Consider the following 57,225-nt stretch of genomic DNA (forward strand, 5'->3'; position numbering starts at 1 on the left):
GGTGGCCCTGGCGGCCCGGGGACTCGCCCGTTGAAATCACCGCCGCCCCCCCCCGGCGGGGGGGGGCGGGGCCGGCGGCCCGGGGGGGGGGGGGCGGGCGCCCCCCCCCCCCCCCCGTCCGCGTACAGGGGCTGTGGAAGCGGTTCGGGGAGCAGGTCGCCGTCTCGGGGATCGATCTGGAGCTGCCGGCGGGCAAGTTCATCGGGCTGGTGGGGCCGAACGGGGCGGGCAAGACGACGACGCTCTCCATGGTCACCGGGCTGCTGCGGCCCGACATGGGGAAGATCGAGGTCGCGGGCCACGACGTGTGGACGGACCCGGTCGCGGTGAAGTCCCGGATCGGTGTGCTGCCGGAGGGTCTGCGGCTCTTCGAGCGGCTGTCGGGGCGCGAACTGCTGGCGTACAACGGGCGGTTGCGCGGGCTGCCGGGCGACGAGGTCGACAAGCGGGCCGCGCAGCTCCTCGACGTACTGGACCTGGCCGGTTCGCAGCACAAGCTGGTCGTCGACTACTCGACCGGGATGCGGAAGAAGATCGGGCTCGCCGCCGCTCTCCTCCACAACCCGGAAGTGCTCTTCCTGGACGAGCCGTTCGAAGGTGTGGACCCGGTGTCGGCGCAGACGATCCGGGGGGTGCTGGAGCGGTACACACGGTCCGGGGCGACCGTGGTCTTCTCCAGCCATGTGATGGAGCTGGTCGAGTCGCTCTGCGACTGGGTCGCCGTGATGGCGGCCGGCCGGATCAAGGCGCAGGGCACGCTGGAAGAGGTACGCGGCGACGCGCCGTCGCTGCAGAACGCCTTCCTCGAACTGGTCGGCGCGGGCGGCCGGGACACCTCCGGCGACGCGCTCGACTGGCTGGGCGGCACCCGATGAGCGTGCTCGACGCCCCGGTCACCGCCGCCGCTCCGGCGCCTCCCGTGACGGGCCTGACCTCCACCTTCGTACGGCTCAAGCTGACGCTCCTGCGCAACGGACTGCGGCAGTCCAGCGGGCGCAGGGCCGCGTTCATCATCTCGCTCGTCTTCACGCTGCTGCTCGCGGCGGGCCAGGTCCTCGCCCTCGTCCTGCTGCGCGGCAACGCGAACGCGGGCACGGTCGTGGTGCTGCTGGCGGCCGTCGTGGCGCTCGGCTGGGCGGTGCTGCCGCTCTTCTTCCCGAGCGGCGACGACACTCTTGACCCGACCCGGCTGGTGATGCTGCCGCTGCGGCCGCAGCCGCTGGTCCGGGCGCTGCTGATCTCCTCGATGATCGGGATCGGGCCGCTGTTCACGCTCTGCCTGGTGCTCGGCTCGGTCCTCGCGCTGGCGCACGGACCGGCGGGCGTGGCGTTCGCGGTGCTCGCGGTCCCGCTGACGATGCTGCTGTGCGTGGCGCTGTCGCGGGCCGTCGCCACCGCCAACGTACGGCTGCTCAACTCCCGCAAGGGCCGGGACCTGGCGGTGCTCAGCGGGCTGGTGATCGCGGTGGGCATCCAGTTCGTCAACTTCGGCGCGCAACGGCTCGGCCAGGCCGGCGGGCTCTCGGCCCTGCGTCCGGCGGCGGACGTGGCGCGCTGGCTGCCGGGCGCCTCGGCGATAGCGGCGGTGGACGCGGCGTCGAAGGGGTCCTACGGGGTCGCGGCGGCGCAGGCGCTGGTGACGGCGGTGGCTGTGGGGGCGCTGGTGTGGCTGTGGCAGCGGGGGCTGGTGAAGGTGATGACCGCGCCGGACGGGTCGACGCTGGCCGCCGCCGGACCGGCCCGCAAGGAGTCGCGGCGCACCGGGCTTTCCGGGCTGCTGCCGGAGGGACGCACGGGCACGGTCGTGCAGCGCAGCCTGCGGTACATCGCCCGGGACCCGAAGACCAAGGCGGCCTGGGTGACGGCGCTGGCGATCGGCGCGATCGTGCCGCTGCTCAACGCGCTCCAGGGCACCGGCTCGATCTACTTCGCCTGCTTCGCCGCCGGGATGCTCGGCATGCAGATGTACAACCAGTTCGGCCAGGACACCTCCGCCTTCTGGATGGTGGCCCTGACGATCTCCTCGACCCGGGACGCGTACGTCGAACTGCGGGCTCGCGCCATGGCGTTGCTGCTGATCACGCTCCCGTACACGGTGCTGGTGTGCGTGGCGACGGCGGCGCTCCTGGGGAGCTGGCGGACGCTGCCGAGCGCGCTCGGGATCTCCTTCGCGCTGCTGGGCTCGATGCTGGCGATCGGGGCGGTGGCCTCGGCGCTGTTCCCGTACTCGATCCCGCAGGAGGGCGCGTTCAAGAACGTGGCGCCCGGGCAGGGCGGGCTGGCGTGGATCTCCATCCTCAGCGGCATGCTGGCCGCGCCGGTGCTGTCCGGTCCGGTGATCGGGCTGACGATCTGGCTGCGGGTGGCGGACCACCACGACGCGTTGTGGCTGGTCGTTCCGGCCGGCGCGGTGTACGGGGCGCTCATCGGGTGGGCGGGCCTGCGCATCGCGGCGCCGCGCACGGCGAACCGGCTGCCGGAGATCCTGGCGGCGGTCAGCAAGGGGTGAGGGTCACGCGTTCACGTGTCGCGGCCGCCTGTGTGCGGGGGCTGCGTACGCGGCCGGACCCGGCCTACGGGGCGACCGGCTCGCGGTCGCCGCGGGGGTCCTCGGCGAGCTGTTCCAGGAACGGCTCCACCGCCGCCCGCCACCCTTCCGGCTGGTCGTAGTGGACCAGGTGGCCCGCGTCGGCCACCTCCGCGTACTGGCCGCGCGGCAGCACCCGCACCATCTCCTGCGCCTCGGCCCGGCCCAGCTCGCCGTCGAGCCCGCGCAGCACCAGCGCGGGGCAGCACACCTGCGCCAGCTCCTCCCAGTGCGCGTCGTAGACCCAGGTGGCGCGGGAGCTGAGCATCTGGCTGCGGGAGAAGACCGGGCGCCAGCCGTCCTCCGTCTCGGCCATCACCTCGGCGTAGAACTCACCGCGCATGGGGTTCGGCCGCTCCACCCACGGGTCGTCCTCGCCGAACCATCTCCGTACGTCGGCGAGCGTGGCGAAGGGCAGTGGCCAGGACGCGAACCAGTCGCTCCACTCGCGCTGCGACGCCGCGCCGAGCGCGGAGGCCCGCATGTCGCAGATGACGACCGCGCGGACCAGGTCGGGGCGCTTGGCGGCGAGCTGCCAGCCGGTGAGCGCTCCCATGGCGTGGCCGACGACGGTGACGGGCCCGAGGTCCAGCTGTTCGATCGCGGCCTCGGCGTCGGCGACGTACGCGTCGCGGGTGTAGGGGCCGTCGGCCGGCTTGTCGCTGCGGCCGTGGCCCCGCTGGTCGAGGCCGACCGCGCGGTACCGCTCGGAGAGCCAGCGGGCGGTGGGGGCCCAGTGCGAGGCCCGGCCCATCAGCCCGTGCAGCAGTAAGACGCCGGGGGCGCGGTCCGCTCCAGCGCGGCCCGTCCCCGCACGCTCCTTGGGCGGATCCGTGAACTCCCACGCCGCGAGGCGTACGCCGTCGGATCCGGTCACATCGATGCGCCGCACCATGGTCCTGGCACCCCCTTCTGGTCCTCGATCACCGCGTGGTGGCGTCGCCAGACTATCGAACTCTTATTCGAAAACAGGGATTCGCCGCTCAACACCCCACGTTCGAGTGACACGCGACGAGGATTGCCGCCGACCGGCCTGGGGAGATCTTCAACGGGAGGCGGACCGCTCGGGGACAGGGGTCCGCAGGGAATGACCTTGAGAGCTCGGGGCTCCAGGTCAGCATGGGGGAGGACCGGCCCCGGCGCCTTCGGGCGCCGGGGCCGACCCGTGTTCACGACAACGATGGCAGAGCACGGCGCGGCCATCACAAGACCATCCCCGACCAGGGCATCTCGGACCATGGCAGCCACCGGTCGGCGTGCATGCCGGTACGACGGGCGCATTCCCTGCTCCCTCCCCGACCGTGCCGACCGCATCCGGTCCGGCACCCTCAGGTCATATGCCTGGCCTCAGCCTGGCACGCGATCGCCCCGCCCGCTGAGAGTTCAGCGCTTTCCATGCCCACCCCAGCCCGTCCGGCGTTTGAGGACGGAAGCCTCACGCCGGGGAGCGGCGCCCCGACCAGGACCCCGGCACCACAGGGCCTGAAGACGCCAAAGCCGTCAGCGCGTCACTTCTTGGCGACGAACACGTGCGAAGCCACCTCTGTGTCCAGCTCCGCCGCCTCGCCGCTGGACCCGACCAGCACCCCGCCCGGCGACTCCGTCACGCTGACCACGGACCCGGGCTGGACCCCGGCCCGCCGCAGCGTGTACATCAGCTGGGCGTCCGTCTGGATCGGCTCCCCGATCCGCCGCACGATCACGGTCTTGCCCTCCGCGCCCGGGTCGAGCTCGGCCAGGCTCACCATGGAGTCGTCCAGGAACGGATGGGCCTCCGCCTTCTCGCCCAGCTCCTCCAGACCCGGGATCGGATTCCCGTACGGAGACTCCGTCGGGTGCCGCAGCAGCTCCAGCACCCGCCGCTCCACGGCCTCGCTCATCACGTGCTCCCAGCGACAGGCCTCGGCGTGGACCTGCTCCCACTCCAGGCCGATCACGTCGACCAGCAGGCACTCGGCGAGCCGGTGCTTGCGCATCACCCGCGTCGCCAGCCGGCGGCCCTCCTCGGTCAGCTCCAGATGGCGGTCCCCCGCGACCTGGACCAGTCCGTCGCGCTCCATGCGGGCCACCGTCTGGCTGACCGTCGGACCGCTCTGGTCCAGCCGTTCGGCGATCCGGGCGCGCATGGGGACCACGCCTTCCTCTTCGAGTTCGAGGATGGTGCGGAGATACATCTCCGTGGTGTCGATCAGTCCGGACATACATGCCCCTCGATGCTGTGACAGAAAATCGTCGTGCGATGGCCCTGCACCAATTCTGACGCATAGCGCCGACAACCGTGCCGCGTCGGCCGAAGCCGTACGCCGGAGGCCGCCGGGCGCTATTGACAGGCCACTGGTCCAGACCGCAACGTGATCCGCGGCACAGCCATTCCCGCCCTGCCGAAACCCCTCGCGATCCCGTCGAAAGGCTCTCCTCGATGAGCGACAGCAAGTTGGCCGGTCAGTTCTTCGATGCGGCGATCGGCCTGCTGCAGCGGGTACGGGACGAGGAGTCGGCGAACATCGCGGCGGCCGGGAACGCCATCGCCGACACCGTCGAGGCGGGCGGCCGGCTCTTCGCGTACGGCGCGGGTCACTCCTCGCTCGCCGCCCAGGACGTCGTCTACCGGGCGGGCGGGCTGGCCCTGATGAACCTGCTCACCGTGCCCGGCACCACCGGCGTGGACGTCATGCCCGCCACCCTCGGCTCGGCGCTGGAGCGGGTGGACGGACTGGCCTCGGCGGTCCTGGACTCCAGCCCGGCGGCCGCCGGCGACGTGCTCGTCATCATCTCGCTCTCCGGCCGCAACGCGCTCCCGGTCGAGATGGCGCAGAACGCCCGGGCCCTCGGGCTGAAGGTGATCGGCGTGACCTCGGTGGCGTACGCGGAGAACACCCGCTCCCGGCACACCTCGGGCGGCTTCCTGCGCGACCACTGCGACATCGTGCTGGACAGCAAGATCGCGATCGGCGACGCCGAGCTGAGCGCACCCGGCATCGAGGCGCCCTTCGCGCCCGCCTCCACCGTCGTCACCAGCGCGATCATGCAGTCGATGATGGCGGCGGCGTCCGAGGCGCTGGTGGCCCGGGGCATCGAGCCGCCGCTCCTGCGCTCGGGGAACGTCGACGGCGGCCACGACTGGAACGGCCGGGTCATGACGGAGTACCGGGAGCGGATCTTCTACCGCCACTGAGGTCCGTACTACGCGCAGGTCGGCAGCGTCACCCGGGCCGTCAGCCCGCCGCCCGGGTTCGCCGTCGCGCCGACGTCACCGCCGTGCGCCCGGGCGACCGACGCCACGATGGAGAGCCCGAGCCCCGCGCCCTCCCCCGGTGCGTGGCGGCGGGCCTGCGCGCGGCGGAACGGCTCGAACAGCAGCGGCAGTGCCGCCGGGTCCACCACGGGTCCCGTGTTGGCGACCTCCAGACCGCCGGGACCGACCCGGACCCGTACGGTCCCGCCGGGATGGTTGTGGCGCAGCGCGTTGGCGACCAGGTTGTGCACCAGGTGGTCCAGGAGGACCGGGTCGCCCTGGACGCTGACCGGCCGGACCTCCACGTCGACGGTGACGGCCCGCTCCGCCGCCTCCGCCGCCAGCGCCTCGGTGACCGTGGCGGTGGTGGCGTCAAGCCCGACCCGTTCGCGCCGCCGCAGCCCTTCGTCGGAGACCGCGAGGAGCAGCAGGCCCTCGATGAGCTGCTCGCTGTTGTCGGCGGTGTCGATGAGCTTGTCCCGGATCCAGGCGACCTTCTCGGGCGGCGGATCGTCGGCGAGCCCGATCTCGGCGGCGGCCCGCTGCACGGCGAGCGGGGTGCGCAGTTCGTGTGCCGCGTTGGCGGCGAACCGCTGGCGGGCGGCGACCAGTTGCTCGATCCGGTCGAGCATGCCGTCGAAGGTGTCGGCCAGCTCCTTGAGCTCGCCGGGCGGCGCCTGGAGCGCGATCCGCTCGTGGAGGTTGGAGCCGGAGAGCCGGCGGGCCCGGGCGGTGATGACCCCGACGGGCCGCAGCACCCGGCCCGCCATCCACCAGGCCAGCGCGACGGAGAGCGCCGAGTAGACGGCGAGGGAGATCCCGGAGACGGTGAGGAGCCGGCTGAGCGCGGCATCTCCGGCGGCGGTGGAGACCTTCCGCGCGACGGCGTACTGGCCGGGCTGGATGACGGTGGTCTGCGCCCAGTTAGAGGAGGGCAGCGCGGGGGCGGAGGCCTCGTTCAGCTGGAAGGTGGGGACGGCGGGGGCGACGGCGGTCATGACGCTGCTGTAGAGCCCGTCGCTGACCAGCACGTAGACGAGCCCCATGAGCAGGACTCCGGCCAGCACCAGCAGGCCGCCGTAGAGCGCGGTGAGCCGCGCGCGCTCGTTGTTCACCGGGCGTCGCCGCCCGCCGTGGGCTGATCCCCGATGCGGTACCCGGCCCCCGGCACGGTCTCGATCACGGGTGGCGCCCCCAGTTTCGTACGGAGTTTGGAGAGGGTGACCCGGACGGCGTTGGTGCGGTAGCTGGTCTCCTCCTCCCACACCTCCTCGATCAGGTCGTCGCCGCTGACGACGGCGCCCTCGGCCCGCAGGAGCGTCTCCAGCACGGCGAACTCCTTGCGGGAGAGAGAAAGGAAGCGGCCGTCGCGGCAGACCTGGCGGCGGGCGGTGTCGAGCGTCAGCCCGGCCCGTTCCAGGACTGGCGGGAGGGCCGGGCGGGAGCGGCGGCCGAGCGCGAGGACCCGGGCGAGGAGTTCGTCGTACGCGAACGGCTTGGTCAGGTAGTCGTCGGCACCGAGCCCGAGGCCGGCCACCCGGTCCCGTACGGTCCCCGAGGCGGTGAGCATCAGGATCCGGGTCAGCAGGCGGGCGGCGACGACCCGGCGGCAGACCTCGTCGCCGTGCAGCCCGGGCAGGTCGCGGTCGAGGATCATCACGTCGTACGCGCCGAACCGGAGCTTCTCCAGCGCGGTCGGCCCGTCCGGCGCGATGTCCACCGCGACGGCGTCACGGCGCAGCCCCTCGGCGATCATCCCCGCCAGGAACTCCTCGTCCTCCACCACCAGCACGCGCATGGGTTCTGTGTACCCGAAAGCGATGTTTCGCCGGTGTAAGCACCGGCGCTGAGAGAAACGAAACCGCTTCCTCGCCCACGCTCGGGCCGTCCCTTCCGACGCCCCGAGGAGCCCTCCATGACCGTTCTCACCGCACGGCGGCGCACCGTCGCCGCCGCCTGTCTGCTCGCCACGAGCGTCGTCCTGTCCGCCACCGCCTGTTCGGGCGGCGACGGCGGCGGGACGAAGAGCGGTGGATCTTCTTCCGGGACCGGGAAGACGGAGGAGGACCAGGCCCTGGAGCACCGCAAGTGCCTCCGTGAGCAGGGCCTGGACATCCCGGAGCCGAAGCCGGGCGAGAACGGCATGGGTGTGACCATCGACGGCGGGTCGAAGAGCAAGCAGCAGATGGAGAAGGCGTTCAAGGCCTGCCAGGACAAGGCGGTCGGCGGCGGGCCCAAGGAGCTGAGCCAGGCGGAGAAGGACAAGATGGTCGCCTTCGCCCGGTGCATGCGGAAGAACGGCTTCGACATGCCGGACCCGAAGTTCGACGGCGGGGCGATGCAGGCGGCGCCCGCGCTGAAGGCCGAGGACATGAAAAAGTTCGAGAAGGCCAACAAGGCGTGCGAGAGCGTGGGCCGATGAGGCGCGGACGGGCCGTCGCGGCAGTGGCGGCGGTGCTCGCCGTGACCGCCGGGACCATCGCGGTCACCCAGCTCGGCGGCGGCAGCGGCACGGAGTCGGCGGGCGCGAAGAACACCGGCCTGCCGCAGGCCACCGCTCCGGTCGAACGCGGCGACCTGCGCGACAGCGCCCAGGCGGACGGGACCCTCGGCTACGACCGGCAGCGCAAGATCAACGCGGGTGCGGCGGGCACCCTGACCTGGACCCCGCGCACCGGCTCGACGGTCGAGCGGAACGAGCGGCTGTACGAGGTCGACGGCCGGGCGGTCCGGCTGCTGTACGGGTCGGGCCCCATGTACCGGACCCTGAAGCCGGGCGACGAGGGCCGGGACGTCGAGCAGCTGGAACGCAACCTCGCCGCCCTCGGCTACACCGGCTTCACCCCGGACACCGAGTACACCGAGCTGACGGCGGCGGCCGTCAAGCGCTGGCAGAAGGCGCACGGCGCGAAGCAGACGGGCACGGTCGGCCCGCGGGACGTCGCGTTCGCCCCCGGGAAGGTCCGGATCAAGGGCGTGGCGGCGGCCGTCGGCGATCTGGCCCAGCCGGGCGCACCGGTCCTGACCACGACCGGCTCCGAGCGCATCGTGACCTTCGAACTCGATGTGGCGGAGAGCCAGTTGGCCAAGGCCGGCACCAAGGTCACCGTCGAGCTGCCTGACGGCACCAGTGCGCCCGGCACGGTCTCCTCGGTCGGCCGGACGGCGAAGCCCGGCAAGGACCCGCAGGACGGCAGCCCGAAGGTGACCTTGGCCGTCTCCTTCGACCGGCCGGAGAAGGCCGGCGGCTTCGACCAGTCGCCGGTGACGGTGAACCTGACCGGCGAGACCCGCGAGGACGTGCTGACGGTCCCGGTGAACGCGCTCCTGGCACTGCCGGGCGGCGGCTTCGGGGTGGAGGTGGTGAGCGGTGGCGCGGTCCGCGAGGTGAAGGTGGAGCTCGGCATGTTCGCGGAGGGCCGGGTCGAGGTGTCGGGCGGCGGGCTGCGCGAGGGCATGAAGGTCGGGGTGCCGAAGATATGAGCGGCGCCGCACCTGTGAATGACGCCGCACCGGTGAATACGGTCGTCGGCCTGCGGGGCGTGACCAAGGAGTACGCGGGTGGGGTCACGGCCCTGCGCGGGGTGGACCTGACCGTGGCGGAGGGCGAGCTACTCGCCATCGTCGGCCCGTCCGGCTCCGGCAAGTCCACCTTGCTGCACATCGTCGGCACGCTGGACCGCCCCACCGCCGGCTCCGTCCACATCGCGGGCCACGATGTGGCGTCCCTGACCGACCGCCGCCTCTCCGCACTGCGCGCCCAGCACGTGGGCTTCGTCTTCCAGGCGTTCCACCTGGTCCCGGGCGTCTCGGCCCGCGACAACGTGGCGGAGGGCCTGCTCTACTCCGGCCTCCCCCGCTCCGTACGCCGCCGCAAGGCCGCCGAGGCGCTGGACCGGGTCGGCCTCGCGGACCGCCTGGACCACCGGCCGCACCAGCTCTCGGGCGGCCAGAAGCAGCGGGTGGCCATCGCGCGGGCGGTGGTCGGCGAGCCCGCGCTGCTGCTGGCCGACGAGCCGACGGGCGCGCTCGACACGGCGTCGGGTGCGGCGGTGATGGAACTGCTGCGGGACCTGAACCGGGAGGGGGCGACGATCGCGGTGATCACACATGACACGGAGATCGCGGGGAGCCTGCCGCGCGAGGTGCGGATCAGGGACGGCGAGGTGGTGGCGGACGTACGGAACCTCGCGTCCGTCGCGCCCATGGCTTCCGAGGCGACGGGGGCGGAGCTGTGAGCCGGGCGGGACGGGGCCGCCTCAAGGCGGCCCGCCTGGGCCCCCGGGACGTCCTCCACGTCGGCTCGTCCGGCCTGCGCAGCCGCCCGATGCGGGTGGTGCTCTCGGCCCTGGGCATCGCCATCGGGATCGCGACGATGATCGCGGTGGTGGGCATCTCCACCTCCAGCCAGGCCAGACTCCTCCGCGAACTCGACACGTTGGGCACCAACCTGCTCGTGGCCTCGCCCGGCGACTCGATGTTCGCCGGGGAGGAGGTGCGTCTCCCGGAGGGCTCGGTGGGGATGGTCGGCCGGATCAAGGGCGTCCAGGAGGTGGGAGCCACCGCCGACCTGAACGCCACCGCACGCCGGAGCGAGAAGATCGACGAGGACGATACGGGCGGGATCACGGTCAAGGCGACGACGGCCGACCTCCTCCGCGTCCTGCGCGGCGAGGTCAGCAGCGGCAGCTGGCTCAACGCGGCGACCGGCCGCTACCCGTCGGTCGTCCTCGGCCACGTCTCGGCCGAACGCCTCGGCATCACCAAGCCCGGCCGGCAGGTATGGATAGGCGACCGGTACTTCACCGTCACCGGCATCCTGGCCCCGCTCCCGCTGGCTCCCGAGATCGAACGCTCCGCACTGGTCGGCTGGGAGGGCGCGAAACGCCTGCTGGACTTCGCGGGCCACCCGACGTCGATCTACGAGCGGTCGGACGACGCGGCGGTGCGGGACGTACGGAAGGTGATGGCGGCGACGGTCGACCCGCAGAACCCGCAGAACGTGAAGGTCACCGACCCGTCGTCGGCGCTACGCGCGAAGGCGGCGACGGAGGGCGCGTTCAGCAGCCTGCTGCTGGGCCTGGGCGGCATCGCGCTGCTGGTCGGAGGCGTGGGAGTGGCCAACACCATGATCATCTCGGTCCTGGAACGCCGGTACGAGATCGGCCTGCGCCGCTCGCTGGGCGCGACCCGGGGCCAGATCAGGATCCAGTTCGTCACGGAGTCCCTGATGCTGTCCGGCCTCGGCGGCCTGGCGGGGGTCGCGCTGGGCGCGGCGGCGACGGGGGCGTACGCGCACACGGGCGGGCTGCCATGGGTGGTCCCGCTCTGGGCGGTCGCCGGAGGCTTCGGCGCGACACTGGTGATCGGCACGGTGGCGGGCCTCTACCCGGCGGTGCGGGCGTCCCGGCTGTCTCCGACGCTGGCGCTGCACGCGGCGTGAGAGGGAAGGGGCGCGCAGGGGTTCGAGACCAGGCACCTACTCCCCCATCCCCACCACCCGCGCCAGATCCACGGCCCCCGCCACCCGGGCCGCCACCGTCTCCGCGTACGCCGTGTCCGGGCGTTCGAAGGCGGTGCGGTTCGCCGCGCGGAGGAACGTCAGCACGCCCAGGGTCCGGCCCCGGCTCCGGAGCACCGTGGACAGCGCGTGGACCGCGTCCTCGGGCCAGCGGCGCTCGGCCGCCCAGGCCGCCGCCGCACCCGACGTGTCCCCGGCGCCCGCGCTCGTACGGACCGAGCCGGTGCGCTCGACGGCCTGGAGGGCAGGGTGCCCGGCCCCGTACCGGACCGGCACCGATCCGCCCGCGACCAGCAGACACGGACCGGGCGCGTCCGTGGGCGTGGCGGCGGTACGGACGAGGCGCTCGCCCTCCGTCACGTCGAGGAGCACGTGGTCGGCGAAGCCGGCCAGCGCGAAGTCGAGCAGGGAGGTCACCGCCTCCATCGGGTCCTCGCACTCGGAGGCCGTACGCGCCGCGCGGTGCAGCTGGCTCGACCGGAACCGCAGCCGGTCCGCCTCCTGCTGCGCGAGCTTCGTGGCCGTCACATCCCGGAACAGCCACCCGACCCCGAGCGGAACCGGCTCCTCCGCCAGCGGTGAGGCCAGCCGCAGGAACCCGCTGCGCCAGCACCGCCGCCGCTCACCCTCCGCCGTACGCAACGTCACCCACAGCTCGGCCGGAGCGCCCGGGGCGCCTCCGGCAAGCACATGCTGGAGGGCCGCCTCCAGCTCCTCCAAGCCCCGGACCACCAGCTCACCGAGCGGCCGGCCGAGGAGCGTGGTGCGGCCGCCGCCGAGCGCACGGGAGGCGTACGTGTTCACCACGGTCGGGCGGAGGTCGACGTCGACGAGCACCACGCCCCAGGACGCGTCCTCCAGCAGCGCCTCGCTCAGCGCGATGGCCCGCTCCAGGTCGATCTGGGCGTGCACCTCGCTGAACGCGCAGTACACGCCGGCCGGCTTGCCGTCGGCGCCGAGCACCCGGGCGGACTGGGTCCGCACGAGCACCCGGCTGCCGTCCTTGCGCAGCAGCGCGAACTCGTGCACCTGGCGTCCGGGCGTGTCCATGGCCGCCATCAGCCGCCCCTGCACCTCGTGCGCGTCGGCCCGCCGCACCGCCCACCCGGCGAAGCCCGTCCGCCCCACGGCCTCCTGCGCGGACCAGCCGAGGATGCGCTCGGCCTCGCGGTTCCAGTGGGTGACCACGCCACCGGCGTCGAAGGCGCAGAGGGCCGCGTCCATGCCGTCGAGGAGGGCGGCGAGCAGCTCGGCGCCGGAGTCGGGCGGCTGCTCGGGGCACAGGGCCTCGCCCGCGCCGCCCGGGCTCTCCTCCGGCTCTCCCCCGGCACCCTCCTGCGGCGGACCCCCCGCGCCCTCGTCCCCTCCGAGCGCGTCGGTGGTCCCGCTGCTCCTGGAAGCACCCACTCCGTACCCCCCGCAGAACGTGTCGGCCGTTTCCCCGCGCGTCACCGCGCGTATTGCTGCACGTCAGACCATTCAACTCGAACGTGACCCAGCGCACATCCCTCTTCGCCAAATAAATGGGTTGAACCGCCGACGGGCCCGCTCCTAGGCTTCACAGCACACAAGAAAGGAGGTGTTCCGGAAGTGATTTCTCTTCGGACTCGTGAGGTGGCTGCGGGCTGACGCCCGTTGTCACGCACTTTCGCAGTGCATGGCCGGTCGCCGGCCAATACCCAGCAGTCACCGACCCGCAGGCTCGCCGGTAAGTCCGGCCGGCTCCTCTGTGCACGGAGGAACCAGAGCCTGCGGGTTTCTGCGTTGTACGGGCCTTGGTGGACCGACGACCCTACGGACCCATGGACCCTACGGACCCACAGACCCTACGGACCTACGGACAGAGCCGCTCCACCCTCCAGGGACCGGCCCCGGCCCCGGTCCCGGCAGCGTCCTCCCTGACGTACCGCAGCCGGTCGTGCAGCCGGTTCCCGTGCCCCTGCCAGAACTCGATGGTCTCCGGTACTACGCGGAAGCCGCCCCAGTCCGGCGGAGCGGGCACCTTCTCGCCTTCCGGGTAGCGCGCGGCGAGCTCCTCGTACCGCTCGATCAGCTCCTCGCGGGAGGAGATCACCGTGGACTGGTCGCTGGCCCAGGCGCCGAGCTGGGAGCCGTGCGGCCGGGTACGGAAGTAGCCGACGGTCTCCTCGCGGGAGACCCGGGCCGCGGTACCGGTGACGATCACCTGGCGGGCCATCGGGTGCCAGGGGAAGAGCAGCGAGACGTGCGGGTTGGCGGCCAGCTCGCGGCCCTTGCGGGAGCCGTAGTTCGTGAAGAAGACGAAGCCCCGGTCGTCGTACTGCTTCAGCAGGACCGTACGCGAGGAGGGCCGGCCGTCCGGAGTGGCGGTGGAGACGACCATCGCGTTGGGCTCGTGGAGCACTCCGCCGACCGCGACCTGGCGGAACCAGCGGGCGAACTGGTCCATCGGGTCGGCGCTGAGGTCGGACTCGGTGAAGTCCTCGGAGCGGTAGTGCTCGCGCATGGCCGCGGGATCGGTGGTGAAATCGGGAGGGGAACCGGGGGGCGAACCGGGAGGAGGACCGGAAGTGAAACCGGGAGGCGAATCGTCGGTGGGACGGGAGGCGGACTCGTCCGGGAGGGATCCCGAGGAACCTTCTGGTGTGGGCACGGGGGCCATCCTGCCGCAGCGGTGCCACAGTGGCCGAGTGTGCCCGGCGAGGAGGTCCCGTAACCACGCACCGCCGAAATGGAGCCCTGTGCCGGATGTCACGCTTCCCCGCTCCGTGGGAACCCGCCAATATCTTGGGGCGGGCCTTGTCAGGGGCCTCCGGAGCGCTGCCGCACGGAGACGCCGGGGCCGCAGGGCCGTCGCCCATCCGCCGCCGAACTGAGGGAGCCGCCTGATGTCCGACTTCGTACCCGGTCTTGAGGGAGTCGTCGCGTTCGAAACGGAGATCGCCGAACCGGACAAGGAAGGTGGTTCGCTCCGCTACCGCGGGGTCGACATCGAGGATCTGGTCGGCCACGTCTCCTTCGGCAACGTCTGGGGCCTGCTGGTGGACGGGGCGTTCAACCCCGGGCTGCCGCCGGCCGAGCCGTTCCCGATCCCGGTGCACTCGGGTGACATCCGGGTCGACGTGCAGTCCGCGCTGGCGATGCTGGCTCCGGTCTGGGGCCTGAAGCCACTGCTGGACATCGACGAGGCGACGGCCCGGGACGACCTGGCGCGGGCCGCGGTGATGGCGCTGTCGTACGTGGCCCAGTCGGCCCGTGGGCAGGGCCTGCCGATGGTGCCGCAGAGCGAGATCGACAAGGCGCACTCGGTGGTCGAGCGGTTCATGATCCGCTGGCGCGGCGAGCCGGACCCGAAGCACGTCAAGGCGGTGGACGCGTACTGGACGTCGGCGGCCGAGCACGGAATGAATGCCTCCACGTTCACGGCCCGGGTCATCGCGTCGACGGGCGCGGACGTCGCGGCCGCGCTCTCCGGCGCGGTGGGCGCGATGTCGGGCCCGCTGCACGGCGGCGCCCCGTCCCGGGTCCTCGGCATGATCGAGGAGATCGAGCGTACGGGCGATGCCACGGCGTACGTGAAGCAGGCGCTGGACCGCGGCGAGCGGCTGATGGGCTTCGGCCACCGCGTCTACCGCGCCGAGGACCCGCGCGCCCGCGTCCTGCGCCGCACGGCCCGCGAGCTGGCGGCGCCGCGCTTCGAGGTGGCGGAGGCGCTGGAGAAGGCCGCGCTGGAGGAGCTGCACGCACGGCGTCCGGACCGCGTGCTGGCGACGAACGTGGAGTTCTGGGCGGCGATCGTGCTGGACTTCGCGGAGGTCCCGGCGCACATGTTCACGTCGATGTTCACGTGCGCCCGTACGGCGGGCTGGTCGGCGCACATCCTGGAGCAGAAGCGCACGGGCCGCCTGGTCCGCCCGTCGGCGACGTACGTGGGCCCCGGCACGCGGAACCCGCGCGAGATCGAGGGATACGCGGACATCGCGGACCTCGCGTAGGAGGCCGCGGAACTCCCGTAGGGGGTGCGGCGGGGCGCGGGTGGCCGCGGTCGGCGCCTGCGGCGGGGCGTGGGTGGCGGCGGTCGGCGCGCGGTCGGGCGCGGGCATCGCGAGACGCGGCGCTCGGTGCTCGGTGCTCGGCGCTCGGGGCTCGGCGCTCGGCGCTCGGCGCTCGGCGCTGATGAATGTGCCGGTACGGGGTACTCGTACCGGCACATCTCCGATCCGAGGAGGCCCACGGTGACCACTCCCCGACCGTCCCTGACCCTGTCCAGCACGGTGCTCGAAGCCCCGGACGCGGCGGAACTGGCGGACTTCTACCGCCGCCTGCTGGGGTGGGAGCCGGTACAGGAGGAGCCGGACTGGGTGAAGCTGCTGCCACCGGGCGGCGGTTCCGGCCTGAGCTTCCAGACGTCGAAGCCGTACGTGCCCCCGGTCTGGCCCGCCTCCCTCACCTCTCCGGGCGACCAGCTGATGATGCTGCACCTGGACTTCGAGGTGACGGACCTGGAGGCGGGCGTGGCCCACGCGGTGGCGGAGGGCGCGACCCCGGCGGAGTTCCAGCCGCAGCACGACGTACGGGTCCTGTTCGACCCGGCGGGCCACCCCTTCTGCCTGTTCGTCCGCGACCAGGTCCTCGGCGGGACGCCGGCGATCAGCCCCGAGTGGGTCGCTGAACAGGCCCGGGACATCAGGACGCAGAACCCGATGGCGTCGGAGGCGGTGACACCGGACCGGCGGGAGGCCGCAGGCACGGCGGAGCCGGACATGGCGTCGTAACGCGTGCGTGCGCCTCGGGCCCGCCGGTGCGTCACTTGGGTGCGTACATGATCAATGACTCCCTTCCGCCCTCCGCCATGCGCCACGAAGTGGCGGGTCCGAGCCTCCGGTACACCGTCACTTGCCGACCTCGGACCCGCTCGGCCGCCACCGCCGTGAAGTGCTCGTCCAGCACCGAGAGCTTCACCTTGTCCCGTGCGGACGTCACGGACGTCGCGGCCTCCGGGGCATCCGTGACCAGCAGTATCTCCATCTGGGCAAGCATCGCGGCACGGATCCGCGCCGGGTCTGCCTCCACACCCTTAAGCGTCCCAGACGCCTCCGGACTTTCCATCAGCGCGATGTCCCTGAGACCAGTGAAGGCTTCGGGAGAGACGGACTTGGTGTCGCGCCGCGCGGCTGGCACAAAGAGCACTCCGTCGCCGGTCCGCTTGAGCCGCCGCACATCCGACGCGATCGCCAGGACGTCATCCACCCGGCTCTCGGGAGACCGCTTGGCCACTGACTGCGGCAACAGCGCCACTGTCGCCACGGTCAGAACCGCAGGGAGCACGCACACGTAGGCCCTGGGAAACTTCAGCATCGCCGCTCGTACCGTGGCGCCCAGCGCGGCGCCGATCAGCAGGGCCAGACCGAGGAAGCTGAAGAGGATGTAGCGCTCCAGGAACATCGGCCGGATCAGCGAGATACCGATCAGGGCGATCTGCGGCACAGCGAGAAGAGGGAGCCCGACGGCCGCGACGGACTGGCCGACTTTCCGTCGCCGATCCGTCAGCGCTGCTAGTCCGCCGATCGCCAGCAGAACCGCCGGGCCGATCATCATGTGCCACGACAACGGCGGTATCCAGGACACCTGCTGCGACTGGCTTCGGGTGAAGAGGATCAGCGGCAATACACACACCGTGCCGACCGCAGAGGCTGCCGCCCAGCGTTTCCACAATCCACACTCGGCTTGCCTCCACACCAGGGTCGCCAGGTGAGCAGGCAGGATCAGCAGCGACAACCAGTTCAGCAGTCCGCAGACCAGCACGGTGCCCCCGTACGCCGCCCAGAGCCCCCGCCGGTGACGCGGACTGGTGAGCGCGGTCATCAGCAGGAGTGTCGAAATCCCTGCCCCGGCCGTGACAAGTGCGTACGGGCGGCCTTCCTGCAACTGGAACTGCACGGCCGGCAGGAGCCCGAACGCAAGGCCCCCTCCCAGACCGGCCCAGCCACCAGCCAGTCGGCGACCGATGACGGCCACACACCCCGCCGCTACCGCCATGGCGAGGACGGACGGCAGCCTCAGCGTCGTCGTACTGGCGCCGAAGCATGCGAAAACGCCGTGCATGAGCAGGTAGTAAAGCCCATGAACGGCATCGACCTGCCCAAACATGTGCCATATCTGGGCAGTTGACCGCTCGGCCACTTGCCAGGTCGCTGCCTCGTCCCGCCAGACACTTTGCTGGCGAGACAAACCCCAGCAGCCAAGGGCGAAAGTCCACAGAACCGGTATCAGCCAGATAGGCAGACGGTGCCGCAAAGAAACTATGGGGGGATTCATGGAGATCTTCAGGACCCGACGAGAGAAGCGCGGACCGCAGTCAGCGACGGATGGACGTCAGCAGGAGGGTCGTCGGCCGACGATCGTGGGGACCGGAAGGGCTTGACGAACGATCACACTGACGGGTGACCGGAACAGTCTGCGCGGTTCACGAAGGGGCGACAACCCTCACCTGTGCAGATCAAGGCCACTTCTGTCACCTCACGCTTGGAGCACACCGAAACGCGTACAAGCGGAACGGAGAACGGGCGGGCGAAACTGTTCCAGATGCCCCTTTCCATTTTGGCTGAAGATCACCCCTGTGGTCCGCATCACATGATCTTCGGCTGCCAAAGATCGTTACATGCGGTCACACTCTTGTCCTGTTCGCATCAAGGGGGCTGCGCACTGTACGCCCCCGCTAAGGGCTAGGAGTCCAGCTTTGAGATCGAAGAATGCGCTCAAGGTCATGTTCGCGGCTGTCGCACTCACCGTGGCGGCAGGCGCTCCTGCAATGGCCGCCGTCAACGTGGGCGGCGGCCAGTGGGCGTACGGCACGGGCTGTTGCAGCGTGTGGTCGAACTACAAGCACGCCTCCGCGAACCACTCGTCTTCGGTCGATGGCGACTACTGGTCCTACAGTGGCTGCACCAAGCCCGGCCCGTGGTCCCTGGCGTCGGCGGAGCTCAGCGGCGGTACGGGCAAGGCCTACTGGGACAAGGGCTGTAGCCTCTGATCCCGCACATTGCCGTGAGCCCCGGTGACGTCGTCACCGGGGCTCACGGCGGTCCTTCGCCCGCCACCCACCTTCTCTCTCCTGCCACTTCTCATCGGTCCCGGGCAATCTCGCAAGCCCGACCCAGTGGTCCGACATAGGAAGCCGATGCTGCACCGAGGTATCAAGTTCGTCCACGTCGCCGTGCTGTTCTTCGCAGCAGTGCTGGCCTTCCTCTTCATACGGGAACTGGACGAGGACGGAGTGCTGGGCAACTCGGCCGTGATCTTCGTCTTCGACTCCGAGGATTCGACGAGTGGCGCCCAGGTCGCCCGGTCAATCGCGTCGTTCGCCGAGGACCACGGCGTCACGGTCGCTCGTGAGGTACCGGACCTGAGGGAGCCCGATGGCCGCCGCCATCTGTATATGACTGGAGGCGAAGACTCGTCGGGCGTCAGCGCGTGGCTGAACGAGGGCTATCCAGAATTCAGTTCAAGCCTCACTACGGAGGTGCACCCGATCGCCGACATCGGGCAGCGCGATCCGCGGGGCCACTACTACGTGTTCGGACCGCCGGAGGCGGCGGAATCGCTGGTCGCAGAATTCTCCGGCCTCGGCCTGCGGGCTGACGTGTCCCACCCGCTCTCGGGCGGCGAATTGATAACTGCGTACACCAATAGCGTCATGTACTGGTCTTTCTGGGTAATCGCTCTCGCTGCGGTGACTCTGACCGGCGCGAGTGTGCTGCTGTCCGCGAGGGCCTATGGGATTCTGCGGTTGCAGGGCTTCTCCCTGGTGGATCTCCTCGTCCGTGACCTGAGGCAATTGCTGGCGCCCTGGGTGGTGGCGCTCGGTGCCGTGACTGCGGTGGCACTCACCTTCCTCGGCTTCTACAACGGCTTCGCCTGGCTCTCCCTCTTCGCCACCCTGGCCACCGCCTTGGCCGGATTGCTCCTTCTCCTCGTGCTTACCACTCATGTGGCAGTGATCGCGCTTACGTTCAAGGTCGACGTCTTGCGAGCGGTGAAGGGTGCCTTGCCCGCCCGCGCAGCATCCGTCGGCGTGTACCTGGTGCGCATTCCCGCTCTGCTGCTCGCACTCAGCGTCGCCACCGACGTCGCGCAGGTCGCCAGGGACATGGAAACGCGTCAGGAGAACAGGACTGCCTACGCCGAGGCGGGTGACGCCGTCACCATCCGCCTCAACGGAGGCCTCTCCGGCGAAAAGGAGAGAGTAATCGAGGAGATCGGCCCTTGGCTGCGCCGGGCGGACGGCAATGGGGAGGTCATTCTCGCCGGGCGCCGAGACCTCCAGAGCTTGGTGCCGGGCTCACAACTCCCGCCAGGGGAAGTACTCATCGTGAACGAAACTTTCCTCACTGAACAGCCCGTCCTCGACCCGACGGGACAGCGCTACATGCCCGTGGCCCAGAGCGATAGGGCCGCAAGCGGGGACAGGGTACAGCTCATCGTTCCCAAATCTCTCGGCGGAAACGAGGCGGCCCTCACCGAGGCGGTCGTCGGAGTGCTGGGTCCAGATTTTGATTCCCGAACCCAACTGGATGTGCACCTGGCCAAGAGTGGCCAGAGCGTCTTCACCTACAACACCGGAAATCAGGTCTACAACGCTGCCCACAGCCAGAAGGAAGACCGCTCCCATGTACAGGACCCGGTCCTGGTCATCGTCCCGAACGGCTCACAGTTCGTGTCCGACGATGGCTACACCGCGTTCGCTGCGCAGGAGGGGGTTGTCTTTCCCAATCCTGACGATGTCGTGAGCGCCATTCAGGGGAACAGGCTAGGCGTATACGTCGTGGCGCTACGCCCCGTGGCTCAGAACTCCGCACTGAAGATGAGGGAGGTGGTCACCGAGTTCCGGGTACAGCTCTTCAACCTCGCGCTGACGGTCACAGTCCTCCTCATCGCCGGCGTCGGGATCTGCGCGATCTACGCGCGCAAGAACTCCCAGGCCATCTTCGCGCGGCACATCAATGGGTGGAAGTACGTATCCACCCACCGGTTCATCCTCGGCGTGGAGGTGGCCATCGCGTTCCTGCTGGCCACCCGGGTGCCCTTTGAAGCATGGCTGCAAAACAAGGACCTAGAACGGATCGCCGCGTCCGGCACTCCCCTTACCCAGCCGCTTGTCGATCTCACCGAACTGGACCTGGGCATCATCGCCGGACTGGTGGCTGTCGAATTCGGCGCTGTGCTCCTTGCCCTCGCGCTCTTCCACGGCCGTATCGTCAGGGAAGGGGCGACCGAGGTGTGAGACCCGTACGTGCGATGCCCTTCCCCTCAGCAGGAGTACTGTCGTGATCGATATCGAGAATCTCTCGAAGTCCTACGGTTCCCGGACCCTGTGGTCCGAGGTCACCTTCACCCTCAGCCGCGGGGAGATGCTCGCGCTCGTCGGGCCCAGCGGCTCGGGCAAGTCCACCCTCCTCAACTGTCTCGGTCTGCTTGACAAGCCGAGCACGGGGGCGGTGCGTTACGAGGGCAAGGACATCACCCGATTCGGCCGGCGCGAGACCCGCGGGTTCCGCCGCAACGTGCTCGGCTACCTATTCCAGAACTATGCGCTGATCGAGAACGCAACCGTTTCCGAGAACCTCAAAGTGGCCGTGAAACCACGTCGGACGTCGCCGGGCCAGCAGGGCACAACCATCTCTGAGGCCTTGGACCGCGTGGGCCTTGGTGGCAGGGAGAAGGAGACAGTCCACCGTCTCAGTGGCGGGGAACAACAGCGAGTGGCCCTTGCTCGGCTCTTGGTCAAGCAGCCCGCTCTGGTACTCGCGGACGAGCCGACCGGTGCCCTCGATGACGCCAACGCGAACATGGTCGTCAATGTTCTCCGCGCAATGAGCGAGGACGGATGTGCTGTCGTCATCGCCACCCACAGCAACTCCGTGCGCGAGCAGTGCGACAGAGTCTTCGCACTGGGTGAGAACGATCGTGTCCCGCAGCGACCGACCGCCCCCCTCCGCGTCACCTGACCAACAGCCCGTCGTCGTCCGGAGCGCGGACGACGACGGGCGGCACGCCGAGGTAGACCCGTCGCTGGGCAGAGCCACGCCGACCAGCGCCAGCAAGGACATCAGGAGCAGGCTTCCCCAAATCAGGTCACCCAGGGCGAACCGCGGCGATGCCCGTGCCGATGACGGCCGTAAGTAAGGACAGCCAGCTGACGGCCGCCCCGGCGCGCCAGATGCGGTCCAGCCGTCGGCTGCGCACCGCTCTCCATCACATCCGCCCCGCACCGACCCGCACGCACAGCCGCAACAACACCACCGGCACGAAACCGCACTCCCAGCCGTAACACCCGGCCGACCGCAGCTCTCCAGCAGACCAGGCAACCGGACGACTCCATCCCTTCAGTACGCCAGCGAGGGCTGGAATGCGACGGCCTGCGCGGCCGCGCCGTCCTGAACACTCCTCCTGAACCTGTTCGCCGGCCGCGCACCGGACCATGTCCGCAGTGCCAGCTACCTGTCCTGCCTCGCCGACCAGCTGCCCGCCGTCTCCGAGGGCCGGTTGTACCTGCTGGCCCTGCCCGGATGGGAGTTGGAGCATCTCTGGTCGGTTCTCCAGGTGCCGCGCCGCGTACGGGCCGGTGATCACGCATGATCGGTTCGCCGTTTCGGCGGCCGCGTTGGTCGCTCCTCGGGAACAGGTGCAGCGCGCGATCGTGAGAACCGATCAGGCTCTCGCCCGTATTCGCATGGGCGATCCCCGGTCGGCTGCTGAACTGCTGCACGAGTGTGTGGTCGCGTCGGCGACGGCCGGCGGCCGGGTTCCGGCGATTCGGCTGCGTCGGGCCAGGGTTGAGCTGCGTCCGTGGCGACGGGAAGACTTCGTCGCCGAACTGGACGACCACCAAATGGACGTACTCGGGACGTAGCGAGGACTACGGACGAACGCCCTCACGCGACGAGACCAGGTGCTCCCGCGCATTGAACTGCTTGATCAGCGGCGACAGTTCGAGGAGGCTCTCCACTCGGAAGGTGGGAAGCGTCCTCGCCTCCTCCGTCTCCCACTGGATCATGCCCCAAGGCCCGCGATGCACGAGCGCCATCCGCATGCCCGCCGCAACCGCCGGCCGCAGATCGTTGTCGACGCGGTCACCGACGTAAAGGATCTCGCCGGCCTCGGCCGGAACGACCTCGGCGACACGTATGAAGAACTCGGGATCCGGCTTCGACGCGCCCCAGTCGTCCGAGGTGCCGATCGGGTCGACATCCTGGGCGAACAGGCCCCTCAGGATGCCGCCCGGATCGTCTGGTTACCCGTGATACCGAGCCACATGCCGTCCGCGCGCAATGCCGCCACGGAGTCGCGTACGTCGGGGTACAGGTCCGACTCGTCGAAGTGCTCGTGCTGCCCGGCGGCGGCTCGCGCCTCACGCTCGGCATACAGATCGAATCCCGGACGGAAGACCTGGAACGTCTCCCGGTAGTCCTTCCCCTGAGCGATCACTGCGCCGAACTGCGCGGCAAAGGTGTGGCGGGGAACTCCGAGCCAGTCCGCCCAGGTGCCGTACTCCCTGGTCTCGTCCACCAGGCACTCACCTACATCGAACACCACTGCACGAATCATGCCGAGATCGTAAGGGCCGTCCGAGCTGCTACGCGAAGGCGGCCTGCGTACGCACAGCGCAATCACGCTCCCCTGGCCGTCCGGCCGACCGTGAAGAGGGGTCGGGCAACGCTCAGGTGATGTTGGATGGCCGGGAGCCGCGAGGAATCAGGTGCGCAATCCGCCTTCCTCGCCGAGGGGTGAGAGGAGTAACTCGTGACTGACGAGGACCTGTCCGCGGTGGGGCGCTTCCTGTACGAGGCGGGCACGCTCAAGCAGACGCGGCGCACCGGTTGGTGGATGGCTGGCGTCCGTGCCCCGGAGAGCGTCGCTGAGCACTCCTGGCGTACGGCGTTGATCGCCACGATCATCGCGAAGCTGGAGGGCGCCGACCCCGCCCGGGCCGCCTACCTGGCCGTCTGGCACGACACGCAGGAAAGCCGGACCGGGGACGTGAACCACCTGGGTAAGAAGTACGCCCCGGCGGGCGACCCGCGGGAGGTCACCGCCGATCAGACGGCGGGCATGCCAGAGGTGCTGGCCTCGGCGGTCCGGGAGCTGGTGGCGGAGTACGAGGCGAAGGAGTCGCCGGAAGCGGTCTGCGCCCGCGACGCGGACAAGCTGGAGTGCCTGCTCCAGGGCATCGAGTACAAGGCACAGGGCTACGAGAACGCCCAGCGCTGGATCGACAACAGCCGTCGCCGTCTCGTCACCGGCACGGCGAACCGGCTGGCCGATGAACTCCTGGCCCAAGGAACCATCGACTGGCTCCGGACCGCCCTGGGCGAGGACGAGAAGTAGACCGAAGCTCGGGTCCCGGGACACGGGACACGGGCCTCGGGATGCGAGCTTCGAGGTTTGATCGCGTTCTCTAACCGGCAGAAAATGCAGTGGTTGGGAAAACCTCCCCTACCTCCCTAACCCGTAGCAGCGAGCAAGTATGACCAATCGTGACAGCTTAGGGCGGAGCGTCACGACTGCTTACGGTTCGACAACCAAGCTCCCCCGAGGCGGCTTTACCACACCAGGTCGGGGTCTGACCGCAAGATCGAAACCCTGGGAAGACGGCCTCTTGGTTACACAGAACCCCGGCTCCGCCCTGCGCTGGTCTTCATAGGAATGAGGCGTCCTCAGCGGTCGCTGACGGGCAGAATGACCCCTGACATGCCCGGCTTCAGGCAGGGACTGCTTGCGACGCGGGGGAGATATGTCCGTTTCCCAAGAAGTGAGTAAAAACAAGCCTCCGGCCACCTAAACGCGCAGGTCACGAACTGTGGTCCCCGCGCGTGCGGGGGTGGTCCCCCGACCAAGGGCGTAGTGGTGGAGCCGGTCACGTGGTCCCCGCGCGTGCGGGGGTGGTCCCGCGTCACCGATCGCCCGGATCACCTGCGCGCTGTGGTCCCCGCGCGTGCGGGGGTGGTCCCGGCAGCAGCGCGGCGAGCCGGATCGTGGCCGGGTGGTCCCCGCGCGTGCGGGGGTGGTCCCCAGGCCCACTACGCGTTCGTCGGCCTGGTCGGGGGGCTCCCCGCACGCGTGTGCCCACCACCGGGTCGACCCGGTCCGTCGGTTCAGTTGAAGGGGACGGCGTCCGTCGGCGCGGTGTGCCAGTTGGTGACGACCGGCTTGTCGACGGTGATCGTGCCGACCTTGAGGGAGACCGGGTTGGGGTCCTCGTTGCCGACGGCGACGATGATGCTGTCGAGCTCCTTGCCCCCGTCCGTATTGGTGCTCTTCGGGTTCACTCCCGCGTAGGCGACCGTGGACCCGCTCAAGGTGACCGGCTTGCCGACGGACTGCTCGACGGGCCCGGCCTCGGTCCCGTCGGACCCGAAGGCGACGGTGGGCAGGGCGGCGGGCAGGACGCAGGTGATCCCGGACTTGGCCTTCGCCATGACGAGGATGTAGCCACCTGCCTGGCTCTCGGACCGGGTGCTCCAGGAGAGGTCGTTGGCCCCGCACTCCTGCCGGACCCCGGAACCGTCGCTACCGCTCCCGGCGGAGGGCTCGTCCGAGGCCTGGTCCGAGGCTTCGTCGGAGGCACCACTCGACGGGGACTCCGAGGGGCCGTCCGAGGCAGCATCCTCAGAAGCGGAGGCGGAGGCAGAAGGGCTGCCCACGTCGGCCGAGGGAGAACTGCTCTGCGCGGCCCCGTTGTCCACACTGCCGTCGGTGTCCTGGCACGCGGTCACCAGCAGCGCTCCGCCCACAAGGACGGCGGAGGCGAGGAGGGCCTTGCGACGGTTGCGGTTGCCGGACATGAGATCCCCTAGGTGTTGGTCGACGGTCGGAGGCGGGAAGCGCTGTCCGGCTCCCCGTTCGGGCTCCGGAACACCCACTAGGAGGGCGCGGTGATACGAGGGGATCCGGGCGTCTCCGTACCCGGACACCGCTGTCACGGACCGGTGACATGATCACGAAGTGAACGGCTCCGGCGCGGCGGGGTTGCCAGGATGGCCGGCATGAACATGGGCAGGCACAAGGTCCACCACTCCCCTTCCACCTGGCAGCAACCCTGCCCGCCCACCGCATCGCCAGAGCGAAGGGCGTTGCTGCAGACCCTGGCGCACCGCATCCTGGCCCTCGCTCCCGCCCCCACCGCCGGCCGCCTGCTCATCGGCATAGACGGCTTCACGGCAGCGGGAAAGACCAGCTTCGGCCACGAACTGGCCGAGCTGATAGCGGAGTCGGGCCGCCGACCGGTACTCCGGGCCACGCTCGACGACTTCAAGAACCCCTGGAAGGACCGCCACCTGTACGACAGGGAGTCCGGCGAGGGCTACTACCGCAACGCGTACGACTACACCTCGGCCGGACGCCTCCTGCTGGACCCGTACCGCGCCCCGGAGGCAACGTCCTGCGCGCTCTGCTCCATAGACCCGCTGACCCAACAGGACCACTCGGCCCAAACGACCCCGCTCACCCCGGACACGGTCCTGATCGTGGACGGCGTGTTCGCGTTCCGCCCGGAGATCGACGCGTACTGGGACTTCCGCATCTGGCTGGACGTGGACGCCGAACTCTCCGTACGCCGGGGCGCGGACCGCGACCGGAACTGGGCCGGCTCGGAGGCAGAATCCCTGCACCGCAACCGCTACTTGGCAGCCGAGCACCTGTACCTGAAGGAGGTGGAGCCGCTGCCGAGGATGGACGCGGTGGTGGACAACCGGGACTTCGCCCACCCGCGCCTGCTGCTCACCCACGCAGGAGGATGACCGCATGCCCCTGACGACCCACCAAGAGATAGCTGTAACGATCACAGCCGTGACACCCTACGGTTCCGAGGCCGACGCGAACGGCACTCCCGCCTTCATCGACCTGGCCAAGCACCCTTCCTGGTGGAACCTGGACGTACCGGCCCCAAGGGTGGGCGACCGCCTGCACACCGTGGTCCTGGACGCGTCGAGAACCCCACCCCGGCTGAGCGCGCTACAGGAAGACATCGAGATCTCACGGGCTCTACGGTCGAGCGGGTGAGGGGCGGGGCCCGGGGTCACGAACGCTGGTTCCAGCGCGTACGGGGACGGCAGCCGCCTCACTGCCTACGCCCCCGCAGGTAAGTACACAGATGCGAACGTGAGTACGGCAACTCATGTGGTGCGAACGGGCGAACGGCAGTCTTCAGTTCGTCAGCAGAACCATCACCACACCGGTCACACCAACGCTCCAGGGAGATCCGTCATGGCCGAGCCCTCTCGTACGCTGCCGCAGACCCTCCGCCACTACCTGGCGAACCCTCCGGCCCTGGGCTACCTGGGCGTCGTGCTCGCGGTGTGCGTATGGGTCGCCGCGAACACCTACTCCGCCGCCTCCTCCGGAGACGCAAGCCTCGCCGGCGTATGGGCCTTCCTGGCCACCGCCCCGACCTCGCTTCTGTTCACCTTCCTGTTCACCTTCGCGGGCCCCATAGGCCTGATAGGCATCCCGATCGGCGCCGTCGTCCAGGCTGTCGCGCTCGGCGCTCTGTACCGCTACGTCACCGAGCGACGCGCCCACGGAACCGCGAACGGCATCAGCAGCGCCTGAAGGTGGAGACCGGCTCACTGTCCCTCTCCTCCTGACCGAAGCCGGTCTCGGTCAGGCGGCAACTCCTCAGCACGGGCGGGCCGAATGACCACCGGCCGGTCGCGCAGTCACACGTGCTGGCCTCGGTCGGTGACAGTGAGCCCGAGTTGTTCGGCGTCGGGCCGCCCGACGGACCGGATGGAGGACGCGGGACGCCCCAGTCAGTCCTTGATGTCGACGACGATCTGCTTGCCCTTGGTGGTGATGTCGTACGCGGGGTCCGGGGCTCCATCAGGCGCGGCGATACCGATGGCAACAGACAACTCGCCCTCGAAGTGCCAGAGGTGACGCACCTCCATCACGCGCTCGTTGCCGGCCGGGGAGGCGAAGTGGCTGTCCGGGCTGGCTCCGACGAAGGCGATCCGGAGGAACTTGCTGCCTCGGATATCGATCGGCCTGCCTTCCCCGTTCTCCAGCCTCTCCTCGTAGGTGTCCAAGTGATCAGGCGCAGGGCCACTGAAGGTGAAGGTGACCCGATCGCCCTCCGCAGTCTCCGTCACCTTGACTTCCGTCACTTTGGGCAACTTCGCGTTGTGTGCCTCTTCTTCAGCCTCACCGGACGAGCCATCGACCGATTCGGACGCCGAGGCCGAGGCCGATTCGGACGCCGAGGCCGACGGAACGTCCGAGGGCTCCGGCGACGAGGTGGTCGCCACGGGTTTCCCCTGAGGATCCTCCGTCTCTCCGCTGCCACCACCTCCGCAGGCCGTCAGCGCGATCATGGCCGCCGACGCCAACACGGCATTCGGCCAGCGGACTATGTGTCGGACTCGCATGAAGTCGCGCCTCCTAGGTCGCCCAGCTCTCGTCCCGATCAGCTGCCCCTTGACCGTTCTTTTACTCGAACAGATTCGGACTCGAACTCACAGGGACATGAACTGCGGCACCATCCGTGACACCAATTCCGCACATCAGGCAGCTGGGTCAGCCTCGTTCACCATCGCGCTCCGGGCTCCGGGCTCGGCGCTCGGCGCTCGGCGCTCGGCGCTCGGCGCTCGGCGCTCGGCGCTCAAGCTTCGGGGCTTAGCGCTCGGAGTGGGGGCGTTCACTCTTCCTCGTGTACGGGTACGGGCTCACGGCCCGAAGCTCGGGTCCCGGGATTCGGGCCTCGGGACGCGAGCTTCGAGGTTCGAGCACCTTCTTTAACCGGCAGGTAGATGCAGGGGGTTGGGAAAACCTCCCCTACCTCCCTGACCCGTAACGGCGAGCAAGTATGACTAATCGTGACAGCTTGCGGCGGAGCGTCACGAGTGCTTACGGTTCGAGAACCAATCGACCCCGACATGGTGTTCGCAGCACCAGGCCGGGGTCTGACCGCAAGATCGCAACCCTAGAAAGACGATCCCGTGGCTACCCAGCACCCTAGCTCCGCCCTGCAGTCCCCCGCACTTCCCACCACGTACCCGATGGCCAACCCCGGCTACGGCAAACGCTCCGCACCCCACCAACACCCCCGCACAACCCAGGACTTCGCGCTCCTGCCGGTACGTGAGCGGTACGTTGCCGGGTTCGTCGACCACCTGCCCGAGGGCGCGGCGATGAGCGTGAAGCAGCTCGCCAAGCAGGTGCCGCTCTACGGTCAGCAGGCGATCTCCTCGGCGTTGACGGCCCTGTCGGTGGCCGGTCATCTGCGGCGTGTACGGTGCCCGGTCAGCGCGGGCGACGAAACCAGGTGGGTCTCCCGCACGTTCTGGTCCCGCACCGCACGCGACAACGAGTGGTGGACCACCTACCTCACCGCCCAGGCGGCGGGCCCGGAACCGGAGGCGACCACCCCGCCGCCACCCTGGGTCCCGGACGAAGAACCCCCACCCCAGACCTCGAACACGGAACCCGAGCCTCCCGCGACGAACACGGCCCCGGCAGCACCCCGCACCCCCGAGGCGGGCCCGTCCCCGGCCTACCTCGCCTTGGCGCGCCTGGGCCGCAACGACCACCGCCTCGCGCTCTCCGCCGACGACTGCGCCGCCCTCGAAGCCCAGGCGGCCGAGTGGTTGGCCCGGGGCGTGAGCGTCGACCACCTCACCAGCGCACTCACCGCAGGACTCCCCGCCGAGATCGGCTACCCCGCCGGCCTCATCCGCCGCCGCCTCACCGACAAAATGCCACCCCACCTACCGACCGAGAACACCACACCCAACACCCCAGCCCCGGCCCACCGCGTCCTGATGGAATGCACCGACTGCGGCCGCCCCGGGAAGCCAGAAGCACTCCCCGACGGCCTCTGCCGCCCCTGCCGCACAACCCACAACCAAACAAGCGCCGAAACCCCAGACCCCCCAAAGGCGACGGAGCCACCGACATCAAGACCCACATGACCAACCTCCGCGACCTGTTCAGAACCGCCTGAAGCCGATGACCGGGGTCCGTCGCGGGGGCAAATGCCGATACCGGGCAGGGGCGGAAGCGTTGTTCGGTGGCTGATCTGCGGGACTCGCCGACGCCGCCCTACGGGACAGAATGGCGGGATGAGCGACGAGAAGACGCGGCCGAGCAGCTGCTCGACCCGGAGTTCATTGAGGTCGGAGCTTCGGGTCGGCGGTGGACGTACGAGGAGACGCTCGCCGCGCTCCCTGAGATGAGCGGCGCAAGCACAAAAGGGCCCGCGCCATGAGCCGTCCAACATGACCGGAGTCGTACTGGCGCCCGGCCTGGTGCACCTCACGTACGAGAGCGACCCCGGCGGCAACCGGGCCCGCCGAAGCTCACTGTGGCGAAGGAGGCATGGTGAGTCAGTGTGGAGGATGTACTACCACCAGGCGACGCCGGTCCCGGCGGGTGTAGAGCAGAATCTGTCGTGACGAACACGGCTGCCAGCAGACACCTTTCGCGAAGAAGGGGAGATATGTCAGATTCTCAAGAAGTAAGTAAAAACGAGCCTCCGGCCGCCTAAAACTGCAGGTCACGAACTGTCGTCCCCGCGCGTGCGGGGGTGTTCCCTGTAACGAGGTTAATCGCTGCACGACTGTATGGTCGTCCCCGCGCGTGCGGGGGTGTTCCCCGGTCGGCAATCAGCTTCGCCGCGGAGTAGACGTGGTCCCCGCGCGTGCGGGGGTGGTCCCGGGAGGAGCTGGCCGAGGAAAGGGACGGGCTTGTGGTCCCCGCGCGTGCGGGGGTGATCCCTTCTCCAAGTCCCACGTGTCCGGCTGGACGTCGTGGTCCCCGCGACTGCGGGGACGCCCCCACACCCCCAACCTCCCCGCAACCCGGCCCCCAGGCACCACCCCCGCAACGTCCCCGGCGCAGTGAAGTACAACTAGGGAACGGCTCATCGCCCAGAAAGTGGTCCAGGTGATGAGCGAACCAGCGTGTCCGTCAGGTCGGGTGGGGGCGGTTGTGGGCTTGAGGGAAAAGGCAGGGCGTATGCGAAGGGCTTCAGCTCCAATGGTGAGAGAGGCCGAGGCGCGTTCTGCCGGGCCGGCCCCAGCCGCACCCGCCTTGCCCTGGCCGCGCGCCAAGATACGCAGCGTCCTCCTCTCCCTGGGCGCCGTCGTCTCGTTGGCCGGGTGTGTGGCCCAGCAGGGCGACATGTGCACCCTCAGCGCCATGGACTCGGCCGTCTCCGTCGTTTGGCGGCCGGCCGACTTCCAAGGGTCCGGCGGGGCCACCCTTCGGGTCTGTGTGGACGGCTCCTGCGAAGAGCGTGCCTCCGGTGATCCCAGCGAGCCGATCGGGCTGGCGTCGGTGCGGCTTCCGCAGGACGTCGGGGCCAGGAAGCTGCCCGTCCAGCTGACCGTCACTCCGGCCGACGGGGGTAGGGCGGTCACGCACACCGCGCAGGCCCAGCTGACCGCGGAGCATCCCAACGGGCCGGACTGCGACCCCGTCGCCTGGGTTGCCTCCTTCCGTGCCGATCCGGACAAGGGGCTGGTCTCCTCGGAGGGCTTTCACTTCCAGGAGGATTAGCCGTTCTACGAGGGGGGCGGCGCCGCCTTCGCCCTCAGGCCCAACCTGTCGTGCTGGTCCGTGATCGCCTCCGGGTGTGCGGCCAGCAAGCGGCCCGCCACCGGGAGCGGCATCCGGATCACCACCGGTTGCGGGAGGGTCAGTTCGCGTTCTGCCGACCCCGTACGGGACGGTCGTGCGCGGTTCGCCACCCTCGCCACCACCCGTACATCCAGCGTGAACTGGACCAGCACCGACGCGAACTTCGGCTTGTGCAGCGGCATCGATCCCGCCCCGTGAGCCGAAGCGCCCGTTGCCGAGCCCGAGCCGCCCGTGTTGGCCATCAACTGGTTGAGGCGGAACTCGTCGGCGTTCAGGACTCCGGCGCCCAGGAGGCCTCGGGCCTGTCTGCTCCGCTCGGCCGCGCTCTGGCCGTCCGTCTGGGTCGGGCGCGGGGCGCCCAGGTGGCTCTGTGCCGCCGTTTCGAACGTCATCTTGTCTCCGGCGCCCAGCACGCGGCCTGACCGCAGGCGGGCGTGGACCGATGCCCGGAGGTCCTGGCCCGTTGCGCCGCTCGCGTGGACCGGAGGCAGCTCCGCTCCGGCGTTGGTGAGGAGGGGCAGGGCCGCGATCAGCCACTCCGTGGAGACCGCCTCGCCCAGCGTGTACGCGGCGGCCTGGCCCTTGTCGCGGAAGCGGTCGTTGCCGCCTGCCGCGCGGATGGCCGTGGACACCAACTCCCGTACGCGTGCCGCCCCCTGGAAGCCGTTCACCTGCGCTTCCATCGGGAGCGGCACCCCGGCCGCCCGCCATGTGCCCAGTCCGGCCCCGGCCGAGGCGCCCGCGTCGGTGCCGGAGCCGGGAGCGGGGCGTGGCGCGCGGCGAGGAGTCGTCACGCGGGACAGGGCCTTGAGGTCCTCCTCCAGGGCTCGGTGGACCAAGGACGTGCGGCCGAGGCCTGCCACGGCCAGCCTCCTTGCGCCCTGGTGGAGTTCCAGGGACGGCACGACCGGGACCCGTATCTTCGCCGACTTGGCCGTCTTCGCCTCCGCCACCGTCTTCATGCCCAGCTGGCCACGGGCCGCCCCGCCTCTGCGGCGGCCGGAGCCGGAGGCAATACCTAGCCCGGCCGCTCCGCCCGTGCTCTTCAACTGGCCCGCCCCGCCGTCGGGTTTGCCGGAGCCCGCGAGGATGCCCTCCACGCCCGCCGTCTCGCCCTCGTCGTGGGAGGTGGACTGCTGGGCGACCGCCGACGTGATGTACTCCATGTCCCGGCCGTCGTCCGCCTCCCCGTCCCAGACGCCGTCGCCGACGCGGTCGACCTTGAACACCGCCCAGTACGGCGTCTTACGGCCGTCCAGCAGCTCCACCGTCACCCCGCCGTCCATCGCGCTCGCCAGCAGACCGGTGGAGCCGTCCCGGTCCAACACCCGCAGCAGACGTTGCACGTTGTCGTTGCGGTCCCGTAGTTGCTGCCTCGGCAGCAGGTCGTCGGCGAGGTCCTGTCGGCCCGTCAGCGACAGCGTGTCGCGCAGGCCGGACAGCAGCGGGACGAAGTCCGGTACGTCCTCGATCATGCCGAAGCCCAGCGGGAGCGCGCGGGACAGGGCCGGTCTCGGGCGGGGCGGACCACTGCCTGCGCGTGCGCCGGCGGCCGATGTCTCCGCGCGCTCGCTCGGGGCCTCCACCTTCAGCGCCTTCCGTGCCGAACCCGGCAGGTCCATTCCCGCCGCCCGCAGCTGTTCCGCCGTCAGCCACACCGCCGCCGCGCCCGGCAGCGTCCGGCCCGCGCTCGCCACGTACGGGCCGCCGCCCGTCACCTTGACCTCCGCCACCATCGTGACCAGCAGATCGCACCGGACCAGGTACAGCGGGGCCTTCTTCGGGGTGTGGGCGTTGCGCTCCACCGTTCCCGCGACCGTGGCCGCCTCCGTGTCGCCCGTGCTCGTCGCCCCGTACGCCGACAGGCCCTCGCCGACCCGCCATTCCGGGCCGTTCTGTACGAGGGTGGCCCCGGCCTGCACCGTGGTGGAGGTGCCCTCGCCCTGCTGGCCGCCCGCCTGGTGGCCGCCCAGGATGAACGTCTCCGTGCCGGGGCCCGATGCCTCGTGCACCAACTGAGGCGAGGACAGGGCCAGTCGGGTGCCCACCGCTCCGTTCAGGGCCGCCATACGGCGTGGGTGGCGCAGGTTCTTCACCACCCAGCCCGACGATGCCGCCTGCCGCAGCGACGCCGTGATCGCGCGCGGGCTGAACCGCTCCTCCACCGCCAGCCGGGGCGCCAGACCTTCCGTCCCCAGCGCCTCGTCCCGGCGGCCCGCCTCGCCTCGCGCGGCGGCCCGGGACAGCAGCGCCAGGGCGAGGTCGCGCACCGGCTGACCGTCGCCGAGCGTCTCCACCAGCTGCCAGTCCCGTACCAGCCGCCCGGCCGTCGGCACCGGCGCAAGGGCTGCCAGGTCGCCGATGCCCGACGCGCCGGTCACCGGCCGCTCGGGGCCGGGAGCCTGGCCGGCGCCGGCGTCCAGCCGCGCCTTCTCCTCCGCGCCGACCGTGAACTCCGCCGGAGTCAGCAGCCGTACGTCCTGTTCCTCCAGGTGCAGGCCGGAGAGCAGCCGTGGCTCCGGGGCGTCCCTGCCTGGAGCGCCCGGGGTCAGCGCGCGGGTCAGCTTCCGCTGCCGTGAGGTCATCGTGACGTCCACGTTCAGCCGCAGCGCCGCCCCGAACGCGCTCGCCTGCTCCGAACCGTTGGTCAGCACGTCGGTACGGGTCGTGGGGCCGGCCTGGTTGCGGCGCGTGCCGGAGCTCTGCCGCTCGTAGCGGGCCGAGCCGGTCAGCACGCCCGGGATCAGCCGCGCCTGAGCCAGCACCATGCCGCCGATCGAGCGGGAACTACCGCGCCCGGTCTGGGCGTTGGCCGCAACACCGGCATGGGCGCGCACCAGCCAGTCGTCGATCTCGCCGAGATGGTGCGCCTCGCCCATCGTTCCGTGCACCCGCAGCTGTACGTCATGGGAGTGCATCGCGGTCTTGCGCCGCAGCCGGACCCGGATCCCCGTCGACAGCAACTGATTTTTGTTCACACGGAGGTTGGCCTCGGAGAGCGCGGCGGTCAGCTCGCGGTAGTTGGCCCGCTGCGCCGCCGCCTCCTCCCGGCTGAGACCGGCCGGAGGCGGCGTGGCGCCGAAGGCGGGGAGGTAGCCGGCCAGCCGGGGGTCGGTGGCGAACAGCTGCCGTACGGCCTTCATCATCGGTGCGGTGTCCAGGCGGCCCAGCGTCACGCTCGAACCCGTCGCGCCGAAGGGCAGGTGCCGTTCCTCCTCCCCGCTCTCCGGCTCCTTGACGAACTCGCCCGCCTCCACGCCCGGCGGCAGCGGCAGCCCCAACTCCCGTGCCTCGTCGGCCCGCAGGCTGATCCAGACCCGCATCGAGTGCGTGGCCACCCGCGCCTCGGGGCGCAGGATCATCCGCATCGACCGAGGGCCCGTCCCCTCCACCGTGAACTGCACGGTCCCCGTGTACAGCGCCTTCTCGCCCCGCACCTCCGCGCCCTGGCGGCTGGAGACCGTCTGCTCGTTCACGCTGAACCGGGCCTTGCGCGCGGCGGCCACGGGCATCGCGGTGGCCCGTACCACCGCCGCGTTCGCCGCCGCGCCGACGCCGATCGCCGGGCCGACGCCGCCCGCGACGGACCGGCCCTTGCCCGCCGACTCGGTCGCGGTGTGCTGGGCCTGCTGGTGGGTACGGAGCTGGGTCTTCCCGGTCGACCAGGCCGGGGTCAGGCCGGTGACGGCGGCGCGCATGCGGTAACTGCCCGCGCTGCTGCCGTCCTTGGAGTACAGGTCGTCGCCGGTGACGCCGTCGCCGCCCAGCAGTCGCGGCAGGTCCTCCAGCACGGTCGCGGTGGCGGTCGCCTCGTACAGCCGGGAGCGGCCGGGGGCTCCGGGCGCGGTCAGCGACGGGTGCAGGACGGAGGCGACGGCGTCGAACAGCCCGCCGCCGCCCCGGTGCGGCCCGGCCGTGTCGGAGACGGCCACCGGCGCCAGCGAGTCGGCCATCGCGATCTGCCGCGCCCGCTCCGCGTCCACCGGTTCCGGACGGGCCGGAGCACCGGTCCCCGCCGGGATCAGGTGCTCCGTCGGCACCCGCTGGGTCAGTCCTCCCGAGCCCCGGAAGACCTGCTCGTCCCCGCCCGCCTGCCGCCGCACCCGTACGACGTACACCACCCGGCGCGCGACCTCCACCGAGCCCTTGTCGCTCCGCAGCACCCGCGGCTCGGCCACTCCGCGCTGCGAGCGGGAGTCCCGCGAGGAGTGCCAGGGCTGCACGCTCCCCGTCGCCGCCGCGCCCAGCCACAGCCCCGGCGCGACCGGCGCGAGCCCGAACACCGTGCCGCCCACGCCCGTGCTGGAGGAGGTGCCGACCGAACTGCCGCTCGCGGCGACGCTGTTGTGCTGGACGTCGACCTTGGTCTCCTTGCCCTCCGCGTCGTCCACGGCGGCGAGCGGCGCCCCGCCCGGGTCCGGCGCGGCCGTGGCGAGATCGGCGGCCGGGTGGAACGTAGGCGGCCGGTCGTCCGGCGCCGGCGCGATGCTCACCGTCACATCGAACCCGCCGCCACCGCCGGCGCTCTCCCCGCCCGGCCCGCCCTCCACCGCGAACGCCCGTCCCCGGCCGAAGAACGACTCCGGGCGCCCGGCCAAGTCGGCCGCGATCCCCGCCACCGTGCCGTCGCCGTGCCCGACCACGGCCGCCACCGCGTTGCGGACGAACTCGTGCCCGGTCAGCCCGTACGCCGTCGAGAGCCCGCCCGCCTCCAGGTCCAGCAGGTACGGCGGCAGGACGAGACCCTGCTCGGCCCGCTCGTCGATGGCCGGTGGCGGCGCGGCCGGGCGCCTTCCGCGTCGTAGCGCGCGTGTGGTGGCCTCGTTGCCCAGGGTCTGCTGCATGGCCCGCAGGTCGCGGGGGCCGCCGCCGAGGACGCCCGGACCGGCCGGACGCGCCGTCCGGGGCGCGCGCACGGCGGCCCCGGACTCGGACACGCCCCGCGCGCTCGCGCTGGAGCCGCCGTCCCCGCCACCGCTCCCGCCGTCGCTCCCTGACCGCTGCTGCCTGCGCACAGCGTCAACGTAGCCAGCGGCAGAGCCCCCCACGCCCGATCCGCGGGCCCGGCGGCCTTTCGCCGCCGACTCCACATCAGTACGTCAACTCCCGTACATCGAACCGTCCGTACCCGCCCGGACCGGCCTCACCCCAGCCCCTCCTCCACCAGCCTCGCCCACTGCGCCACCACCCGCGCGCGCCGGGCCGTGTCGTCGGTGAGGAGGTTGGCGAGGCCCAGGCCGCGGGCCATGTCCAGCAGGCCCTGGACCGTCTCGCGGGCGCCGGGGCGGGACTCGTCGGCGCGCAGGAGTTCGACGGCGATGCGGTGCGTCTCGCGGCCGACCCGCGCCTCCAGCTCCGTCACGCGCGGGCGCAGCTGCTCCTCGTTCGAGGCGGCGACCCAGAGCTGGAGCGCGGCCCGGAACAGCGGTCCGGTGTACAGGTCCACCAGCGCCGCGACCACCTCCGCGCGGCCCTGCACGGGGAGCGCGCGCAAGGCGGCGGACCGCTCCTCCGCCACGTACTCCACCGCCCCCGTGAACAGGTCCTCGCGGGTCGGGAAGTGGTGCTGGGCCGCACCGCGCGAGACCCCGGCCCGCTCCGCGACGACCGAGACGGTGGAGCCCGCCCAGCCGTGTTCGGCCAGGCAGGCCACCGCCGCTTCCAGGAGCCGCTGCCGGGTCGCCCGGCTGCGGTCCTGCTTGGGCGCGTGAGCAGCCCGGGAAGCAGAGGAGGAAGAGGTCACCGCACCCATGCCGGGTCCCGTCGTTCGAGGAAGGCCGTCATCCCCTCCCTCGCCTCGTCGGAGGCGAACAACGCGGCGGATCGGGCGATGAGGTCTTCGGCGTACTGGTCGAAGCTCCTCAGCACCGTAGCCGTGACCAGCTCCTTCGATGCGGCCAGCCCCTGCGGTGACGCTCTGCGCAGCCCGTCCAGGACCGGTACGAGCGCCTTGTCCACGTCCTCTGCGGCCACCGTGACCAGGCCGATCCGTGCCGCCTCCGCCGCGTCGAACCGCTCACCGGTGAGGTAGTAGCGGTTCGCGGCCGTACGGTCCACGCGCGGCAGCAGCGTCAGCGAGATGACCGCCGGGGCCAGGCCCAGCCGCGATTCCGTGAGCGCGAAGGAGGACGCCTCGCCCGCCACCGCGATGTCGCACGCGGCGAGCAGGCCGAGGCCCCCCGCCCGGACGTGCCCGTCGACCCGGGCCACCACCGGCTTCGGCAGCGCCACGACCTCCCGCATCAGCCCCACGAACGCCTCCGGGTCCGGTGGCGCCTTCAGATCCGCCCCGGCGCAGAACGTCGACCCGGTGTGGGCCAGCATCACCGCCCGTACGGTGTCGTCGGCGGCGGCCGCCGCCAGCGCCTCCCGGAGCTCGGCCACCAGCGCGGCCGAGAGCGCGTTGCGGTTGGCCGGGGAGTCCAGGGTCAGCGTCGCCACACCCCGGTCCCGCGCCCGTGCGATCAGAGTCACCGTTCCTCCGTCTTCTCCGCCTTCTCCCGGTCGCGCAGCTCGCGCCGGAGGATCTTGCCGGAGGCCGCCCGGGGCACCGCCGCGACGAACTCGGCCTGCCGCACTTTCTTGTACGGCGAGACCCGTTCGGCGACGTACGCCATCACGTCGTCCGTGGTGAGGCTCTCCGCCGCCGGGCCCCGGACCAGGAACGCCTTCGGGATCTCGTTGCCCTCGGCGTCGTACACGCCGATCACCGCCGCGTCCGCCACCTGCTCATGGGTCAGCAGCAGGGCCTCCAGCTCGGCCGGGGCGACCTGGTACCCCTTGTACTTGATCAGCTCCTTCACCCGGTCGACGACGTACAGCCAGCCGTCCTCGTCCGCCCGGCCGACGTCCCCCGTGTGCACCCAGCCGTCCGCGTCGATCATGTCGGCGGTGGCGTCCGGGCGGCCGAGGTAGCCCTTCATCACCTGCGGGCCCCGGATCAGGATCTCGCCGTCCTCGCCCGGTTCCGCGTCCCGCGTCGGGTCCTCCAGCGCCACGATCCGCATCTCGGTGTTCGGCAGCAGCTTGCCCACCGTGCCCGGCGGCGGCTGCTCCACGGAGAGCGGCACCACATGCGTACCGGGCGACAGCTCCGTCATCCCGTACGCCTGCCGCACCGGCGGCAGTCCCAGCCGGGCCGAACACGCCTGGGCCAGCTCGGCGTCGAGCGGAGCGGCGGCGCTGACGATGTACCGCAGCGAGGACAGGTCGTACTCACCCACCAGCGGGTGCTTCGCCAGTGCCAGCACGATCGGCGGAGCCACGTACAGACCGGTGATCCGGTGCGTCTGGATGGCCTCCAGGAACTGCGCCAGGTCGAAGCGCGGCAGGACGACGACGGTGGAGCCGCAGCGCAGGGGCGCGTTCATGAGCGCCGTCAGGCCGTAGATGTGGAAGAACGGCAGGACCGCCAGAATCCGGTCACCCTCCCCCATCGGGATGAACGGTCTCAGCTGCTCCAGGTTGGTCCCGATCGACCGGTGCGTCAGCATCACGCCCTTCGGCGTGCCGGTCGTGCCGGAGCTGTACGGGAGCGCCGCCACGTCCTCGCCGGGGTCGATGGCGACGGCGGGCTCGGGCGCGGTGGAGGCGAGCATGTCCAGGATGGAGGTGTGGCCCTCCGCCTGGTCGCAGACGTAGATCTCCTGGACGCCGCCGGTGAGTTCGGCCGCCCGGCGGGCCGTCTCCAGCAGCGGGGAGACGGTCACGATCCACTGCGCCCCGCTGTCGGCCAGCTGCTTGGCGAACTCCTCGGCCGTGGCCAGCGGATGGACCGTCGTCACTGAGGCGCCGGCGCGGGTGGCGCCGTAGAAGACCGCCGGGTACGCGATGGTGTTCGGGCTGTGCAGGGCGAGCACGTCACCCTTCCTGAGCCCGGCCTCCGCGAGTGCGGCGGCGATGCGGCGGTGGAAGCCGTCGAGCTGGGCGTACGTGAGGGACATGCCGTTCGTCCCGTCGATCAGGGCGACCGTGTCACCGAAGCCGGCCGCCTCGCCGAGGACCGCTTCGTGGATGGGCACATCGAGGGCCGGTACATCTGCGTACTCACTGCGGAACACCATGGCGGTCAACCCCTGTCGTCGCGGTGGCCCGCGCTGCCCGGGAGGCGGCGCGGGACGCCGTGCGGGTGGTGCGGAGAGTCAGAATCGCCCCTGGGGGAGGGAAAGGGGGAGAGGTCGGACGGGTTTCTTCGCCCCTGGCACGGCTAGTACGACTTCGGCAGGCCCAGCGACTGGTGCGAGACGTAGTTCAGGATCATCTCGCGGCTGACCGGCGCGATCCGGGCCACGCGCGAGGCGGTGATCAGCGAAGCCAGGCCGTACTCCCTGGTCAGGCCGTTGCCGCCGAGCGTGTGGACCGCCTGGTCGACGGCCTTCACGCACGCCTCGCCTGCCGCGTACTTCGCCATGTTCGCCGCCTCGCCCGCCCCGATGTCGTCGCCGTCGTCGTAGAGCCGGGCAGCCTTCTGCATCATCAGCCGCGACAGCTCCAGGTCGATGTGGGCGGTGGCGAGCGGGTGCGCGATGGCCTGGTGGGCGCCGATCGGGTCCTTCCAGACCTGGCGCGTACGGGCGTACTCGACGGCCCTGCCGAGCGCGAACCGGCCCATCCCGATGCCGAACGCGGCCGTCATGATCCGCTCGGGGTTCAGCCCGGCGAAGAGTTGGAGCAGGCCCGCGTCCTCGTCGCCGACCAGCGCGTCGGCGGGCAGCCGTACGTCGTCGAGGACCAGCTCGAACTGCTTCTCCGGCGCGTGGAGTTCCATGTCGATCGGGCGGCGGCCGAACCCCTCGGTCTCGCGCGGGACGATGAAGAGGCAGGGCTTGAGCTTGCCGGACCGGGCGTCCTCCGTACGGCCGACGATCAGCGTGGCGTCGGCTATGTCCACACCCGACACGAAGACCTTGCGGCCGGTGAGGACCCAGTCGGCGTCCGGTCCCGTGCCGTCGCGGCGGGCGGTGGTGGTGATCCGGTGCGAGTTGGAACCGGCGTCCGGCTCGGTGATGCCGAAGGCCATGGTGAGCGTGCCGTCGGCCAGGCCCGGCAGCCACGTCCGCTTCTGCTCGTCCGTGCCGAAGCGGGCGATGACCGTGCCGCAGATCGCCGGGGACACGATCATCATGAGGAGCGGCGACCCGGCGGCCCCCAACTCCTCGAGCACAATGGAGAGTTCGGCCATTCCCCCGCCTCCGCCGCCGTACTCCTCCGGCAGGTTCACGCCGAGGTAGCCGAGCTTGGCGGCCTCCGCCCACAGCTCGTGGGTGTGGGAGCCCTCGCGGATGACGGTGGTCATGTAGTCGCGCCCGTACCGCTTGCCGAGGGCGGCGACGGCGGCGCGCAGGGCCTGGTGCTCTTCGGTTTCGAGAACGGCGGTACGGACGGTGCTCATGCGGTCTCCTCCGTTGCGGGGGCGGGGCCCGGGTCCTCCTGGACCACGGCGAGCAGGGCGCCGACCTCGACCTGGTGGCCGGGGGCGGCGTGCAGGGCGGTGAGGGTGCCGGAGGCGGGGGCGAGGATGCGGTGCTCCATCTTCATCGCCTCCAGCCAGATCAGCGGCTGCCCGGCCACGACGGCCGCTCCGGGGGCGAGGCCCTCCGCGAGGCGGACGACGGTGCCGGGCATGGGGGCGAGGAGCGATCCGGGGTCGGTGCGGGTGGCGGGGTCGGTGAAGCGGGGCAGGACGGTGAAGGTGTACGAGGCTCCGGCGGTGTCCACGTGGACGCGGTCGCCGCCATAGGTGAGGTCGAAGTGACGTGTCACGCCGTTGAGTTCGAGCGAGACGCGGGTGCCGGTGACGGAGAGGACCCGGACGCCGTCCGCTCCGCAGGGCTGCGGGATGCCGGTGCGTGGAGTGCGGTAGGCGATCTCGTGCTCGGTGCCGTCCGGTTCGCGGCGGTAGCGCTTGACCTGGGGCTGCGAGGGGACGTTGCGCCAGGCGCCGAAGCGGGTGGGTGCGGGACCGGAGCCGGGAGTGGTTGCGCGTACGGCGTCCGCGAGGGTGGCGGCGAGGGCGGCGGTGGCGGGATCGCCGTCTCCGGGCGCGGTCAGGTCGGCGAGGTGACGATCGTAGAAGCCGGTGTCGAGGCGGGCCGCCACGAAGTCCGGGTGACGCAACGACCCCACGAGGAGCGCCCTGTTGGTGACTGGGCCGTGGATACGGGCGCGCTCCAGGGCTCCGGCCAGCAGGCGTATCGCCTCCGTGCGCGTCGGGGCGTGGGCGATGACCTTGGCGAGCATCGGGTCGTAGTGGACGCCGATGGTGTCGCCGCCGGCGTACCCGGTGTCCAGGCGCAGGCCGGGCGCGTCCGGCACCTCCAGCGTGAGCAGCGCTCCGGTCTGCGGCTGCCAGTCGCGCGCGGGGTCCTCGGCGTAGAGCCGGGCCTCGACGGCGTGGCCCGACGAGGACGGCGGCTCCGGGGCGGGCAGCGGCTCCCCCTCCGCCACCCGCAGTTGCAGCGCGACCAGGTCCACCCCGAACACGGCCTCGGTCACCGGGTGTTCGACCTGGAGCCGGGTGTTCATCTCCAGGAAGTACGGGCGGCCCTCGGCGGAGACCAGGAACTCCACGGTCCCCGCGCCCCGGTAGCCGACCGCCCGCGCCGCCGCCACCGCCGCGTCGTGGAGCCGGGTGCGCAGGGCGTCGTCCAGGCTGGGCGCCGGGGCCTCCTCGATGACCTTCTGGTGGCGGCGCTGGAGCGAGCAGTCCCGGGTCCCGAGCGCCCACACGGTGTCGTACGCGTCCGCCATGACCTGCACCTCGACGTGCCGGCCCCGCTCCACGTACGGCTCCGCGAACACCTCGCCGTCGCCGAAGGCGGATGCGGCCTCAGCGGCGGCCGCCAGCAACTCACCCGCCAGGGAGTCCAGTTCGCGGACGATCCGCATCCCCCGGCCACCACCACCGGAAGCGGCCTTCAGCAGCAACGGCAGATCGCCGTCACCCGCCGTCGCCGGGTCCACCGGCGCCAGCAGCGGCACCCCGGCCCCGGCCATCAGCTCCTTGGCCCGGGTCTTCGACGCCATCAGCTCGATCGCCTTCACCGGCGGGCCGACCCACACCAGCCCCGCGTCCTGCACGGCGGCGGCGAAGGCGGCGTTCTCGGAGAGGAAGCCGTAGCCGGGGTGCACGGCGTCCGCCCCGGCGGCCAGCGCGGCGGCCACGACGAGGTCGCCGCGCAGATAGGTGTCGGCGGGGGCGGCGCCCGGCAGGCGTACGGCGAGGTCCGCCTCGCGTACGTGCAGGGCGTCGGCGTCCGCGTCGGAGTACACGGCGACCGTGGTGATGCCCAGGTCACGGCAGGTGCGGAAGATCCGGCAGGCGATCTCGCCCCGGTTGGCGACGAGCAATGTGGTGATGGTCATGAGGGCTCCGGGAGAATTCGTCATGCGCGGGTCACATCCGGAAGACGCCGAAGCCGCCACGGGCGCCCTCGACCGGTGCGGTGTGGATCGCGGACAGGCACATCCCGAGGACGGTCCGGGTGTCGCGCGGGTCGATGACCCCGTCGTCGTACAGCCGCCCGGACAGGAACATCGGCAGCGACTCCGCCTCGATCTGCTGCTCCACCATCGCGCGCAGCCCGGCGTCCGCCTCGTCGTCGTACGGCATCCCCTTCGCGGCGGCCGACGCGCGGGCGACGATCGACAGGACGCCGGCGAGCTGCTGCGGGCCCATGACGGCGGACTTGCTGCTCGGCCAGGCGAAGAGGAAGCGCGGATCGTAGGCGCGGCCGCACATGCCGTAGTGCCCGGCCCCGTACGAGGCGCCCATGAGGACCGACAGATGCGGGACCCGGGAGTTGGCGACGGCGTTGATCATCATCGCGCCGTGCTTGACGATGCCGCCCTGCTCGTACTCCTTGCCGACCATGTAGCCGGTGGTGTTGTGGAGGAAGAGGAGCGGGATGTCCCGCTGGTTGGCGAGTTGGATGAACTGGGCGGCCTTCTGCGACTCCTCGCTGAACAGCACCCCCTGCGCGTTGGCGAGGATCCCGACCGGATACCCGTGCAGCCGCGCCCAGCCCGTCACCAGACTCGTCCCGTACAGCGGTTTGAACGCGTCGAAGTCCGAGCCGTCGACCAGCCGCGCGATCACCTCGCGCGGGTCGAACGGCACCTTCAGGTCGCCCGGCACGATCCCGAGCAGCTCCTCCTCGTCGTACTTCGGCGGTTCGGCGAGTCCCGGGTCGGCGTGTGCCTTGCGCCAGTTGAAGCGGGCCACGATCCGCCGGGCCTGGCGGATCGCGTCCTGCTCGTCGACGGCGAAGTGGTCGGCGAGGCCCGACGTACGGGCGTGCATCTCGGCGCCGCCGAGCGACTCGTCGTCGCTCTCCTCGCCGGTGGCCATCTTCACCAGCGGCGGTCCGCCGAGGAAGACCTTGGAGCGTTCGCGGATCATCACGGCGTGGTCGGACATGCCGGGGACGTACGCGCCTCCGGCGGTCGAGTTGCCGAACACCACCGCCACGGTGGGGATTCCGGCGGCGGAGAGCCGGGTGATGTCCCGGAACAGCGCACCTCCCGGAATGAAGATCTCCTTCTGCGAGGGCAGATCGGCGCCGCCGGACTCCACCAGGCTGATGCACGGGAGCCGGTTGGCGAAGGCGATCTCGTTGGCCCGCAGGGCCTTCTTCAGCGTCCACGGGTTGGAGGCTCCGCCGCGTACGGTCGGGTCGTTGGCGGTGATCAGGCACTCGACGCCCTCCACCACGCCGATCCCGGTGATGAGCGAGGCGCCGACCGCGTAGTCGCTGCCCCAGGCGGCCAGCGGTGACAGCTCCAGGAACGGCGTGTCCGGGTCGACGAGCAGCTCGATCCGCTCGCGGGCCGGGAGCTTGCCGCGCCCCCGATGGCGGGTGACGTACTTCTCGCCGCCGCCCGCGAGAGCCTTGGCGTGCTCGGCCTCCAGCGCGGTGAGCTTCTCCAGCAGAGCGGCCCGATTCGCCGCGTATTCAGGACTGTTGGTGTCGAGCGCGGTCGGCAGGACGGTCATGCGGTCACCTCCGGTACGGGATCGGCTTCGTCCAGCAGCGCCGACGGGATCGGCAGCCACCGCGACCGCAGCCACTCCCCCACCGCCTTGGCCTGCGGATCGAACCGGGCCTGCGCGGCGACACCTTCGCCGAGGAGGCCGTGCACGGTGAAGTTCAGGGCGCGCAGGTTGGGCAGGACATGGCGGACGACGGTCAGTTCGGCCGTCTCCGGCAGGAGTTGGCGGAAGCGCTCGACGGTCAGCTCGTGCGCCAGCCACCGCCACGCGTCGTCGTCCCGGACCCAGACACCGACGTTGGCGTCGCCGCCCTTGTCCCCGCTGCGGGCGCCGGCGAGGAGCCCGAGCGGCGCGCGGCGGGTGGGGCGGCCGGAAGGGTACGGGTCGGGCAGCGGCGGGTCATCGGCCTCGGCCAACTCCAGCGTGCGGAGGGGCGGTTCGATGGTGGTGCGGCTTCCGTCCGGCAGCACGGCGGTGTGCTCGACCGCCGCCGTCGGTATGTGGACGGCCTCGAACACTCCGTACGGTGCGCCCTTCCCCGGCGGAGCGGTGACGTGGAAGCCCGGGTAGCTGCCGAGAGCCAGCTCCACGGCGGCCCCGGAGACCGCCCGGCCCACAGCCTCCGCGTCCTGGTCGCGGACGGTGAGCCGGAGCAGCGCGCTCGCCCGCTCCTCGGTGTCGGCGTCGGGACGGTCGGTACGGGCCAGCTCCCAGCGCACCTCGGCCGGCGGCCGCCCGCCGCCGCGCTCCAAGGCCTCGGCGAACTGCTCCTTCACCAGCTCCGCCTTGGCCTCGGTGCCCAGGCCCGTGAGCACGAAGACGACCTCGTTGCGCCAGCCGCCGAGCCGCGTGAGCCCGGCCTTGAGCGTGGGCGGCGGGGCCTCGCCGCGTACGCCGTCGACGCGGACCCGGTCCGGGCCGTCGGGCGTCAGCCGTACGGTGTCGAGACGGGCGGTGACGTCGGGTCCCGCGTACCGGGCTCCCCCGGTCTCGTACAGGAGTTGGGCGGTGACCGTCCCGACGTCGACGACGCCCCCCGTACCGGCGTGCTTGGTGATCACGGCGGATCCGTCGGCGTGGATCTCGGCGAGCGGGAAGCCGGGCCGGCGCACGTCGTGCTCCCCGAAGAAGGCGTAGTTCCCGCCGGTCGCCTGCGTACCGCACTCCAGCACGTGCCCGGCGACCACGGCCCCCGCCAGCGCGTCCAGGTCGTCCGGGCCCCAGCCGAAGTGGGCGGCGGCCGGGCCGGTGACGAGGGCCGCGTCGGTGACCCGGCCGGTGACCACGATGTCGGCGCCGGCCCGCAGGCAGGCGGCGATCCCGGCGCCGCCGAGGTAGGCGTTGGCGGTGAGGAACCCGTCCGGCACGGGCAGGCTGTCGCCTTCGACATGGGCGACGGTGACCGGGACGCCGACCGTGGCCGCCAACTTCCTCACGGCGTCGGCGAGTCCGGCCGGGTTGAGGCCACCGGCGTTGGTGACGATCCGCACGCCGCGCTCATGGGCGAGGCCGAGTCCCTCCTCCAGCTGGCGCAGGAAGGTGGTGGCGTACCCCTTCTCCGGGTCCTTGAGGCGGCTGCGGCCGAGGATGAGCATGGTCAGCTCGGCGAGGTAGTCGCCGGTGAGGACATCGAGCGGGCCACCGGTGAGCATCTCGCGAACGGCGTCGAAGCGGTCGCCGTAGAAGCCGGAGGCGTTCCCGATGCGCAGGGGCGCGGGGGCGTCGCTCATCGGAGTCCGTCCCGCTCCGCGCGCGGCAGGCGACCGGGTCCGGGAGGCCCGGCGAAGGCCTGGGCGATGGAGAGCCACTGGTCGGCCTCTCGCCCCTCTGCGGTGACGGCGAGGTCGGTGCGGTGGGCGCGCTGGGTGACCAGGAGGCAGAAGTCGAGGAGCGGGCCGGTGACACGCTGGGCGGCGCCTTCGGGACCGTACGCGATCAACTCGTCTCCCGGCCCGCGCAGTTCGACGCGGAATTCCTCCCGCGGCGCTTCGATCCCCCGTACCGCGTAGGCGTAGTTCCGGGCCCGTACGCCGATCCGCGCCACGTGCCGCAGTCGGGCGGTGGGGGTACGGGTGGCCCCGAGGGCGTCCGCGATGTCCTGGCCGTGGGCCCAGGTCTCCATGAGCCGGGCGGTCGCCATGGACGCGACGCTCATCGGCGGCCCGTACCAGGGGATCCGGGTCCCGGCGGGGGCGTCCCGCAGCACCTTGTCGAGCCGCTGCCGCCCGTCCCGCCACCGGGCGAGCAGGGCGTCCGGGGCGTGCGCGTGGAGCAGCGCCTCTGCGGCCCGGTCGACGAAGGCCTCGGGGGCGGCGAGCGCCTTGGCCACCTCGTCGCCGAACCGGTCCGGCTCGGTGGCCGCCAGCAGCGCGACCTCGTCGGTCCAGGCGAGGTGCGCGATCTGGTGGGCGACGGTCCAGCCCTCGGCGGGGGTCGGGCCACGCCATCGGCCCGGCTCCAACGTGGCTACCAGCGCGTCGAGTTCGTCGCTCTCCTCGCGCAGATCGTCGACCACCGCTGCGACATCGGACACGTGCGCTCCCCTCGGGACCGGGTGTGGTGCCCAGGAGCATGGCAGCGGATCAGGAAACAATCAAGCACGCTTGCATGATTTTCTGCCCGGCGACCGCCTCCGGGACGGCACCGCGCCACCCGGGGACGGAAAGGCCTAAGGCGTGTCCAGCGCCGGGGCGAGGACGGCGAAGGCCCGGTCCGTCAGCGCGGCGGGATCCTCGGCGCCGCCGCTGTCGCTCCAGCGCCGCAGCACGGTGTCGAAGGCGGCGAGGGCGGCGGCTGCGGGAGGTGTCGGAGGAGGACCGGTGTCCGCTGCCCGTTCCCGGCACCCGCCTGAGGCCCGGGGACCATGTCCGCTTCCCGTTCCCGCCGCCCGCCTGGCACCGGCCGCCGCTGCTAACCTCCGCCGATGACTGCCGAACCGCACCTGGTGAACCCGCACTTCGACGGCGACCGGCTCATCCTGGAGGAGCGCCACGTCGACGGATTCCTCCGCTACGCCTTCCCCGGTACGACGACACCGCCCCCGGGCCCGCTGCGGGCGCTCTCCCTGGACGAGGCCCTGCACGCGCGCATGTGGCCGGCCGGCACGGCGGAGGCCGTCCTGCGGGCCTGGGCGGAGGGGTCCGGCCCGTGCGGGGCGGTGGAGGTCGCGGTGCACGATCCGGCCGCCGTCCCTCCCGTACGGGTCCGGGCCGGGGCGATCGTGATCCGCGACGGGCACATGCTGCTCATCCACTTCCGGCAACCGGACGAGGGCGGCCCGCACTTCGAGATCCCGGGCGGCGGGGTGGAGCCGGGCGAGACGCCCGAGGAGGCCGCCGTACGGGAGCTCCGCGAGGAGACCGGTCTCCACGGGAGCGTCGGGCGCGAGGTGGCGCGGGTCTGGAAGGAGGGCCGGCACGAGCACTACTTCCTCATGGCGGCCGAGGGGCGTCTCGGGGCCCCCGAGACGCTGGACACCTACGGGGGCACCCTCGTCTGGATCCCCGTGGACGAGCTGCCCGCCACTCCGCTCTGGCCGCGCCGGCTGTCCTGGCGGATCGAGCACTGGCACCGGACGGGGTGGCCGGAGCGCCCGGCCGAGCTCGCCGACTCCATCACCGACCTTCAGGCGCGCTGCACCTGGTGACCGCACGGTGGAGACCCGCGCACCGCTCTCCGTAGGGCGGGGCGGCAACTCCGGTCACCGCGAAGGGGAAATGGGCGTCCGGGAAGAGCTGGTAGGGCGACCGGACGCCGAGCGGCCGAAGTGCGGCCGGGAGTCGCCTGTCTTCGACAGCGGGCGTCCGCTCGCACCCGAGGAGACGGATGAGTCGGTGTACCAGCACATCAAGGAACGGGCCGTATGCCGTTGATCACCGGCACGACCGCGGATCACTCCTTGCGCCGCACCCGCGCCTGGCCGCGTACCGCCCCCATGCTCGCCCCGATGACCAGGGCGATGGCGAGGGCGTCCGTCGTGGACAGGGCCTGGTCGAGGATGAGGAAGCCCGCCGTGGCCGCGATCGCCGGTTCCAGGCTCATCATCACCGCGAAGGTGGAGGCGGGCAGGCGGCGCAGGGCCATGAGTTCCAGGGTGTACGGGAGGACCGAGCTGAGGACCGCCACCGCCGCGCCGAGCGCCACGGTGGACGGGACCGTGAGCTTCGCGCCGGACTCCCAGATGCCGAGCGGCAGCGAGAGGACCGCCGCCACCACCATCGCCAGGGCCAGCCCGTCCGCCTGCGGGAAGCGGCGGCCGGTGCGGGCGCTGAAGACGATGTACGCCGCCCACATCGCCCCGGCCCCCAGTGCGTACGCCGCACCGACCGGGTCCAGGCGGTCGAAGCCTCCGCCGCCGAGCAGGACCACTCCGACCAAGGCGAGTCCGGCCCACACCACGTTGATCAGGCGGCGCGAGGCGAAGACGGAGAGCGCGAGCGGGCCGAGCACCTCCAGGGTGACGGCGATACCGAGCGGGATCCGGTCCAGCGCCTGGTAGAACAGCGTGTTCATGCCGCCCATCGCGACGCCGAAGGCGACAACCGTGCCCCAGTCCGCGCGCGAATGGCCGCGCAGCTTCGGCCGGCACACCACCAGCAGGATCAGCGCGGCAGCCGCCAGCCGCAGCGTGACGACGCCCAGCGCGCCCGCCTTCGGCATCAGCAGCGCCGCGACGGCCGAGCCGAACTGGACGGAGAGGCCACCGGCGACCACCAGCACGACCGGCACCAGCGCCCCGCCCTTCCCGGGACCGGGGTCCTTCCGGCCGGCCGCGTCCAGGGCGGGTGCCGCCTCGGGTACGGCGACGGCTGCGGCGGCGGCCGGCTCGGAAGCGCTGGGCTGGACGTTCACGGGCGGCCTTCCGGAGGTACGAGGGGTAGGCGGGCCTCGGGGCCCTCACGCCCACCCACGGTAGAGACCCGCGCGCGTCCCGTGAAATGACTTCTGGGCTCCCGTTATGCTCCGGACGCATGAACCGAAGGAAGCGCGTCCCATGAGCCACCCGGAAGGCGTGGACACCGCGGGCGAACCAGGGACCCCCGCCCGCCCCGCACACGACGCCGCACCCCCCGCACCCCCCACCCGCGCCGTCGAACTCCGCCATCTGCGGGCCTTCCTCGCCGTCGCCGAGGAGGGCAACGTCACCCGGGCCGCCGCGCACCTCGGTCTCACCCAGCCCGCCGTCTCCCGCACCCTCGCCGCACTGGAGCGCCACCTCGGCATCCGGCTCGTCGACCGCTCCACCCACCACCTCGCCCTCACCCCCGAAGGCGTCGCCTTCCGCGACAAGGCCGCCGCCGCGGTCGCCGCCTTCGACGAGGCGCTCGACACCGGGCGGCTGCACCACTGGCCCCTGCGGCTCGGGCACGCCTGGTCGGCCTTCGGCCCGTACACCACACCGCTCCTGCGCATCTGGCAGCAGCGGTATCCGGAGACCCCGCTGGAGCTGCTCCGGATCGACGACCGCACCGCCGGGCTCACCCGCGGCGAGGTCGACGCGGCGCTGCTGCGCGGGCCGGTGGAGGCGCCGGGGCTCGTCACGGAGGTGCTGTTCACCGAAGCCCGGGTGGCGGCGGTGACGGCGGACGGCCCGCTCGCCTCGGTGACGTCGTTGCGCCTCGCCGACCTCGCGGGCGGCCCGGTCGTCCTGAACACCGTCTCCGGCACCACGACCCCCGGTCTCTGGCCGCCGCACGCCGGGCCCGCCGCCACGGTCACCGTCGCCAACACCGACGACTGGCTGGCCGCCATCGCCGCCGGTCGCGGCAACGGGGTCTCGGCCGCCTCCACGGCCGCCATGCACCCGCACCCGGGCGTCGCGTACGTACCGCTCGACGACGCCCCGGGCGTCCCGGTCCTTCTCGCCCGCCGGGACGGCCCGGGCCACCAGGCCCTGCCGAAACTGGCGGAGCTGGCCCGGGAGATCGTGGCGCGGGGGTGAGCCCTGACCCGGCCGCGTACAGCTACTGCAGCACCTCCGGCAGCGTCAGCCGGACGGGGCCGCAGCCGATGCACTCGGCCTCGGCCTCCACGTACTTCGGCAGCAGGGCGCGGACCAGGTTGGTCCCCTCCCCCTTCACGCTGCTGACCGCCTTCATCCGCTCGACCACGAACGCCACCTCGCCGGTCTGGCACTGCGCGAGGTACACCCCGCGCGTCACGCCGATCGAGCCGAACCCCTCGGGGCCGCCCTTCGTACGGTCCAGCCGAGGGCCACCCACCTCCTCCGCCGCCGCTTGCCACCGTCTTCCCCGACGTTCCCCCTTGCGAACCGCGACGACCACCGCAAACGGCTCGACGTTACGCGCGGCCCTTCGCGCGCTCCCCTCTCACCTCACGTGCCCGGCGATCGTCCGTGCGCAGACCAGCGATTCGGTACGGCTGGTGTCGACCTCCACGTCGTAGACCACACCCCGGTGGACCAGCTCCGCCTGCGCCGCCGCCATGCCCACCACCCGGTCGCCGCGAGCGATCTCCCGGCCCGCCGCGACCTCGGCCTCGCACCGCACGCCGACCCACAACACGCCTAGCCCGCGCAGTCGTTCACGCCACCGCCGCTGCCCCGCCGCACCGCTCAGGAACACCTCGTCGACGACGATCCGGGCGCCCGCGCGGGCCATCGCGGCGACCCCCTCGGTCCAGGCGTCCTCCAACTCCCGGAACTCCGGTCCGATACTCACCCCGCCGTCCGGGCCGAAGGCGATCCCGGCGTCCGAGGCCTGGAGGGATGCGGGCATCGCGTCGACCATCGTGTCGGTCCCGAGCGCGAGCCAGGGGTCCGGCAGGACAGACTGCAGGCACCGGACGATCCCGGACTTGCCGGAGCTGGAACCGCCGTTGAGCACGATCACCTGAGTCTTCGACACGCTTCCTCGGCTCTTCGACACGCCTACTCGGCTCTTCGACACGCTTCCTCGGGTCTCCACGCGCGCCACCGTACAAGCGCCGACAACGGACACCGGCGCATTTCAGGAGCGACCGCGCTCCAGCCCCTCCGCGATCACCTCCGCCAGGTGGCGCGCCCGCCGCCCGGCCAGCTGGTCCAGTTGCGTGCGGCAGGAGAACCCGTCCGCCAGCAGCTCCGCATCCGGCTCCGCCCCTCGTACCGCAGGCAGCAGTTGCTCCTGCGCACACGCAACGGACACCTCCCAGTGGCCCTTCTCGAAGCCGAAGTTCCCGGCCAGGCCGCAGCACCCGCCGCTCAGTTCGCCCGTCAGCCCCATCCGCTCGCGCAGCCGCCGTTCCGCCGCGTCGCCGAGGACCGCGTGCTGGTGGCAGTGGGTCTGGCCGACAACCGGGCGGTCCAGGCGGGGTGGGGTCCAGTCAGGGGCGTACTCCTCCAGGTACTGCGCGAAAGTCCTTACGGAGGCGGCCAGTTCGGCGGCGCGCGGGTCGTCCGGGAGGAGTTCGGGCAGGTCGGTGCGGAGTGTGGCGGCGCAGCTCGGTTCGAGGACGACGAGCGGGTGGCCCGGCAGCGGGTCGAGCCGGTCCAGGGTGCGGCGCATCACCCGGCGTGCTGCGTCCAGTTGACCGGTGGAGACGTACGTGAGGCCGCAGCACACCCCGCTCGGCGGCGGCAGCACCGTACGCCCCGTCGCCTCCTCCAGCACCCAGACCGCCGCCCGGCCCACCTGCGGCGACAGGTACTCGGTGAAGGTGTCCGCCCAGAGCCGCACCACCTGGCCGGACGAGACGGTCCGCGCCCCCTCGGTCCGGCGGCCCCGCAGCCACCGGCTGTACGTCTGTGTCGCCGGCGCCGGGATCGTGCGCTCGGGCGCGATCCCCGCCAGCCGTTTCGCGAGCGCGGCCAACAGGCGTACGCGGATCAGGGCGTTGAGGGGGCGGGCGAAGGGCGCGGCCAGGCGCAGCCAGCGCGGGAGGCGGCCCATGGCGTAGTGGGCGGCGGGGCGGAGACGGCCTCGGTAGTGGTGGTGCAGGAACTCCGCCTTGTACGTGGCCATGTCGACACCCACCGGGCAGTCGCTGCGGCAGCCCTTGCAGGAGAGGCAGAGGTCGAGCGCGTCCCGGACCTCCTCGCTCCGCCAGCCGTCCGTGATCACCTCGCCCGCCAGCATCTCGTGCAGCAGCCGGGCCCGGCCGCGTGTGGAGTGCGCCTCCTCGCCGGTCGCGCGGAAGGACGGGCACATGACGCCCGCGCCCGGCGCCTGTGCCGTACGGCACTTGGCGACGCCGACACACCGCCGGACCGCGCCCGCGAAGTCGCCGCCGTCCTGCGGGTAGCCGAAGGCCATGTCCACCGGGCGCCCCGGCCCCGGCAGACCGGCGAAGCGGAGGTTCGCGTCGAGCGGGGCCGGGCGGGCGAGGATGCCGGGGTTCAGGCCGCCGTCCGGGTCCCACAGATCCTTGAACGCGCCGAAGAGGGCGACGAGTTCGTCGCCGTACATCCGTGGCAGCAGCTCCGCCCGGGCCTGGCCGTCGCCGTGTTCGCCGCTGAGCGAGCCGCCGTGCGCGACGACCAGGCCGGCCAGCTCCTCGGAGAAGCGGCGGAAGCGGGCCACCCCGGCCACGCTGAGCAGGTCGAAGTCGATACGTACGTGGATGCAGCCGTCGCCGAAGTGGCCGTACGGCGTTCCGCGCAGGCCGTGCTCGGCGAGCAGCGCCCGGAAGGCGCGGAGGTAGGCGCCGAGCCGGGCGGGCGGGACCGCGCAGTCCTCCCAGCCGGGCCACGCCTCGCTGCCGTCGGGCATCCGGGTCGCGGTGCCAGCGGCGTCCTCGCGGATGCGCCACAGGGCCCGCTGCCCGGCCGGGTCGGTGATCACCGCGCCGTCCACCGCGTCGGCCGCACGCAGGATGCGCTCGGCGTGCGCCCGCGCCTCGGCCGGTGTGTCACCGCCCGTCTCGACGAAGAGCCAGGCGGCCCCGCGCGGCAGCCCGGCCGGTTCGCGTACGAGGTCGGCGGCCATGCCCTCGACGGTGAGCGGGCGGTGCGGGAGGAGGCCCGGGGCCGCCTCGGCCGCCGCCGACTCGTCGGCGTACCCGAGGACGGCCAGCGCCCGGGCGCGCGGGGCCTCGACCAGGCGGACGGTCGCCTCGGTGACCACGGCGAGCGTGCCTTCGCTGCCGCAGAACGCCCGTACGGGGTCGGGGCCGCCGGGGTGTTCGGGGAGGAGGGCGTCGAGCGCGTAGCCGGAGATGCGGCGCGGGAGGTCGGGGTAGCCGGTACGCAGGAGCGCGAGGTGGGCGTCGACGAGTTCGCGTACGCCGGGAAGCGCACCGCCCCTCCCCTGCTCCAGCCGCAGTGCCCCGCCTCCGTACCGCACCACCTCCAGTCCCCGCACGTTGTCCGCCGTCGTGCCCCAGGCCACCGAGTGGGCGCCGCAGGAGTTGTTGCCGATCATGCCGCCGAGCGTGCAGCGGCTGTGCGTGGACGGGTCGGGGCCGAAGGTGAGGCCGTGCGGGGCGGCGGCCGCGCGCAGGTCGTCCAGGATCACGCCGGGCTGGACGGTGGCGGTGCGCGCCTCCGGATCCAGGGCGACGATCGAGCGCAGATGGCGGGTGAGGTCCAAAACGAGGCCGGTTCCGGTGGCCTGGCCGGCGATGGACGTACCGCCGCCGCGCGCCACCACCGGTACGCCGTACTCCTGGCAGACCGCCAGCGCCGCCGCGATGTCCTCGGCGTCGCGCGGGGCGAGGACGCCGAGCGGGACGCGGCGGTAGTTGGAGGCGTCCATCGTCGTCAGGGCCCTGGCCGTCGGGCCGAAATCAATCTCCCCGCGTACGGCGGAGCGGAGGGCGGCGGCGAACCCGTCAGGAGCCTCGACGGTCGGGCGGTGCTGCGGGCGATGCTGTTCGGCCATGGCTTCAGAATGCCGTCGGTACGGATGAACTCTTGGGATGTGGACGGACATAATCCCGCAAGCCGCTCAAAAAAGGCCACAAGATCTTCCCAAACAGACCGTCAAGTCTCCTATAGTGACCAAGACTTGAGCAGGAATTAGCAGCTCCAGTTGTGCATGATCGCCCGCACCCGTGGTGAACTGTCCGGATTCGACCGGCACAGTTTCGCCTCGTCCGCACCGTCCGCCACCAAGGACTCCGATTGCGCCCCTCATTCAGGCCCACCGCACTCGCCCTGCTGATCTCGGCAGCCGCCACCGGCACGCTGACCCTGTGGGCCGTGGTCGCGGCCCCCGATACGGTACGGACCCCGCTGGCCTGGGGCGCGGGCGCGGCCGCCGTGCTGCTGAGCATCTGCGTGGCCGTCACCGTCCACACCCTGGGGGCCGCACGCACGCTGCGCTCCCTGCGGGCCGCCGACACCCAGCGGTTCACCTCCGAGACCTCGCGCCTGGTCTCCGCCTCCGCCGCCGAGGCCCAGCGCTTCACCGCGGAGACGGCCAGGGTCAAGGCCGCCGCCTCCGCCGAGACCGCCCGGGTCGCGGCCGAGGCCCGCGCCGAGAACGAGCGGATCGCCGCGGAGGCCGCCGCCGAGCGGTCCCGGCTCTCCGTCACCGTCGACCGGCTCACCGCCCGCGCCACGCGCGCCGAGACCGAGCGGTCCGCCGCCGTCGCGGCCTGCGCCAACGCGGCCGGACGGATGCAGGCCCTGAGCACCAGCATGCTGGCCGACCTGCGGGAGATGGAGCACCGGCACACCGACGAGTCCGTGCTCGGCGACCTGCTCTACCTGGACCACCGCACCGCCCAGGCGGGCCGGCTCGCCGACTCCATCGCCGTACTGACCGGTGCGCGGTCCGGCCGCCGTTGGGCCAAGCCGATCGTCATGGAGTCGATCCTGCGCGGCGCGATGGGCCGCATCGGCTCCTACCAGCGCGTCCGCCTCCACTCCACCAGCGATATCGCGATCGCCGGCCACGCGGCCGAGGGCGTCATGCACGCGCTCGCCGAACTCCTGGACAACGCGGCCAACTTCTCGCCGCCCACCGCCGAGGTCCACGTCTACGTGGAGGAGGTCCCGGCGGGCATCGTCATCACCGTCGAGGACAGCGGCCTGGTCATGAGCGAGGTGCAGCTGCGCCGCGCGGAGCGGGCCGTCTCCGCCGACCACCAGGACCTCACCAACCTCTCCGGCACCCGGCTCGGTCTCGCCGTCGTCGGCCGGCTGGCCCGCAAGCACGGCCTGACCGTCTCCTTCCGGCCCTCCGCCCGCGGCGGCACCGGCGCGCTGATGATGCTCCCGCAGGACCTCATCTCCCGCTCCACCGCACCGGCCCCCGGCCCCACCGCCGCGCTCCCGGCGGCCACCGGCACCGAGCCGGAGCCCTCGCACACCTCGGCCGAGGGCGCGGACACCTCCGACGCCGCGCCCACGGCCCGGTCCACCGCCGACGGCGGGACCGATTCGGCTCCGGCCCAGGAGCCGGCACCCGCGGAGTCGGAGTCCGAATCCACCGGCACCGTCCCCTCGTTCGGCGACAGCGGCCTGCCCAAGCGCCGCCGCGGCCGCACGCTGGCCGCCGCCGAAGCCCGTTCCGGCCACGCCACCCCCGGCGGAGCCGACACCCCCCGGGCCCGTACCACCGACCCGAAGGTCCAGGCAGCGCGCTTCAGCACCTTCAGCCGGGCCGTACGTGCCAACTCCCCGCACCCGGAAGGCAACACCCGATGACCGCGACCACCGACGAGAAGCTCAACTGGCTGCTGGAGGGGCTGCTCGACCGCACCCCCGGCACCCGCCACGCCCTCGTCCTGTCCCGCGACGGCCTCAAGCTGTGCCGCACCCCCGAGCTCTCGGTCGACCAGGCCGACCAGCTGGCCGCGATCTCCGCCGGGATCCAGAGCCTCTCGCACGGCGCGTCCATCGAGTTCGGTGACGGCACCGGCGGCGTGCGCTCCGCGATGGCCGAGTTCTACGGCGGTGTGCTGTTCATCGTCGAGGCGGGAGCCGGCGCCCACCTGGCCGTCGTCGCCGACGAGGACTCCGACGTGGGCCTGGTCGGCCACAACATGAGCGAGCTCGTCGAACAGCTCGGCGAACACCTCGTCGCCCCGCCGCGCACACCCGTGGCAGAGAGCTCGGCCGTATGACGACGGCACCCCGCCCGCGCCCGGGCCGTGACGACGATCCGGACCGGCTGTACACCCTCACCGGGGGACGCAGCCGCTCCGACTCGGCCGCCTTCGACCTGGTGACCCTCGTCGTCGCCGAGTGCGACCCGGCCCCCGGCATGCAGTCCGAGCACACCGCGATCCTGCGGATGTGCCAGGGCCCGACCGCCGTCGTCGAGATCTCCGCGACCCTGAACCTGCCGGTCAGCATCGTCCGCATCATGCTGTGCGACCTGCTGGACACCGGCCGGATCAGCGCCCGCCACCCCCGTACCGCCCGTGTCGCGGACCGGCTCCCCGACCCCGACATCCTGGAACAGGTGCTCGTTGGACTCCGCAACCTCTGACCGCGCCACCCTGAGCGAGACGACCGACAACGGACTGAAGATCGTTGTCGTCGGCGGCTTCGGAGTCGGCAAGACCACCATGGTCCGATCCGTGAGCGAGATCCGTCCGCTCAACACGGAGGAGACGATGACCCGCGCGGGCGAGGCCGTCGACCACCTCGACGGCGTACAGGCCAAGACGTCCACCACCGTGGCGTTCGACTTCGGCCGCATCTCGCTCGACGCACGCTCGGTGCTGTACCTCTTCGGCGCGCCCGGACAGGAGCGGTTCTGGTTCCTGTGGGACCGGCTGTTCTCCGGGACGCTCGGCGCGGTCGTCCTGGTGGACACCCGCCGGCTCGCCGACTCCTGGTACGCCATCGACCGCCTGGAGCACCACGGCACGCCCTTCATCGTGGCGTGCAACGACTTCGGCGGCCCGCTCCACAGCGAGCAGCAGATCCGCGAGGCGCTGGACCTCTCGGAGGACGTGCCGCTGGTGGAGTGCGACGCCCGGGACCGGTCGTCCAGCAAGTACGTGCTCATCACGCTCGTCGAGCACCTCGCCGCGCTCTCCGCCGCCCGCCTGAACGCCGCAGAGGCGGCCGTACCCGAAGCGGCCGCCGACGCCGCGGCGCTGGCGGCGGCCGCCCCGACCCCGGAGCCCGCCCCGTGACCACGACCTCCGGCTGCCCCGTCACCCACGGGTCCGTACCCCTGTCCGGGCCCCGCTTCCAGAGCGACCCCGTCCAGCTCTACCGGGACATGCGGCGCGACCACGGCGCCGTCGCCCCGGTCGTGCTGGACGGCGACGTGCCCGCCTGGCTGGTCCTCGGCTACCGCGAGCTGCACCAGGTCACCGGCGACCCGGCCCTCTTCAGCCGCGACTCCGACCTGTGGAACCAGTGGGACCGCATCCCG

General features: G+C 71.7%; 48 protein-coding genes, 4 pseudogenes and 2 CRISPR repeat arrays (1 of these 54 cut by a window edge). Of the genes and pseudogenes, 28 read left to right on the forward strand and 24 right to left on the reverse strand.

Annotated features, from left to right (window positions below):
• The first annotated feature begins 131 nt into the window (after positions 1–131).
• Both ACIRR8_RS17645 and ACIRR8_RS17650 read left to right on the forward strand, forming a co-directional pair.
• Entirely contained in the window at positions 132–875 is a 744-nt protein-coding gene (locus ACIRR8_RS17645; RefSeq protein ID WP_404065530.1) for an ABC transporter ATP-binding protein, read from the forward strand.
• Positions 872–2,509, forward strand: a complete 1,638-nt coding sequence (locus ACIRR8_RS17650) for a transporter (RefSeq protein ID WP_404065124.1) — start codon at positions 872–874, stop codon at positions 2,507–2,509. The genes ACIRR8_RS17645 and ACIRR8_RS17650 overlap by 4 nt, the downstream gene beginning before the upstream one ends.
• 64 nt (positions 2,510–2,573) lie before the next feature.
• Here ACIRR8_RS17650 and ACIRR8_RS17655 read toward each other — a convergent pair whose 3' ends face one another.
• The gene (locus ACIRR8_RS17655; RefSeq protein ID WP_404065127.1) at positions 2,574–3,482 is read right to left on the reverse strand and encodes an alpha/beta fold hydrolase; all 909 of its coding nucleotides are present in this window, start codon (positions 3,480–3,482) and stop codon (positions 2,574–2,576) included.
• A 613-nt stretch (positions 3,483–4,095) separates the two neighbouring features.
• Positions 4,096–4,788 (reverse strand): metal-dependent transcriptional regulator, encoded by a 693-nt coding sequence (locus ACIRR8_RS17660; RefSeq protein ID WP_404065130.1) that lies wholly within the window; start codon positions 4,786–4,788, stop codon positions 4,096–4,098.
• A gap of 218 nt (positions 4,789–5,006) precedes the next feature.
• Between ACIRR8_RS17660 and ACIRR8_RS17665 the strand changes: the two genes are divergently transcribed.
• A complete protein-coding gene (locus tag ACIRR8_RS17665) occupies positions 5,007–5,762 on the forward strand; it encodes an SIS domain-containing protein (RefSeq protein WP_404065132.1) in 756 nt (251 codons plus the stop codon).
• An 8-nt stretch (positions 5,763–5,770) separates the two neighbouring features.
• Here ACIRR8_RS17665 and ACIRR8_RS17670 read toward each other — a convergent pair whose 3' ends face one another.
• Together ACIRR8_RS17670 and ACIRR8_RS17675 are read right to left on the reverse strand one after the other, a co-directional pair.
• On the reverse strand, positions 5,771–6,937 hold the full coding sequence (locus tag ACIRR8_RS17670) for a sensor histidine kinase (RefSeq protein WP_404065134.1): 1,167 nt from the start codon (positions 6,935–6,937) through the stop codon (positions 5,771–5,773).
• Positions 6,934–7,620 (reverse strand): response regulator transcription factor, encoded by a 687-nt coding sequence (locus ACIRR8_RS17675; protein WP_404065137.1) that lies wholly within the window; start codon positions 7,618–7,620, stop codon positions 6,934–6,936. Before ACIRR8_RS17675 ends, ACIRR8_RS17670 begins: the two co-directional genes overlap by 4 nt.
• A gap of 117 nt (positions 7,621–7,737) precedes the next feature.
• Here ACIRR8_RS17675 and ACIRR8_RS17680 point away from each other — a divergent pair, with 117 nt between their 5' ends.
• Genes ACIRR8_RS17680 through ACIRR8_RS17695 form a run of 4 tightly spaced genes read left to right on the forward strand, consistent with a single transcriptional unit; the run spans position 7,738 to position 11,265 of the window.
• Positions 7,738–8,244 (forward strand): hypothetical protein, encoded by a 507-nt coding sequence (locus ACIRR8_RS17680; RefSeq protein ID WP_404065139.1) that lies wholly within the window; start codon positions 7,738–7,740, stop codon positions 8,242–8,244.
• Positions 8,241–9,305, forward strand: a complete 1,065-nt coding sequence (locus ACIRR8_RS17685) for an efflux RND transporter periplasmic adaptor subunit (protein ID WP_404065141.1) — start codon at positions 8,241–8,243, stop codon at positions 9,303–9,305. The genes ACIRR8_RS17680 and ACIRR8_RS17685 overlap by 4 nt, the downstream gene beginning before the upstream one ends.
• A complete protein-coding gene (locus ACIRR8_RS17690) occupies positions 9,302–10,060 on the forward strand; it encodes an ABC transporter ATP-binding protein (protein ID WP_404065143.1) in 759 nt (252 codons plus the stop codon). The genes ACIRR8_RS17685 and ACIRR8_RS17690 overlap by 4 nt, the downstream gene beginning before the upstream one ends.
• A complete protein-coding gene (locus tag ACIRR8_RS17695; RefSeq protein WP_404065145.1) occupies positions 10,057–11,265 on the forward strand; it encodes an ABC transporter permease in 1,209 nt (402 codons plus the stop codon). Before ACIRR8_RS17690 ends, ACIRR8_RS17695 begins: the two co-directional genes overlap by 4 nt.
• 36 nt (positions 11,266–11,301) lie before the next feature.
• Here the strand turns inward: ACIRR8_RS17695 and ACIRR8_RS17700 are convergent, their stop codons facing one another.
• Together ACIRR8_RS17700 and pdxH are read right to left on the reverse strand one after the other, a co-directional pair.
• Positions 11,302–12,750, reverse strand: coding sequence for a PAS domain-containing protein (locus tag ACIRR8_RS17700; RefSeq protein ID WP_404065148.1), 1,449 nt, complete (start codon positions 12,748–12,750; stop codon positions 11,302–11,304).
• A gap of 427 nt (positions 12,751–13,177) precedes the next feature.
• Positions 13,178–13,828 (reverse strand): pyridoxamine 5'-phosphate oxidase, encoded by a 651-nt coding sequence (pdxH, locus tag ACIRR8_RS17705; RefSeq protein WP_404065151.1) that lies wholly within the window; start codon positions 13,826–13,828, stop codon positions 13,178–13,180.
• A 382-nt stretch (positions 13,829–14,210) separates the two neighbouring features.
• Here pdxH and ACIRR8_RS17710 point away from each other — a divergent pair, with 382 nt between their 5' ends.
• Together ACIRR8_RS17710 and ACIRR8_RS17715 are read left to right on the forward strand one after the other, a co-directional pair.
• Entirely contained in the window at positions 14,211–15,317 is a 1,107-nt protein-coding gene (locus ACIRR8_RS17710) for a citrate synthase 2 (RefSeq protein ID WP_404065153.1), read from the forward strand.
• 240 nt (positions 15,318–15,557) lie between these two features.
• Positions 15,558–16,097, forward strand: a complete 540-nt coding sequence (locus ACIRR8_RS17715) for a VOC family protein (protein ID WP_404065156.1) — start codon at positions 15,558–15,560, stop codon at positions 16,095–16,097.
• 31 nt (positions 16,098–16,128) lie between these two features.
• On the opposite strand, the gene ACIRR8_RS17720 is transcribed toward ACIRR8_RS17715, so the two are convergent.
• Entirely contained in the window at positions 16,129–17,640 is a 1,512-nt protein-coding gene (locus ACIRR8_RS17720; RefSeq protein WP_404065158.1) for a hypothetical protein, read from the reverse strand.
• Between the two features lie 421 nt (positions 17,641–18,061).
• On the opposite strand from ACIRR8_RS17720, the gene ACIRR8_RS17725 reads away from it, so the two are divergent.
• The 5 genes from ACIRR8_RS17725 to ACIRR8_RS17745 all read left to right on the forward strand — a co-directional run bounded on the left by ACIRR8_RS17725 (position 18,062) and on the right by ACIRR8_RS17745 (position 22,234).
• Positions 18,062–18,355 (forward strand): lactococcin 972 family bacteriocin, encoded by a 294-nt coding sequence (locus ACIRR8_RS17725; protein ID WP_404065161.1) that lies wholly within the window; start codon positions 18,062–18,064, stop codon positions 18,353–18,355.
• Positions 18,356–18,502: 147 nt separating this feature from the next.
• Positions 18,503–20,605: a hypothetical protein gene (locus ACIRR8_RS17730; RefSeq protein WP_404065163.1), complete on the forward strand. Its 2,103-nt coding sequence runs from the start codon at positions 18,503–18,505 to the stop codon at positions 20,603–20,605.
• A gap of 43 nt (positions 20,606–20,648) precedes the next feature.
• Positions 20,649–21,329, forward strand: a complete 681-nt coding sequence (locus ACIRR8_RS17735) for an ATP-binding cassette domain-containing protein (protein ID WP_404065166.1) — start codon at positions 20,649–20,651, stop codon at positions 21,327–21,329.
• Between the two features lie 161 nt (positions 21,330–21,490).
• Entirely contained in the window at positions 21,491–21,652 is a 162-nt protein-coding gene (locus ACIRR8_RS17740; RefSeq protein ID WP_404065169.1) for a hypothetical protein, read from the forward strand.
• 294 nt (positions 21,653–21,946) lie between these two features.
• The gene (locus ACIRR8_RS17745) at positions 21,947–22,234 is read left to right on the forward strand and encodes a hypothetical protein (protein WP_404065172.1); all 288 of its coding nucleotides are present in this window, start codon (positions 21,947–21,949) and stop codon (positions 22,232–22,234) included.
• A 6-nt stretch (positions 22,235–22,240) separates the two neighbouring features.
• Here ACIRR8_RS17745 and ACIRR8_RS17750 read toward each other — a convergent pair.
• Positions 22,241–22,929: pseudogene (locus ACIRR8_RS17750) on the reverse strand (HAD family hydrolase).
• 195 nt (positions 22,930–23,124) lie between these two features.
• On the opposite strand from ACIRR8_RS17750, the gene ACIRR8_RS17755 reads away from it, so the two are divergent.
• Positions 23,125–23,709 carry an HD family hydrolase gene (locus tag ACIRR8_RS17755; RefSeq protein ID WP_404065174.1) on the forward strand — a complete coding sequence of 195 codons (585 nt, stop codon included), beginning with the start codon at positions 23,125–23,127 and terminating at the stop codon, positions 23,707–23,709.
• 472 nt (positions 23,710–24,181) lie between these two features.
• A CRISPR array of direct repeats spans positions 24,182–24,393; the repeat unit is 29 nt; unit sequence GTGGTCCCCGCGCGTGCGGGGGTGGTCCC.
• Positions 24,394–24,476: 83 nt separating this feature from the next.
• On the opposite strand, the gene ACIRR8_RS17760 is transcribed toward ACIRR8_RS17755, so the two are convergent.
• Positions 24,477–25,166 carry a DUF4232 domain-containing protein gene (locus tag ACIRR8_RS17760; RefSeq protein WP_404065176.1) on the reverse strand — a complete coding sequence of 230 codons (690 nt, stop codon included), beginning with the start codon at positions 25,164–25,166 and terminating at the stop codon, positions 24,477–24,479.
• Positions 25,167–25,454: 288 nt separating this feature from the next.
• Here ACIRR8_RS17760 and ACIRR8_RS17765 point away from each other — a divergent pair, with 288 nt between their 5' ends.
• From ACIRR8_RS17765 to ACIRR8_RS17775, 3 genes are all read left to right on the forward strand, one after another.
• Positions 25,455–26,120, forward strand: a complete 666-nt coding sequence (locus ACIRR8_RS17765; RefSeq protein WP_404065179.1) for a uridine kinase — start codon at positions 25,455–25,457, stop codon at positions 26,118–26,120.
• Between the two features lie 49 nt (positions 26,121–26,169).
• Positions 26,170–26,382 (forward strand): hypothetical protein, encoded by a 213-nt coding sequence (locus ACIRR8_RS17770; RefSeq protein WP_404065182.1) that lies wholly within the window; start codon positions 26,170–26,172, stop codon positions 26,380–26,382.
• A 204-nt stretch (positions 26,383–26,586) separates the two neighbouring features.
• Positions 26,587–26,931 carry an SCO4225 family membrane protein gene (locus tag ACIRR8_RS17775; RefSeq protein WP_404065184.1) on the forward strand — a complete coding sequence of 115 codons (345 nt, stop codon included), beginning with the start codon at positions 26,587–26,589 and terminating at the stop codon, positions 26,929–26,931.
• 200 nt (positions 26,932–27,131) lie between these two features.
• Here ACIRR8_RS17775 and ACIRR8_RS17780 read toward each other — a convergent pair whose 3' ends face one another.
• Entirely contained in the window at positions 27,132–27,626 is a 495-nt protein-coding gene (locus ACIRR8_RS17780) for a hypothetical protein (protein WP_404065186.1), read from the reverse strand.
• Between the two features lie 690 nt (positions 27,627–28,316).
• Here ACIRR8_RS17780 and ACIRR8_RS17785 point away from each other — a divergent pair.
• From ACIRR8_RS17785 to ACIRR8_RS17795, 3 genes and pseudogenes are all read left to right on the forward strand, one after another.
• A pseudogene (locus ACIRR8_RS17785) lies at positions 28,317–29,320 on the forward strand (MarR family transcriptional regulator).
• A gap of 66 nt (positions 29,321–29,386) precedes the next feature.
• Positions 29,387–29,771, forward strand: a pseudogene (locus ACIRR8_RS17790) (DUF4440 domain-containing protein).
• Between the two features lie 110 nt (positions 29,772–29,881).
• A CRISPR array of direct repeats spans positions 29,882–30,149; the repeat unit is 21 nt; unit sequence GTCCCCGCGCGTGCGGGGGTG.
• Between the two features lie 259 nt (positions 30,150–30,408).
• Positions 30,409–30,876, forward strand: a complete 468-nt coding sequence (locus ACIRR8_RS17795; protein ID WP_404065189.1) for a hypothetical protein — start codon at positions 30,409–30,411, stop codon at positions 30,874–30,876.
• A gap of 5 nt (positions 30,877–30,881) precedes the next feature.
• Here ACIRR8_RS17795 and ACIRR8_RS17800 read toward each other — a convergent pair whose 3' ends face one another.
• The 10 genes and pseudogenes from ACIRR8_RS17800 to ACIRR8_RS17845 form a co-directional block, all read right to left on the reverse strand.
• Entirely contained in the window at positions 30,882–35,972 is a 5,091-nt protein-coding gene (locus ACIRR8_RS17800) for a hypothetical protein (RefSeq protein WP_404065192.1), read from the reverse strand.
• 128 nt (positions 35,973–36,100) lie between these two features.
• Positions 36,101–36,709: a TetR/AcrR family transcriptional regulator gene (locus ACIRR8_RS17805; protein ID WP_404065195.1), complete on the reverse strand. Its 609-nt coding sequence runs from the start codon at positions 36,707–36,709 to the stop codon at positions 36,101–36,103.
• On the reverse strand, positions 36,697–37,431 hold the full coding sequence (locus ACIRR8_RS17810) for an enoyl-CoA hydratase family protein (protein ID WP_404065197.1): 735 nt from the start codon (positions 37,429–37,431) through the stop codon (positions 36,697–36,699). Before ACIRR8_RS17810 ends, ACIRR8_RS17805 begins: the two co-directional genes overlap by 13 nt.
• Positions 37,428–39,020, reverse strand: coding sequence for a 4-coumarate--CoA ligase family protein (locus ACIRR8_RS17815; RefSeq protein ID WP_404065200.1), 1,593 nt, complete (start codon positions 39,018–39,020; stop codon positions 37,428–37,430). Before ACIRR8_RS17815 ends, ACIRR8_RS17810 begins: the two co-directional genes overlap by 4 nt.
• Before the next feature lie 143 nt (positions 39,021–39,163).
• The gene (locus ACIRR8_RS17820) at positions 39,164–40,348 is read right to left on the reverse strand and encodes an acyl-CoA dehydrogenase family protein (RefSeq protein ID WP_404065203.1); all 1,185 of its coding nucleotides are present in this window, start codon (positions 40,346–40,348) and stop codon (positions 39,164–39,166) included.
• Positions 40,345–42,321 (reverse strand): biotin carboxylase N-terminal domain-containing protein, encoded by a 1,977-nt coding sequence (locus ACIRR8_RS17825; RefSeq protein ID WP_404065206.1) that lies wholly within the window; start codon positions 42,319–42,321, stop codon positions 40,345–40,347. Before ACIRR8_RS17825 ends, ACIRR8_RS17820 begins: the two co-directional genes overlap by 4 nt.
• A 31-nt stretch (positions 42,322–42,352) precedes the next feature.
• The gene (locus ACIRR8_RS17830; RefSeq protein WP_404065209.1) at positions 42,353–43,951 is read right to left on the reverse strand and encodes an acyl-CoA carboxylase subunit beta; all 1,599 of its coding nucleotides are present in this window, start codon (positions 43,949–43,951) and stop codon (positions 42,353–42,355) included.
• Positions 43,948–45,678, reverse strand: a complete 1,731-nt coding sequence (locus ACIRR8_RS17835) for an acyclic terpene utilization AtuA family protein (RefSeq protein ID WP_404065212.1) — start codon at positions 45,676–45,678, stop codon at positions 43,948–43,950. Before ACIRR8_RS17835 ends, ACIRR8_RS17830 begins: the two co-directional genes overlap by 4 nt.
• The gene (locus ACIRR8_RS17840) at positions 45,675–46,481 is read right to left on the reverse strand and encodes a TIGR03084 family metal-binding protein (RefSeq protein WP_404065214.1); all 807 of its coding nucleotides are present in this window, start codon (positions 46,479–46,481) and stop codon (positions 45,675–45,677) included. The genes ACIRR8_RS17835 and ACIRR8_RS17840 overlap by 4 nt, the downstream gene beginning before the upstream one ends.
• Positions 46,482–46,616: 135 nt before the next feature.
• A pseudogene (locus ACIRR8_RS17845) lies at positions 46,617–46,748 on the reverse strand (TetR family transcriptional regulator); the annotation flags it as partial.
• 123 nt (positions 46,749–46,871) lie between these two features.
• Between ACIRR8_RS17845 and ACIRR8_RS17850 the strand changes: the two are divergent.
• Complete coding sequence (locus tag ACIRR8_RS17850) at positions 46,872–47,594, forward strand: NUDIX domain-containing protein (protein ID WP_404065217.1); 723 nt, start codon at positions 46,872–46,874, stop codon at positions 47,592–47,594.
• A gap of 245 nt (positions 47,595–47,839) precedes the next feature.
• Here ACIRR8_RS17850 and ACIRR8_RS17855 read toward each other — a convergent pair whose 3' ends face one another.
• Entirely contained in the window at positions 47,840–48,799 is a 960-nt protein-coding gene (locus ACIRR8_RS17855) for an EamA family transporter (protein ID WP_404065220.1), read from the reverse strand.
• A gap of 142 nt (positions 48,800–48,941) precedes the next feature.
• Between ACIRR8_RS17855 and ACIRR8_RS17860 the strand changes: the two genes are divergently transcribed.
• The gene (locus ACIRR8_RS17860) at positions 48,942–49,889 is read left to right on the forward strand and encodes a LysR family transcriptional regulator (protein WP_404065222.1); all 948 of its coding nucleotides are present in this window, start codon (positions 48,942–48,944) and stop codon (positions 49,887–49,889) included.
• A 22-nt stretch (positions 49,890–49,911) separates the two neighbouring features.
• Here the strand turns inward: ACIRR8_RS17860 and ACIRR8_RS17865 are convergent, their stop codons facing one another.
• The 3 genes from ACIRR8_RS17865 to ACIRR8_RS17875 form a co-directional block, all read right to left on the reverse strand.
• The gene (locus tag ACIRR8_RS17865; protein WP_404065225.1) at positions 49,912–50,169 is read right to left on the reverse strand and encodes a hypothetical protein; all 258 of its coding nucleotides are present in this window, start codon (positions 50,167–50,169) and stop codon (positions 49,912–49,914) included.
• Positions 50,170–50,277: 108 nt separating this feature from the next.
• Positions 50,278–50,799, reverse strand: coding sequence for a chloramphenicol phosphotransferase CPT (gene cpt / locus ACIRR8_RS17870; RefSeq protein WP_404065533.1), 522 nt, complete (start codon positions 50,797–50,799; stop codon positions 50,278–50,280).
• A 117-nt stretch (positions 50,800–50,916) separates the two neighbouring features.
• Complete coding sequence (locus ACIRR8_RS17875) at positions 50,917–53,766, reverse strand: FAD-binding and (Fe-S)-binding domain-containing protein (protein ID WP_404065227.1); 2,850 nt, start codon at positions 53,764–53,766, stop codon at positions 50,917–50,919.
• A 242-nt stretch (positions 53,767–54,008) separates the two neighbouring features.
• On the opposite strand from ACIRR8_RS17875, the gene ACIRR8_RS17880 reads away from it, so the two are divergent.
• The 5 genes in view from ACIRR8_RS17880 to ACIRR8_RS17900 are tightly spaced (each overlapping or abutting the next) and all read left to right on the forward strand, a layout consistent with a single transcriptional unit that may run on beyond the window.
• Positions 54,009–55,538 (forward strand): ATP-binding protein, encoded by a 1,530-nt coding sequence (locus tag ACIRR8_RS17880; RefSeq protein WP_404065230.1) that lies wholly within the window; start codon positions 54,009–54,011, stop codon positions 55,536–55,538.
• A complete protein-coding gene (locus tag ACIRR8_RS17885) occupies positions 55,535–55,957 on the forward strand; it encodes a roadblock/LC7 domain-containing protein (RefSeq protein ID WP_053559945.1) in 423 nt (140 codons plus the stop codon). The genes ACIRR8_RS17880 and ACIRR8_RS17885 overlap by 4 nt, the downstream gene beginning before the upstream one ends.
• A complete protein-coding gene (locus ACIRR8_RS17890) occupies positions 55,954–56,325 on the forward strand; it encodes a DUF742 domain-containing protein (RefSeq protein WP_356747423.1) in 372 nt (123 codons plus the stop codon). The genes ACIRR8_RS17885 and ACIRR8_RS17890 overlap by 4 nt, the downstream gene beginning before the upstream one ends.
• Positions 56,306–56,980 carry a GTP-binding protein gene (locus tag ACIRR8_RS17895; RefSeq protein WP_404065234.1) on the forward strand — a complete coding sequence of 225 codons (675 nt, stop codon included), beginning with the start codon at positions 56,306–56,308 and terminating at the stop codon, positions 56,978–56,980. Before ACIRR8_RS17890 ends, ACIRR8_RS17895 begins: the two co-directional genes overlap by 20 nt.
• Positions 56,977–57,225 carry the beginning of a cytochrome P450 gene (locus ACIRR8_RS17900; RefSeq protein WP_404065237.1) on the forward strand. The gene runs 1,014 nt beyond the window's last position, so the window shows 249 of its 1,263 coding nt (coding positions 1–249); the start codon lies at positions 56,977–56,979; its stop codon lies off the right edge, out of view. The genes ACIRR8_RS17895 and ACIRR8_RS17900 overlap by 4 nt, the downstream gene beginning before the upstream one ends.

This window comes from Streptomyces sp. NPDC101178 (assembly GCF_044767965.1).
Classification (GTDB): Bacteria; Actinomycetota; Actinomycetes; order Streptomycetales; family Streptomycetaceae; genus Streptomyces.

Coding starts and splice junctions, on each gene's coding strand:
- ACIRR8_RS17875 (WP_404065227.1), bottom strand. CDS start 53,766: ATGGCCGAACAGCATCGCCCGCAGCACCGCCCGACCGTCGAGGCTCCT.
- ACIRR8_RS17740 (WP_404065169.1), top strand. CDS start 21,491: ATGACGGCCGTAAGTAAGGACAGCCAGCTGACGGCCGCCCCGGCGCGC.
- pdxH (WP_404065151.1), bottom strand. CDS start 13,828: ATGCGCGAGCACTACCGCTCCGAGGACTTCACCGAGTCCGACCTCAGC.
- ACIRR8_RS17720 (WP_404065158.1), bottom strand. CDS start 17,640: ATGAATCCCCCCATAGTTTCTTTGCGGCACCGTCTGCCTATCTGGCTG.
- ACIRR8_RS17730 (WP_404065163.1), top strand. CDS start 18,503: ATGCTGCACCGAGGTATCAAGTTCGTCCACGTCGCCGTGCTGTTCTTC.
- ACIRR8_RS17775 (WP_404065184.1), top strand. CDS start 26,587: ATGGCCGAGCCCTCTCGTACGCTGCCGCAGACCCTCCGCCACTACCTG.
- ACIRR8_RS17885 (WP_053559945.1), top strand. CDS start 55,535: ATGACCGCGACCACCGACGAGAAGCTCAACTGGCTGCTGGAGGGGCTG.
- ACIRR8_RS17650 (WP_404065124.1), top strand. CDS start 872: ATGAGCGTGCTCGACGCCCCGGTCACCGCCGCCGCTCCGGCGCCTCCC.
- ACIRR8_RS17665 (WP_404065132.1), top strand. CDS start 5,007: ATGAGCGACAGCAAGTTGGCCGGTCAGTTCTTCGATGCGGCGATCGGC.
- ACIRR8_RS17825 (WP_404065206.1), bottom strand. CDS start 42,321: ATGACCATCACCACATTGCTCGTCGCCAACCGGGGCGAGATCGCCTGC.
- ACIRR8_RS17890 (WP_356747423.1), top strand. CDS start 55,954: ATGACGACGGCACCCCGCCCGCGCCCGGGCCGTGACGACGATCCGGAC.
- ACIRR8_RS17815 (WP_404065200.1), bottom strand. CDS start 39,020: ATGGTGTTCCGCAGTGAGTACGCAGATGTACCGGCCCTCGATGTGCCC.
- ACIRR8_RS17850 (WP_404065217.1), top strand. CDS start 46,872: ATGACTGCCGAACCGCACCTGGTGAACCCGCACTTCGACGGCGACCGG.
- ACIRR8_RS17835 (WP_404065212.1), bottom strand. CDS start 45,678: ATGAGCGACGCCCCCGCGCCCCTGCGCATCGGGAACGCCTCCGGCTTC.
- ACIRR8_RS17675 (WP_404065137.1), bottom strand. CDS start 7,620: ATGCGCGTGCTGGTGGTGGAGGACGAGGAGTTCCTGGCGGGGATGATC.
- ACIRR8_RS17690 (WP_404065143.1), top strand. CDS start 9,302: ATGAGCGGCGCCGCACCTGTGAATGACGCCGCACCGGTGAATACGGTC.
- ACIRR8_RS17680 (WP_404065139.1), top strand. CDS start 7,738: ATGACCGTTCTCACCGCACGGCGGCGCACCGTCGCCGCCGCCTGTCTG.
- ACIRR8_RS17830 (WP_404065209.1), bottom strand. CDS start 43,951: ATGACCGTCCTGCCGACCGCGCTCGACACCAACAGTCCTGAATACGCG.
- ACIRR8_RS17685 (WP_404065141.1), top strand. CDS start 8,241: ATGAGGCGCGGACGGGCCGTCGCGGCAGTGGCGGCGGTGCTCGCCGTG.
- ACIRR8_RS17655 (WP_404065127.1), bottom strand. CDS start 3,482: ATGGTGCGGCGCATCGATGTGACCGGATCCGACGGCGTACGCCTCGCG.
- ACIRR8_RS17760 (WP_404065176.1), bottom strand. CDS start 25,166: ATGTCCGGCAACCGCAACCGTCGCAAGGCCCTCCTCGCCTCCGCCGTC.
- ACIRR8_RS17820 (WP_404065203.1), bottom strand. CDS start 40,348: ATGAGCACCGTCCGTACCGCCGTTCTCGAAACCGAAGAGCACCAGGCC.
- ACIRR8_RS17710 (WP_404065153.1), top strand. CDS start 14,211: ATGTCCGACTTCGTACCCGGTCTTGAGGGAGTCGTCGCGTTCGAAACG.
- ACIRR8_RS17860 (WP_404065222.1), top strand. CDS start 48,942: ATGAGCCACCCGGAAGGCGTGGACACCGCGGGCGAACCAGGGACCCCC.
- ACIRR8_RS17660 (WP_404065130.1), bottom strand. CDS start 4,788: ATGTCCGGACTGATCGACACCACGGAGATGTATCTCCGCACCATCCTC.
- ACIRR8_RS17805 (WP_404065195.1), bottom strand. CDS start 36,709: ATGGGTGCGGTGACCTCTTCCTCCTCTGCTTCCCGGGCTGCTCACGCG.